General features: G+C 60.0%; 51 protein-coding genes and 2 pseudogenes (1 of these 53 running past the window's edge). 27 read left to right on the top strand and 26 right to left on the bottom strand.

Annotated elements, in window-relative coordinates; translation table 11 throughout:
• Window positions 1-237 precede the first annotated feature (237 nt).
• The 3 genes from CQ13_RS21720 to CQ13_RS21710 all read right to left on the bottom strand — a co-directional run bounded on the left by CQ13_RS21720 (window position 238) and on the right by CQ13_RS21710 (window position 2,314).
• Window positions 238-684: a hypothetical protein gene (locus CQ13_RS21720; RefSeq protein ID WP_197427384.1), complete on the bottom strand. Its 447-nt coding sequence runs from the start codon at window positions 682-684 to the stop codon at window positions 238-240.
• A 284-nt stretch (window positions 685-968) separates the two neighbouring features.
• On the bottom strand, window positions 969-1,439 hold the full coding sequence (locus CQ13_RS21715) for a hypothetical protein (RefSeq protein WP_057844848.1): 471 nt from the start codon (window positions 1,437-1,439) through the stop codon (window positions 969-971).
• 467 nt (window positions 1,440-1,906) lie between these two features.
• Window positions 1,907-2,314 carry a hypothetical protein gene (locus CQ13_RS21710; RefSeq protein WP_057844847.1) on the bottom strand — a complete coding sequence of 136 codons (408 nt, stop codon included), beginning with the start codon at window positions 2,312-2,314 and terminating at the stop codon, window positions 1,907-1,909.
• 635 nt (window positions 2,315-2,949) lie between these two features.
• On the opposite strand from CQ13_RS21710, the gene CQ13_RS21705 reads away from it, so the two are divergent.
• The 8 genes and pseudogenes from CQ13_RS21705 to CQ13_RS21670 all read left to right on the top strand — a co-directional run bounded on the left by CQ13_RS21705 (window position 2,950) and on the right by CQ13_RS21670 (window position 11,210).
• Window positions 2,950-3,876 carry an ABC transporter substrate-binding protein gene (locus CQ13_RS21705; protein ID WP_197427383.1) on the top strand — a complete coding sequence of 309 codons (927 nt, stop codon included), beginning with the start codon at window positions 2,950-2,952 and terminating at the stop codon, window positions 3,874-3,876.
• Window positions 3,877-4,291: 415 nt separating this feature from the next.
• A pseudogene (locus CQ13_RS47180) lies at window positions 4,292-4,414 on the top strand (FAD-binding protein); the annotation flags it as partial.
• A 96-nt stretch (window positions 4,415-4,510) separates the two neighbouring features.
• On the top strand, window positions 4,511-5,509 hold the full coding sequence (locus tag CQ13_RS21700; protein ID WP_245309257.1) for a hypothetical protein: 999 nt from the start codon (window positions 4,511-4,513) through the stop codon (window positions 5,507-5,509).
• Window positions 5,496-6,785, top strand: coding sequence for an HD domain-containing protein (locus tag CQ13_RS21695; RefSeq protein ID WP_082637565.1), 1,290 nt, complete (start codon window positions 5,496-5,498; stop codon window positions 6,783-6,785). Before CQ13_RS21700 ends, CQ13_RS21695 begins: the two co-directional genes overlap by 14 nt.
• Window positions 6,782-8,032, top strand: a complete 1,251-nt coding sequence (locus CQ13_RS41280) for a DNA methyltransferase (RefSeq protein ID WP_197427382.1) — start codon at window positions 6,782-6,784, stop codon at window positions 8,030-8,032. Before CQ13_RS21695 ends, CQ13_RS41280 begins: the two co-directional genes overlap by 4 nt.
• A 9-nt stretch (window positions 8,033-8,041) precedes the next feature.
• The gene (locus CQ13_RS21680; protein WP_057844841.1) at window positions 8,042-9,373 is read left to right on the top strand and encodes a dCTP deaminase domain-containing protein; all 1,332 of its coding nucleotides are present in this window, start codon (window positions 8,042-8,044) and stop codon (window positions 9,371-9,373) included.
• An 83-nt stretch (window positions 9,374-9,456) separates the two neighbouring features.
• Window positions 9,457-10,098 carry a recombinase family protein gene (locus CQ13_RS21675; protein WP_057844840.1) on the top strand — a complete coding sequence of 214 codons (642 nt, stop codon included), beginning with the start codon at window positions 9,457-9,459 and terminating at the stop codon, window positions 10,096-10,098.
• 86 nt (window positions 10,099-10,184) lie between these two features.
• Window positions 10,185-11,210, top strand: a complete 1,026-nt coding sequence (locus CQ13_RS21670) for a PIN domain-containing protein (protein WP_156433787.1) — start codon at window positions 10,185-10,187, stop codon at window positions 11,208-11,210.
• 352 nt (window positions 11,211-11,562) lie between these two features.
• On the opposite strand, the gene CQ13_RS21665 is transcribed toward CQ13_RS21670, so the two are convergent.
• The 3 genes from CQ13_RS21665 to CQ13_RS21655 all read right to left on the bottom strand — a co-directional run bounded on the left by CQ13_RS21665 (window position 11,563) and on the right by CQ13_RS21655 (window position 15,553).
• On the bottom strand, window positions 11,563-12,936 hold the full coding sequence (locus CQ13_RS21665) for an SNIPE associated domain-containing protein (protein WP_057844838.1): 1,374 nt from the start codon (window positions 12,934-12,936) through the stop codon (window positions 11,563-11,565).
• 375 nt (window positions 12,937-13,311) lie between these two features.
• Window positions 13,312-14,250, bottom strand: coding sequence for a hypothetical protein (locus CQ13_RS21660; RefSeq protein WP_057844837.1), 939 nt, complete (start codon window positions 14,248-14,250; stop codon window positions 13,312-13,314).
• Between the two features lie 49 nt (window positions 14,251-14,299).
• Complete coding sequence (locus CQ13_RS21655) at window positions 14,300-15,553, bottom strand: MBL fold metallo-hydrolase (protein WP_057844836.1); 1,254 nt, start codon at window positions 15,551-15,553, stop codon at window positions 14,300-14,302.
• Between the two features lie 702 nt (window positions 15,554-16,255).
• Between CQ13_RS21655 and CQ13_RS21650 the strand changes: the two genes are divergently transcribed.
• On the top strand, window positions 16,256-16,942 hold the full coding sequence (locus tag CQ13_RS21650) for a metallophosphoesterase family protein (RefSeq protein ID WP_057844835.1): 687 nt from the start codon (window positions 16,256-16,258) through the stop codon (window positions 16,940-16,942).
• Between the two features lie 916 nt (window positions 16,943-17,858).
• Here the strand turns inward: CQ13_RS21650 and CQ13_RS21645 are convergent.
• From CQ13_RS21645 to rsmI, 9 genes and pseudogenes are all read right to left on the bottom strand, one after another.
• Window positions 17,859-19,589: a recombinase family protein gene (locus CQ13_RS21645; RefSeq protein WP_057844834.1), complete on the bottom strand. Its 1,731-nt coding sequence runs from the start codon at window positions 19,587-19,589 to the stop codon at window positions 17,859-17,861.
• Window positions 19,590-19,663: 74 nt separating this feature from the next.
• Window positions 19,664-19,753, bottom strand: a pseudogene (locus CQ13_RS43195) (ATP-binding protein); the annotation flags it as partial.
• 280 nt (window positions 19,754-20,033) lie between these two features.
• Window positions 20,034-20,216 (bottom strand): hypothetical protein, encoded by a 183-nt coding sequence (locus CQ13_RS21640; RefSeq protein WP_156433786.1) that lies wholly within the window; start codon window positions 20,214-20,216, stop codon window positions 20,034-20,036.
• Between the two features lie 86 nt (window positions 20,217-20,302).
• Window positions 20,303-20,611 (bottom strand): hypothetical protein, encoded by a 309-nt coding sequence (locus tag CQ13_RS21635; protein ID WP_245309256.1) that lies wholly within the window; start codon window positions 20,609-20,611, stop codon window positions 20,303-20,305.
• A gap of 132 nt (window positions 20,612-20,743) precedes the next feature.
• Entirely contained in the window at window positions 20,744-21,715 is a 972-nt protein-coding gene (locus tag CQ13_RS21630; protein ID WP_057844885.1) for an MBL fold metallo-hydrolase, read from the bottom strand.
• Between the two features lie 194 nt (window positions 21,716-21,909).
• Window positions 21,910-22,737, bottom strand: a complete 828-nt coding sequence (locus CQ13_RS21625) for a hypothetical protein (protein ID WP_057844832.1) — start codon at window positions 22,735-22,737, stop codon at window positions 21,910-21,912.
• A 284-nt stretch (window positions 22,738-23,021) separates the two neighbouring features.
• Entirely contained in the window at window positions 23,022-23,969 is a 948-nt protein-coding gene (gene gshB, locus CQ13_RS21620; RefSeq protein WP_057844831.1) for a glutathione synthase, read from the bottom strand.
• 31 nt (window positions 23,970-24,000) lie between these two features.
• Entirely contained in the window at window positions 24,001-24,414 is a 414-nt protein-coding gene (locus tag CQ13_RS21615) for a YraN family protein (RefSeq protein WP_057844830.1), read from the bottom strand.
• Window positions 24,401-25,354, bottom strand: a complete 954-nt coding sequence (gene rsmI / locus CQ13_RS21610) for a 16S rRNA (cytidine(1402)-2'-O)-methyltransferase (protein WP_057844829.1) — start codon at window positions 25,352-25,354, stop codon at window positions 24,401-24,403. The genes CQ13_RS21615 and rsmI overlap by 14 nt, the downstream gene beginning before the upstream one ends.
• Before the next feature lie 231 nt (window positions 25,355-25,585).
• Here rsmI and CQ13_RS21605 point away from each other — a divergent pair, with 231 nt between their 5' ends.
• Window positions 25,586-26,800 (top strand): penicillin-binding protein activator, encoded by a 1,215-nt coding sequence (locus CQ13_RS21605; protein WP_057844828.1) that lies wholly within the window; start codon window positions 25,586-25,588, stop codon window positions 26,798-26,800.
• Between the two features lie 37 nt (window positions 26,801-26,837).
• On the opposite strand, the gene hemW is transcribed toward CQ13_RS21605, so the two are convergent.
• The 3 genes from hemW to rph are packed head-to-tail and all read right to left on the bottom strand — an operon-like array spanning window position 26,838 to window position 29,354.
• Window positions 26,838-28,007 (bottom strand): radical SAM family heme chaperone HemW, encoded by a 1,170-nt coding sequence (hemW, locus tag CQ13_RS21600; protein WP_057844827.1) that lies wholly within the window; start codon window positions 28,005-28,007, stop codon window positions 26,838-26,840.
• Window positions 28,000-28,629, bottom strand: coding sequence for an RdgB/HAM1 family non-canonical purine NTP pyrophosphatase (rdgB, locus tag CQ13_RS21595; RefSeq protein ID WP_057844826.1), 630 nt, complete (start codon window positions 28,627-28,629; stop codon window positions 28,000-28,002). Before rdgB ends, hemW begins: the two co-directional genes overlap by 8 nt.
• A gap of 11 nt (window positions 28,630-28,640) precedes the next feature.
• Window positions 28,641-29,354 carry a ribonuclease PH gene (rph, locus tag CQ13_RS21590; protein WP_057844825.1) on the bottom strand — a complete coding sequence of 238 codons (714 nt, stop codon included), beginning with the start codon at window positions 29,352-29,354 and terminating at the stop codon, window positions 28,641-28,643.
• Between the two features lie 281 nt (window positions 29,355-29,635).
• On the opposite strand from rph, the gene hrcA reads away from it, so the two are divergent.
• Window positions 29,636-30,724 (top strand): heat-inducible transcriptional repressor HrcA, encoded by a 1,089-nt coding sequence (hrcA, locus tag CQ13_RS21585; protein WP_057844824.1) that lies wholly within the window; start codon window positions 29,636-29,638, stop codon window positions 30,722-30,724.
• Window positions 30,725-30,832: 108 nt separating this feature from the next.
• Window positions 30,833-31,447 carry a nucleotide exchange factor GrpE gene (grpE, locus tag CQ13_RS21580; RefSeq protein WP_057844823.1) on the top strand — a complete coding sequence of 205 codons (615 nt, stop codon included), beginning with the start codon at window positions 30,833-30,835 and terminating at the stop codon, window positions 31,445-31,447.
• A 103-nt stretch (window positions 31,448-31,550) separates the two neighbouring features.
• Here the strand turns inward: grpE and CQ13_RS21575 are convergent, their stop codons facing one another.
• From CQ13_RS21575 to CQ13_RS21560, 4 genes are all read right to left on the bottom strand, one after another.
• Window positions 31,551-31,979, bottom strand: a complete 429-nt coding sequence (locus tag CQ13_RS21575; protein ID WP_245309255.1) for a VOC family protein — start codon at window positions 31,977-31,979, stop codon at window positions 31,551-31,553.
• A gap of 80 nt (window positions 31,980-32,059) precedes the next feature.
• Window positions 32,060-32,902 carry a helix-turn-helix domain-containing protein gene (locus tag CQ13_RS21570; RefSeq protein ID WP_063800117.1) on the bottom strand — a complete coding sequence of 281 codons (843 nt, stop codon included), beginning with the start codon at window positions 32,900-32,902 and terminating at the stop codon, window positions 32,060-32,062.
• A gap of 25 nt (window positions 32,903-32,927) precedes the next feature.
• A complete protein-coding gene (gene pncA / locus CQ13_RS21565) occupies window positions 32,928-33,641 on the bottom strand; it encodes a bifunctional nicotinamidase/pyrazinamidase (RefSeq protein WP_057844822.1) in 714 nt (237 codons plus the stop codon).
• A 121-nt stretch (window positions 33,642-33,762) separates the two neighbouring features.
• Window positions 33,763-34,701 (bottom strand): hypothetical protein, encoded by a 939-nt coding sequence (locus tag CQ13_RS21560; protein WP_057844821.1) that lies wholly within the window; start codon window positions 34,699-34,701, stop codon window positions 33,763-33,765.
• Between the two features lie 550 nt (window positions 34,702-35,251).
• Between CQ13_RS21560 and dnaK the strand changes: the two genes are divergently transcribed.
• The 13 genes from dnaK (at window position 35,252) to CQ13_RS21495 (ending at window position 49,752) form a co-directional block, all read left to right on the top strand.
• On the top strand, window positions 35,252-37,153 hold the full coding sequence (gene dnaK / locus CQ13_RS21555; RefSeq protein ID WP_057844820.1) for a molecular chaperone DnaK: 1,902 nt from the start codon (window positions 35,252-35,254) through the stop codon (window positions 37,151-37,153).
• A 143-nt stretch (window positions 37,154-37,296) separates the two neighbouring features.
• The gene (dnaJ, locus tag CQ13_RS21550) at window positions 37,297-38,430 is read left to right on the top strand and encodes a molecular chaperone DnaJ (protein ID WP_057844819.1); all 1,134 of its coding nucleotides are present in this window, start codon (window positions 37,297-37,299) and stop codon (window positions 38,428-38,430) included.
• 206 nt (window positions 38,431-38,636) lie between these two features.
• Entirely contained in the window at window positions 38,637-39,236 is a 600-nt protein-coding gene (locus tag CQ13_RS21545; protein ID WP_057844818.1) for a class I SAM-dependent methyltransferase, read from the top strand.
• 47 nt (window positions 39,237-39,283) lie between these two features.
• Window positions 39,284-39,862: an NADPH-dependent FMN reductase gene (locus CQ13_RS21540; RefSeq protein WP_057844817.1), complete on the top strand. Its 579-nt coding sequence runs from the start codon at window positions 39,284-39,286 to the stop codon at window positions 39,860-39,862.
• Between the two features lie 6 nt (window positions 39,863-39,868).
• Window positions 39,869-40,579, top strand: a complete 711-nt coding sequence (gene pyrF / locus CQ13_RS21535; protein WP_057844816.1) for an orotidine-5'-phosphate decarboxylase — start codon at window positions 39,869-39,871, stop codon at window positions 40,577-40,579.
• A gap of 19 nt (window positions 40,580-40,598) precedes the next feature.
• The gene (locus CQ13_RS21530; RefSeq protein WP_057844815.1) at window positions 40,599-40,901 is read left to right on the top strand and encodes a DUF1330 domain-containing protein; all 303 of its coding nucleotides are present in this window, start codon (window positions 40,599-40,601) and stop codon (window positions 40,899-40,901) included.
• A 399-nt stretch (window positions 40,902-41,300) separates the two neighbouring features.
• Complete coding sequence (locus tag CQ13_RS21525) at window positions 41,301-42,605, top strand: calcium-binding protein (protein ID WP_197427381.1); 1,305 nt, start codon at window positions 41,301-41,303, stop codon at window positions 42,603-42,605.
• A gap of 84 nt (window positions 42,606-42,689) precedes the next feature.
• A complete protein-coding gene (locus CQ13_RS21520; RefSeq protein WP_057844814.1) occupies window positions 42,690-44,453 on the top strand; it encodes a type I secretion system permease/ATPase in 1,764 nt (587 codons plus the stop codon).
• Between the two features lie 86 nt (window positions 44,454-44,539).
• On the top strand, window positions 44,540-45,787 hold the full coding sequence (locus CQ13_RS21515; RefSeq protein WP_245309254.1) for an HlyD family type I secretion periplasmic adaptor subunit: 1,248 nt from the start codon (window positions 44,540-44,542) through the stop codon (window positions 45,785-45,787).
• A 44-nt stretch (window positions 45,788-45,831) separates the two neighbouring features.
• The gene (locus tag CQ13_RS21510; RefSeq protein ID WP_245309253.1) at window positions 45,832-47,043 is read left to right on the top strand and encodes a helix-turn-helix transcriptional regulator; all 1,212 of its coding nucleotides are present in this window, start codon (window positions 45,832-45,834) and stop codon (window positions 47,041-47,043) included.
• A 31-nt stretch (window positions 47,044-47,074) separates the two neighbouring features.
• Window positions 47,075-48,070 carry a M23 family metallopeptidase gene (locus CQ13_RS21505; protein ID WP_057844881.1) on the top strand — a complete coding sequence of 332 codons (996 nt, stop codon included), beginning with the start codon at window positions 47,075-47,077 and terminating at the stop codon, window positions 48,068-48,070.
• A 219-nt stretch (window positions 48,071-48,289) separates the two neighbouring features.
• Window positions 48,290-49,105 (top strand): 4-hydroxy-tetrahydrodipicolinate reductase, encoded by an 816-nt coding sequence (dapB, locus tag CQ13_RS21500; RefSeq protein ID WP_057844812.1) that lies wholly within the window; start codon window positions 48,290-48,292, stop codon window positions 49,103-49,105.
• 23 nt (window positions 49,106-49,128) lie between these two features.
• Window positions 49,129-49,752, top strand: coding sequence for a 2,3-bisphosphoglycerate-dependent phosphoglycerate mutase (locus CQ13_RS21495; RefSeq protein ID WP_057844811.1), 624 nt, complete (start codon window positions 49,129-49,131; stop codon window positions 49,750-49,752).
• A gap of 146 nt (window positions 49,753-49,898) precedes the next feature.
• On the opposite strand, the gene CQ13_RS21490 is transcribed toward CQ13_RS21495, so the two are convergent.
• Window positions 49,899-50,795 carry a methylated-DNA--[protein]-cysteine S-methyltransferase gene (locus CQ13_RS21490; protein WP_057844810.1) on the bottom strand — a complete coding sequence of 299 codons (897 nt, stop codon included), beginning with the start codon at window positions 50,793-50,795 and terminating at the stop codon, window positions 49,899-49,901.
• A gap of 56 nt (window positions 50,796-50,851) precedes the next feature.
• Entirely contained in the window at window positions 50,852-51,373 is a 522-nt protein-coding gene (locus CQ13_RS21485) for a DUF2244 domain-containing protein (RefSeq protein ID WP_057844809.1), read from the bottom strand.
• A 22-nt stretch (window positions 51,374-51,395) separates the two neighbouring features.
• Here CQ13_RS21485 and nth point away from each other — a divergent pair, with 22 nt between their 5' ends.
• A complete protein-coding gene (gene nth / locus CQ13_RS21480) occupies window positions 51,396-52,154 on the top strand; it encodes an endonuclease III (RefSeq protein ID WP_057844808.1) in 759 nt (252 codons plus the stop codon).
• 43 nt (window positions 52,155-52,197) lie between these two features.
• Here the strand turns inward: nth and CQ13_RS21475 are convergent, their stop codons facing one another.
• Window positions 52,198-52,950 (bottom strand): sulfate transporter family protein, encoded by a 753-nt coding sequence (locus tag CQ13_RS21475; protein WP_057844807.1) that lies wholly within the window; start codon window positions 52,948-52,950, stop codon window positions 52,198-52,200.
• A gap of 123 nt (window positions 52,951-53,073) precedes the next feature.
• Here CQ13_RS21475 and CQ13_RS21470 point away from each other — a divergent pair, with 123 nt between their 5' ends.
• Window positions 53,074-54,012, top strand: a complete 939-nt coding sequence (locus CQ13_RS21470; RefSeq protein ID WP_057844806.1) for a beta/alpha barrel domain-containing protein — start codon at window positions 53,074-53,076, stop codon at window positions 54,010-54,012.
• Window positions 54,013-54,166: 154 nt separating this feature from the next.
• Here CQ13_RS21470 and CQ13_RS21465 read toward each other — a convergent pair whose 3' ends face one another.
• Window positions 54,167-55,061 carry the 3' portion of a heavy metal translocating P-type ATPase gene (locus CQ13_RS21465; protein WP_082637569.1) on the bottom strand. Its footprint extends 1,490 nt past the window's final position, so 895 of the gene's 2,385 nt are visible here — the last part of the coding sequence; its start codon lies off the right edge, out of view; the stop codon is at window positions 54,167-54,169.

Genomic DNA, 55,061 nt, shown 5'->3' with positions numbered 1-55,061 from the left:
CCAATGCTGCAAAACGTCAGAAAGTTCTTGCCAGGGCGCCGTCCACACGTGACCCGAAGCGGACATCGTGGCCCGTTCAGGCTCCGTGGCCGACGCAATTCCTTCGCGTCCGTCAGCCGTCGCCCCATTTCGATGATGTCGCCGACGACGCGCTCTGCAGGGCCCGCTCAGCGCCCGCTAAATCTAAATAAAGGGCGCGCCGATACAGCGCGGCTCACTTCAATGCGCCGGAGTTTTCTAAATCCCGTTGGGCGTGCAGGCCATTAGCAACTTAGCCGTTTCGAGAAGATTTGCTCCGGCGGTCACGCGGCTGGCGTTTGGGAGCACGAAGACCACGTCGTCCTCAGTTTCCACCGTGTATCCTTTATCGTGCTCATCTTCCGAGATTATTACCGCCCGCTTCAAACTATATCCCGGGGCCGCTGCATTGATTGCCGCTGTGGCTTGTGTGACAGCATCGGCCGTGGCCATCCCTTTGTTCGGTCCGGTAGGGAAACGGTCCATGATTTTGTTGAGGCTAGCGTCGCCGTTCCATGCCTTGGTGATGACTTCCGCAATGCCGGGAACAGCAGTTGCCGGCATCGAAAATTCCGGGACCGTAATCTCTAAGCTACCCTTCTTTTTTTTGATACCACCTGGTGCCGTTGGTGCCACTGTTAAGCCCTCCCTGATGAAAGCTGCCACGGCACCGGACCGCCTGTCGGGTGCCTAGTATCATCTCATACCTGCGCCCGCGAAACCGCAAGGCCCAATGAGGCGCGCCCAAGTCGTCGGCTCCGCTTTCGGGCAAAGCCTTATGTCTGGTTGTGGCCCGTTTGAGACATCTCCGGCCCGGTACTGATGTCCGCTGATTGGGGTAGACCGGAAGCGGCTAGTTGAAGGTCAAAGCGACGCTTTTGACCCTTAGCGGACGTGGCGCATTGCGCAGCACACGGATCAACCGGAAGTAAGAACTACTAGTTGCTCAATTATCGTCGCCGCAACGATGCGACGACCTTACGATCGACAAACTCCACCAGAGCGTCCACGATGCTGTCCTCTGACACGCTCTGTTGCTGGACAATAAGCACGGGCTGCGCATCACGATCTTGGATCAAACCGTCTCGCGACACACCACCTGCCACGATCACGTTAAAGGGTCGCCCCTCCAGCATGATCTTCTGCCTCTTAACTGAAAGGGTGAGCGACAGCTGGCGATCGAATCCCGGCTGATCTACCTCAATGCACTCCGGCCACGTCGAAACTTTTCTCTTGCCGTTCCCTTCCGTTGCCTCGACCTTGATCTGAACAGCGCTGGCAACACGCTGCGCCAGATCGCCGCGCGTATTGAGGGTTAAATCCTCAGAAAGATCGATAATCTGGATACATATAGGCCCAAAAAAAGCAGATAAGCTCTGGGCCCCATTTGCGGTTGGAGTTGCGACAAAGCCAAACTGCAAGGCAAATACCAGAATTGACCAAGTTCCCAATCGGAGGAGTCTTCGCGGTCCCATCGTCAGATACTCACTCTGCTTGAAGCAGTTTATCAACAAACATCATAGCGGCACTGACAACGAACAAGCCACCGAGAGCCATCCTATCGCGCGCATCTGTGCCTCACTTAGACCGCGTCAATTGCCCTCCCTCATACCAGACCCAGCGCGCCATGTCGCCTCTTGGCCCGTTTGAGACATTCCAGCAGCCGCCCGGCATGTCAGCTCATCGGGGGAGAACGGAAGTGACCGGCGGGCACTCAAAACGGCGCTAATGACCCAAATAGGACGCTCGGCGGCTGCGCCTTCTCGCATGTTTTAGGGCAGGCCGTGTGCTCAATGACAACCCATTGGCGGTTTACATTCCGCGCGGATGGCGCCTCGTCGAGTACGCCATCCGCACCAGCAATTGGTCTCTTGCGAACAAACGAGCCTTAAGCCTTCAGGTCCGTGATCCGCATGATTGCGACCACGTTCCCATCGTTGTACACCTGCTCTTTCGTGTTCTTGTTGCAGGTCCAGACATAGTTCTTCTTGCCCGTAAGGGTCTTTCCCTCCTGCTCGATCCGCATCTCCCCTTCAGTGATATGGCAGACCATGGCATTTTCCATCGGAGGACCCATAGTCTTCGATCCCGGTTGCATAATGACATCGCGCATCGAGACGGTCTTAAAACCGGGGATGATGGATGGTGTCTCGCCATCATAAGCACGCACCACGACACCAGGCCACGGCGTCGCATCCTTGTAGCCCGTGGTTTGAGCAGCGGCGGGCTTCATCATAGCCGCGGAAGCCGCTGCCAACCCAATTCCCAATGCTGACCTTCGATCGATCTTGTTCATTGCTTTTCTCCTGAGACTACGCAACGAGCCGCCGCAGAAGCAGCGCGCGCATTTCGTGCAATGTGAATGGTGGTGCGAAACCGAAAAAAGGGTCGGTCTCTTCAGAGAGCGTGCCTGCCGATGGCACCAGTGCTGCTCGTTTGCCCCGAACGGTGATTTCGGCACATCCCGCTTCAAGGCAACCCCATTCTACGCGACCTGATACACCTGAGAATAGGTGGCGCTTCACTCCGGTGAACGGATAAAGCAAGTCAGTGTGATTGACCGAGCTCGCTGATCGGTCGGCGGTAAGTGCGCCACCACGACCCATTGGCGCCCTGTCCGTAGGCCGACGACTGCGGCTCCGAGGAACGTCCGGAGATGGCCCGAAAGCGAAGTCCGATCTGGCTCTTTGATTGTCGGCTTATCGGGACAAACCAGAAGAAGCCGAACGATCTTCCGAGCGGCGCCTTCTGACCCATCTGAGACATTGGTCGAATTCCCCCTCGGGGGCTCCTGATCTGCTAAGCTCAACTGAAGGAAGTCGGGGTCGTGGAGGGCTCTACATGAGGCGACGCGAACTCATAGCGCTTCTCGGCGCTTCCATGTTGCCGTGGACGCGCGCCGCGAAGGCACAGCCGAGAAGGAAGATCGCCATGGCCGACAAAGGCGCAACCATTGCATATGCGGACGGGACCGGATCCTTTCTTGTCCTGCTTGCATTAGCCGAGCAAGAGGCTCTTTTCCAAAAATACGGCGTCGATGATGTTCGATCCGTCGGTGTCAAAGGCGCTACGGTCCCCCGCCTGACAGCCGACATGCCCTTAGGGATGATCGGCGAACCAGCGGCCTTGTTGCAGGCGACCGAAGGGGCAGATTTGCGCCTTGTCGCTTCGTTCAGCGACATCAAGCTCTCTGGGCACCTTGTCGCTCGACCCGGGATCAACACACCGACAGATTTACGCGGCAAGCGAATGGGAGCGCGTGTGATTGGCGCCGGACTTTGGATATCGACGATCCTCGCGCTCGAACGATTGGGGCTCGATCCACGGCGAGACCAAATCAATATTCTGCCTGTGGGCAATCCCATGCAAATTTTCCGAGCGTTGGAACAGGGCGAAATCGACGCTGCGCTCGTGTCAGCGGGACAAAGTCGCGAACTCCAGGCCAAAGGGTTCGCTGTCCTCTTGAAGGACTACCCGCCGGACATAAGCAGCTTCGGAGGAGGGCTCGTTGTTTCCAATGGCTTTCTATCGAACAATCCCGACGTTGTTGAGAACGTCGTACATGCCCTGCTCGAAGCGCTAGCGATGTGCCTTGGCGGACGGAACAAAGCAAAGGTCATGCAGGCATTCAACAAAGCCCTCAGCATCACCGACGCCGAAACCGCTGCAAGCAGTTTAGCCGAACTCCGACGCAAGCCCTATCCGTCACTGGCACCGCTGGCAAAGATGCAGGCGGTAATATCGATCCATGATCCTCGCGTGCTGAAGGTTTCTCCCGCTGATCTCATTGATGACCAGTTTGTTCGCAAGTTTGATGAAAACGGTGAGTTGGATGCCCTCTATGCGGCCTATGCGTAGCCTTGGCATGGCTGGCGCATCTGCGTGCTCTTCGTCTCACCGGGTACCTTCCGATGCAATCCACAATGTCCGTTGATGGCCCATCGCTGACCTCAGGGCAGGCCGCGACAAGGTCAGCAATCAGATGCACAGCGGACGGGGCCAGATGCGTCGTCTTGGGACGACTATGCGATCCCGTCAAACATAAACGCTGGTTTGCGCTTTACAAACTTTCTTTGATCAACGTTCCGATGCTTCTGTTCACAACTTCGTCTGCGCTCTCCTCCTCGGCAACGCTTTGCTTCCACCCCGTGCAACGCTACTGCGATTAAGATCCCGATTGATGCCGTCTTCTATCCTTGGTTGTTGAATTGATGCGGCCCTGATAGAGTGGCGCTCGTCAACCGGTAGTTCTCGTCATTTTTTGCGGAAGCTGATGAATTTTAGCGATGTAGCTGCAGGTTCGTCTGCTAGCTTCTTTGATTGCGTGATAATTGGCGGCGGCCTGGCTGGGTTGGTCTGCGCGCTGCGGTTAAGCACGTCGCAGCTTAGGGTTGCCATCATTGATCAACCGCTGCCTCAGGCGAACGGCGACCTTGGTGGCTTTGCAAAGTTTTCGGGCGCGAAATTTTCCTATCTCCCGGCCGGAAGGGGTTTGGTCCCGCTGCTCGGATCGGAGGACTCGCTAAAGGACCTTCTGAGGCACTTGAGCGCTGTTTTGGGTCTTGAGGCTCCGAAGATAGAGAACTTGCCGCCGTCGCCCACCCTGGGGAGTAGTCTCAGGCTCTATCACTCAGTTGTTCTTACGACTGTGCAGATGGATAGATTGATTGAAACTCTTGAGGCAAAGGTCGCTGCAAAATGCTCATTTATATCCGGAGCAGTGGTGAGGATCCGTCCCACAATGGACGGATGGGAGGTTGATGGCCCGGAAGGCAAGCTATGTTCTGCCAAGACGGTCGTATGTGCCGGCGGCCGCCTGGGCTCCCGCCTACTTGAGCAGGCAGGAGCAGATCCTCAACCCGGCCGCGGCCTCGACGTTGGAGTGCGTATCGAATTTCTAGATGCTGCCGGTTCGGCCGCACTCCGATCCTATGGTCCGGACGCGAAAATAATAAGGGGAAGATGCCGGACATTCTGCTTAAACAGCCCCGGTAGGGTATATCGTTATCCGTTTGGCGACTTCTCGATTGCAGGAGGCGTGGTCGCAGACAGCGAATTCGCTAGATCCAACTTCGGGCTTTTGTGTAGACTCGATCGGACAGCAGAAATCCGGGATGAAATAGTCAAGAGCCTAAGATCGATACCTAAGGAGACTTTGGAGCGTCAAGCTGTGGTCTCGGATGCTATATTTGGAGAAACGGAGTCGGTCATTCGTAGTGCGTTCGGAGAGGGAGTTTTTCGGGACTTGCTGGACCTTGGCGCTTATCTTGGAGAGGTCGCTTTGGTCGATTGGAGTTCACCGCATATAGTGCATTTTCCGCTTTTGGATTGGCATTGGAATACATATGCGCTTCCGAAGACGCATAGGACAAGCCTCTCTGGCGTATACGCTGTCGGCGACATCGGTGGCCATGCTCGTGGATTGCTTCAGGCGGCTGCTTCGGGCTGGATCGCCGCGAACGAGGTAATCGTTGCCTATGAAGGCACTTAGATTTTTCGATCCGCTTTATGGGCGAGTGGATTGCTCCGCTCAGGATTGGGCCGTCATCCGATCGCCGGAGGTCCAGCGCCTTCGTAATATCCGAATGTGCAATATCAATTCTCTGCTTGTGAGCGGTGCTTCTGAAATTTCTAGGTTCGAACACATTATTGGTGTATTTCGCTTGGCTCAGGAGTGGACCCAACAAAATCGAATTACTGGAACTGACGCAGAAGTTGTTCAAGCAGCCGCCCTGTTGCACGATTTTCAAACTGGCCCGTTTGGCCATTCAATGGAATACATTTTAACCGATAACGAGGTCGGCGAATTCAAACATGAAGACGTAAGCGATGGTTCGCGGCGCTTGTTCTTGCAAAAAATTAGGCAGAATGCCTCTTTTGCCGGAGCACAGTTTTCAACTCCGAGGCTCTTGGCTCCTCTTTGGCCACGAATTACTGAGGCTATCCGAGGTCAAGGACGATTTGGTCCGCTAATCGCTGGCACGATGGACCTGGATAACATTGACAACGTCGTTCGGCTGGCGATGCACGTTGGTGTTGCTTCTCATGAAGACGCGCAAATCTGCTTGGGTCTCGCTCGCGATCTTGGCATTTCCGATTCTGTGCTTTCCATCAGTAATAAGGGCATAGAGCTCGTTCATCGTTGGCAAGCCATCAGAACACGTCTTTACCAACTCCTCCTGCATGACTGGGCAGAATTTTCTGCTAAGGCGATGTTGACGGTCATGATTGAGTTAGCTGTATCTGCAGGCCTGCTTGGTCCTGATAGTTGGGTTCTCACAGATGACGCGTTGCTGACCCATCTCACGCGCCATTCAGTTGGAGAACACCAAAGGATTTCGGAGCTCGCTGGACGGATTATGCGCGGCGACCTGTATGAGCCCCTTGCGCTTTGGCGCACGCCCATCGTCGAGAAGTATAAAGATCTTGCGAAAGCTGAATACAAGCGCGAAATGGAGCAACTTATTGGTGCCGACCTAAGAACTCCGAGTATTTTTCACGTAATTTTGGACAACAGGAAGGTTTGTCGAGAAGTTGCGCTGTTCAACCGTGACAGCCGATCGACAATGCACTTTGGGCGTGATTCACGCGAAGTCCTAATTGGGCTCTTTGCGTCGCGGTCGGATCTGTCAGCAAGTGCCCAGCGGCGCGCAGTAGAGAGTGTTCGCGCAAAGCTTACAGCTGACGGCGTTGACACCATTTCCGAATTGGACGACCCGCTTCAAGAATCCGTCACAGCGACCGCTCAATTGGCCCTTTTTTCGTGAAAACATATCTCAAACGCCAGCTCAATTCGGTGGATTGGGACTTTGTAACTGACTCGGAGAGTCAGGCATCCGGACTGCACTGGTACCCTGGCACGTTTGTGCCTGCTCTGCCCGGCGCAATCATAGAAGCCTTTTCTACTCCTGACGATGTCGTGCTCGACCCTTTTGGCGGCGTAGGAACAACCGCTCTCGCTGCTCTGTTTCGTGGACGTCGCTCCATTAGCATAGATGTCAATCCCATCGCTTGCTTGGCTACTTTTACCGGTGTCGGCTTAGTCGCAGTTCGATTATTAGAGCCTCGACTTTTCGATTACGCCATTCAAGAAGCGGGAGCAGTTTGCGCCGGAATCGGCTCACAGAAGACCCTGTCATTTGGATCGCGCGATCGGCTCCGCAAACTCGATAAGTTTATTGAGACCGTCATCGACTACAACGGTGACGCTGCCAGGCGCTTCGGCGAGGCACGCCCCGCTCGAACCGAACTCTTGCCATGGTACGGCAAACAAACTCTCCGTCTTCTGATCCGGCTTCGAAATCAATTCGTACGCCATCCATCACAATTTGTCGGAGCTATCGGTTTAACAATGGTCTCGTCCATAGCTCGGCAACTCTCCTCTCAAACCAAGAGCTGGGGCCATATCGCTGACAACGTCCTGCCTCACGAACTAGTTGAGAAGGATGTCCAAAGAGCCGCGAACGATTGGCTTCAAAGAACTGCCAAACGAATTGAGCGATACGAGCCGCTCGGTAACGTCTCCGCGATGAAGCCGCTTTGCTACGTGCGCGAACTGGATTGGCTGTCCGCCGACGAGATAACGTTGCCGGAGCACCCACGGCTCCTCGTTACATCGCCACCGTACGCCGGCGCGATCGATTATACTCTAGCACAACGCCTATCGTTTTATCTTCTCGGTGCGAATGACGATGAAGTAAAGCGGCTATGCTCGATCGAATCAGGTGCCCGACGCAAGAGATTCAACAAGCAGCACATTGCGGAATGGTCAGGCGAACTCAGTCGTAGTGTTGAGCGTCAGATATCCATCATGGAGGCACCTGCTGTTGCCGCCTTCGTCATGCCGCACAAGGATCACGGCCGTGATCGAGGCGAGACCGATCTAAAATCCGTGATGACGGCCCACGGTTGGAAAATCGAATTTGAGAAGCACCGATCGATAAGACAGGTTCGAGCGCGGCAGTCGTGGACGTCTATCAAGAGAGAGACAATTCTGATTTTTGAAAAGACCTAGGGGGCATTCATGTTGATGGTTCTCGTTGGTTGCCGCGGCGCCGGAAAAACAACCCTATTGAATGCGATCTCATCTCATTTTACGGTTCTTAAACCGAGCACCACACGACCAAGACGCAGTGATGATGAGACTGAGTACCACTTTGTCAATCGGTGGCAGAGTGCTGCATATGCTTGGAGCATAAAGCCCAAAGACGATTATTACGGCATGCGCCTTTCCGAAGTTGAAAAGGCAAACAAAGATGCTTGCATCACTGTTTTTGATCCTCTGGCCATCGAACGGCTGCACTCCTTTGTTCAGACATCTCCAATCGAGGTCGTGACCATCGGCCTCGACACAATTGAGAACTCGAGAGCTCAGCATGAGCGGGTGGACAATGATGCCGCCCGACGCATGTCCGACCAGGATTTCAACAAAGCACGGGAAGTCATCACCAAATGCGACGTGGTATTGCGCGGAGATGCAACTCACGTGCTCGATGCAGTCAAAGCTATTGGCCAGATACTACATTGTCGTGGGGGAGTCTTAGTTCGAGAGCAGATCGAAGCGCTCATGAATGCTGGAGCATTGATTACGCACGGGGAGTCAAATTCGATTCGACCGGCCAGCTATGACATGCGGATAGGAGATCAGGTTTGGTGCCAAAAGTCGATCGAGACTCTCTCTGACACAACGCCTACATTTCATCTGCCGCCGTATTCTTACGCGATTGTGATCGCAAAGGAGGAAGCCCGTTTACCTACTTTCATAACGGGCAAGTTCGATTTGAAGGTTTCAATGTTCTTGAGCGGCGTTATTCTTTCAAACGGGCCTCAAATCGATCCTGGTTATGATGGCACTCTCTTCTGTCTGCTCTTCAATTCGAACAGCCAAGCCGTACCTCTAACCAGGGGTGAGCAATTTGCTACAATCGAGTTCGCGACAACAACGAGGCCCGCCACGAAATACAGTCAAAAGTACGCTCTGGCGCAACGCCTCGAAGGGGTAATGCAGCGCAATCTGTCAAATCCCGGCGGGACGATCATGGCGATGATTGATTCCCAAATGGCTGACATACGGAGCAAGCTTGCTCGCCTTGATGGGATATTTTGGGGCTCCATAGCTGTTGTCAATGCTGTCCTGATATCCTTTGCTGGGGCCTTCTGTGTTTTTTTTCTGACAATTATGTGGGATCGCGTTAAGGATGCAGAGAGCCGTGCGGATAAATTGAAAGCAACCGTCGAGTCAGTTGAAGGTCGCGGCGAAAAGCTGACTGCCGCTAGCACGGAAGCTCTTGCTGCTATTGCCGAAGCTCGCGCGAAGGCTCTCGAAGAAATTGAGAAAGCGCGGGGAACTAAGTAGACAGAGCAGACGCCTCGGTTGTCACCGTTGCCTGAGGGTACGATCTCGACGACGCCTGACACAATGTCTTTTGGCAGGGCGCCATGACGAAATTCATCGCATACTTTCGTGTCTCAACTCAACGCCAGGGTAAATCGGGGCTCGGTCTGGCGGCTCAGCAGCGCAAGATTTCCGATTTCGTAGCTGGCACTGGAACGTTGCTTGCAGAGTTCTGCGATATTCAATCCGGCAGAGACGATTCACGCGCGGAATTGCAGCACGCAATCCAGCTGGCTAAACGCGAAAACGCGAAAATCGTCATCGCGCGACTCGATCGCTTCTCCCGTCGAGTCAGCTTTATCGCCAACATTCTGGAGCAAGGCATCGGCCTAGTCTGCGCCGAAATGCCCAATGCCACAGACTTCCAGCTGCATATCTTCGCCGCCCTCGCGCAGGAAGAGCGCCGGCTCATTTCCGAGCGAACGAAGGCGGCATTGGCCGAAGCGAAACGCCGAGGCAAAATTCTTGGCTTGAATGGACGGAATTTGGCCGCGAAGAATCGCAGGGCGGCAGACGACTTTGCAGCCTCGCTCAGGGCAAAACTGGATGCGGATTTATTGCGGTGTTCTTACAGCGAGATAGCCAGGCAGCTAAACGGCGCGGGAATTACGACAGTAACTGGGTGCAAGTTCTATCCCCAGACGGTCAAGAACTACCTGAAACGACTCAGCGGAGTATCCCTGTGATCGTTGACGGGACAATTATCTTTGGCAGGCTCAGGCTTTACAATTTGCGCGAGTCACGCGAGTTTTCTTGGACGGGGGGACTGTCGATGACCAAACTTTCTGCTTACGCCGTTGTTCTGGACGCTAACGTGTGGGTAGCAGAGCGCTTGCTGCAATCCTCCATTGGCAACGCATTGATATACGCCTTATCCGGCGCAAAAGCTTCAATCGGTCTACCAGAAGTCGTCGAGCGCGAAGTGAATCGCGTGCTTCCGGAGATGGCCGAAAGAGCCGTGAGCCTCATTGGCAGAGAAACTGCTCTGCTGCGACAGCTCTCGGGGCACAAGCTCTTGTTCACGGGACCTACGACGCTTGCGATAAAGGAAGGTATGGAGGAGCGTTGGAAACAGCTTGCTGGCTTGATTGTGCGGGTGCCTTTCTCGCATGAACAGGCCCAATCCGCACTTGACCGCATAATCGCCTCGGTCCCACCCTGTGGTAGCAATAATGAGCAATTCCGCGATTGCTGTATTTGGCTCGCTGCACTGGCGCTTGCTGAAGATCGCGAGGTTCATTTAGTGACTCAGGATGCCGCGTTCTATGAAGGGCGAAAACCTTCTCAGGGGTTAGCGAGGGCTTTGCAGGATGAGCTGGAACTCAAGAGTCGGCGCGTCCATATTCACCCTACAGTAAGAGATTTTCTAACCTCACTCGGAAGCACCGCGGCGGTGGTCGATGAAGCGGAAATTGGTGATGCAATCATTCAATCTGTGACACCTCATGCCCGTGAGATTGCCGCAGAGAAAGGCAAGTTTGCCCTCGGCGCGCCCGTTTCCAAGCCGAAGATTAAGGGCTTTGCCACGCCGAAAAGCGCGCTCGTTGCTGTGTCGTTTGAGGTAGCGTTCGCGATGGAGGGTATTGAAGAGGACGGGGACGGCCCGCTCACCTTAACCGCTCGTCTGTCGTTGGAAGGGGCGTGTTCATACGACCCGAGATCACATGCAGTCACGGATGTTGAGATACGCAGCTGGTCGAAATCCATTGACAATAGCCGCTTCACTACTGGAACTGTGAGTCCGTCGGCGCGAGAGTTGCAACAATATTCTCCTGAGCGTATGCGGGTAATAACCTAACGACGCCATGCATCTCGAAGCCATTTGCGATGTTTTTAAGCGACGTTGACCAAGAGACGAACCGTTCAAAATCAATTTTTAGCGCAAATGGACAGAATTGGGCCGTCAAGAATCGCAGCGCGGCTGACTAACTTGCGCATCACTCAGGGTAAATCCGGATGCAAGTTTGATGGGGCGATCTTATAGCGAGATCGCGCGGCATTTGAACGTCGCGGGTATTGCGACGGGACTGGGCGGAAGTTCTACCCGCAGACGGTCAAGAACTATTTGGCACGAATTCATACCGAGCAATTCGCCTTAGATGGCTTCAACAAGTTAGAAGGAGAGTGCACCTCATTGACTGGCCTGCAGATCAGACTGCGATAGGCAACTCTTCGTTGACCTGCCTCACCTGCAGCATTTCTGTGCGTCTTGCTAAGGTCTCACGGTATTCCTGAGCTTCAAAGTCACGAAAGAATGGAGCCGTTGGAGCAACTCGTCTAACGGCGGCCTCAACTTCATCGATCGTTGCGCGGAAGAATTCTTTGCGAGCGTTGGTTGTATTCACTCGACTGCCGTCAAACTCGCTATGCAGCGCCCTCTCTAAAGCCGGCGCGTCGTCGCTGTAGAGTACGGCATGGATGTCAAATATAAACGGAACACTAGCGTCACCAAGCTCGCGGATTCGCTCCTCCGGATCGAGCCGTCGTGTCATCCCAATTTTCACTACATTCTCACCGAATGACCCAATGTTCGAAATGACGTAAACGAAACCCGACTTCGTACGCTCCGCCATCGCGTCAGCCCGAGCAAGCTGCTGCTGAGCCTCCGCCAGATCCGCCTCCAACACTCGGACCTGCTCGTTGAACGCCGCGAGCTTCGGTCCAACCACGTTCTCCGCTTCCGCGCGAGCTTTGGCAAGTAAGGTTCGGTAGCGCTCTTCTTCTCGTCTCGCTCTTTCCCGATCCTGCAGCAAGCGCTGCTCTTCGCGATTAGCCCGTGCTAACTCTGCCTTTTCCTCTCGTTCTGCTTTGTTTTTTTCACGGCACTCGTGGGTCAGGTAAAGCTCTTTCAGCTTTAGCGCCTCATATTGCTCTGATATGAATATCGCATTCGATTCATTCAGAGCATCGATTTTCGCGCGCGCAGCTCGGATGCGCTTCTCCATGACTTTCACGTTATTCCAGCGCGCATTCGCAATTGCGGCATCGCACTCGCTGTTGAAAGCCCGCAAAGTCAGGCGAATACCCCTATTTGCCATGGTCTGCCCTTTGGCTTCACTGCCATTGAGTGACCAGTTGATCCGGCAGATTACAGCCGTCTTTTCGGCAGCCATAAGCTTTTGAGATTCGCGGCAGGTCTTGATGGCGTTCTTGTATTGCTCGCTGTCTGTGTAATCGAAATGAGGCTCGTAAAGCCCAAGTTCCGCGATGTTCATCCGGCTTTCACAGATCGCTAGTTGATCCATTAAATCGTTGTAGGCGCCCTTCTTCTCCGCGTAGGCCGACCGGAGCTCAGCGAGCGCAGCTGTTCGAGCGTTGTATTGAGACTCAACCTTGGCAATTTCCTCGTACATGTCCTCCAGCGGCTTGAAATAGCCCTCAAGTTCCTTGATTCGGTCTGCCGAGCGCTCTTGCTCCTCGCGATACGTTCGCCGCTGTTTGAAAAGTCGGCGTGTGACAACGATGAATGCTATCGGAAAACCAAGCAGCCAAGCGAATAATAGGAAACCGAAAAATGCCGACATGTATGCACTCCGGGCGTTTCCTTGAGTGCTAGCAGGACATGATCAACGGGCGATTGAGTTTATTCGCCGCACACGCGACTCTGTGACGCGTTGGTAAACAGGTCATTGATCTATGATTCGTTAACAGACCCCGGTCCACGAAGAGCAAATTCTCGGCACAAATTGACGGAATGTGGCCGCAACGAATCGCAAGGCGGCTGACGACTTTGCATCCCAACTCAGGCAAAAACTGGATGCGGATTTATTGCGGTGTTCTTACAGCGAGATTGCGCGACAACTGAATGACGCAGGAATTACGACTGTTACCGGCAGGAAGTTCTATCCGCAGGCGGTCAAGAACTATTTGGCTCGAATTCGACCTGCCGCAGAACACTGTTAAGCATATTCAATCGAGATGCCGCTCTCCATTATTGCCCTTTCATGCTCTTTCCAAGCGATTTCCGAACGTCGAGAGTCGCCCTCAGTCTTGAATATTAGCAACCGAGGCAGCGTCCGCAGCGTCAGTCGCGAGCCGTCATTGGCGACGTCGGCTAGTAGTGGATCAATCTCTACCGATTGGCATCGTCGGATCTCAACGAGATGCTTGCAGGCCTGGACGTACGCCGCGCAGATCGCCGCACTATGTTCATCAAGGTAGCGTTGATACTTCAGGATCTGCTCTACTGTAGGGTTCTTCGACGATGCAGATCGCAGCCCTGAATTGGAAAATAGCTTGGCCTCCGTGAATACGAGGTCCGCTCCCGTCTCCGTCGGCTCCAAATGGACCATATCGATGCGCGGCGCGATCAGGATTTCCTTGCCTGTCCTTTTGCTTACACTTGGAAAACCCGGCAATGCCATTTCGAGGTTGATTACCGACGGGCGCAGAGCGCCGCTTGCTAGCAGTCCTTTTTCGCTAAGATCCTCTGCTTCATCTGAGACAGTTTCATCATCTAGATTTACTAGCCCGTAGCTTTTGACGCGATTGACCCAAGCAGAAAGGTTTAAGGGAGAACAATCCTTCTCAACGAGTTCACCGCTCTTGCGGTAGACCTTCTCGCCATCAAAATGGAGATCTCCGCTCGGTTGATCCTTTCCAAGCAAGTAACGTTGATCGAAGGTCGCGACCAACTTTCCATTCTTCTCCTCGATCTTTTTGAAAAGGGCACGTCCATTGATGTAGACACTCAAATAGTTGTCCCGTACCGCAATGAACAGATGATCTTTGCCGTCGCGAAAACTTAGAAGGCGCTTGCCCCAGTCAGTGTCAACAAGACGCGATGGCATGCCATCTGGCAGCTTCATGGTGAACTTGTTCAATTTTGACATCTGCATTGTTATCTCTCACTGAAGTAGCTCAGAGCCAAAGAAAGATACTGGTTCGCTACACGAGAACCCAGTCGCCATCGTTCGCGAGCACGACCTTTTCGAATAAGCTCGGGAATTTGTCTCGTTCAAACGTGTGGATTGGGATGAGCTTTTTGGGTGCGACTGCTGCGGCGAGCCTCCTCAAATCACCGGGACCTGCATGCCCTGAAGTGTGTATGGTTTCAAACGGGATGCCACGGCTCTCACAATCAGCCATGAGCGCTGCACCTGGACTGCCGGCGCGGAGATAGCCATCCCATTGGGACCAGAACACCTTCGCCCCCGATAAGGCGTTCGCCTGATCAAGATCACGCATCATCCAAGGACGAAACAGCATGACCGCGCGAGAAGCTTTCTGTGCGAGCTGTTCTGGCCAAAGCCGAAATTCTCGGTAACTGTCCACCAGAGGGGCTATGCCATTGTTCTTCAAATGCAGGCGCTGTCTCTGCGGAATGAAGACCGCCAGATTAGACCAGCCGGCGACTGGCTTTGGGATGTTGTCATATCCTGTCGCCTTTAAAACCTCTGCCGCGTAAGCATCTACCACGAGCGTCCGTCCGGTCCGCTTCGCTGCGCGATAGACGGTTACCACTCGGTCAATGTTCTGAGCCGAACAGGCAACCAAAGCCATTCCCGTAGTATCCTTGAATCTATCGACGAAAATGTTCTCCAGCGCTTCCTCGGTCGGAAAGCTTTCGTCATCAGCCAAGCGTCCAAGGCTCGAGCCTTCCATCAGCATGATATCGATGGCGCGCGGTGGGGTGTGGACAAGTGCCTCAAACATTTTAGCCTTCCGGCCATGTGCCCGGAGATCGCCGGAGTAGAACAGGCGCTTGCCGGCTGCCTCAATTTCGATGGCGTACGCATCGAACCCTGAATGATCCACCAGACGTGGGACGATTGCGAAAGGGCCGATCTGGATTAGCTTTCCATGCTCAAGGTATCTGGCCGCATTCAAAGCAATCGCATCAGGAACGAAATCAGCAGCAGCCCGCATGATGCTTTCCGTCGCCTTCCCCATGACGAGGGGGATTTTCCGACTAGCCTTGGGCACAAGTCCCCAGTGATCCCGGTGTCCATGCGATAAGATGATAGCCAGAAGATCGGCACTGCCTCCGTCAAGTCCGTCGACCTCAGGGAGAAGTGTAGAGGCCAGATCCGTCGCGTTCAGTGGCAGCCCTAGGTCGAGCAAAATTCGGGAGCCCGCGCTTTCCAACTCGATGCATGTGCCGCCAATCTCTCGCGTCCCTCGATGAATTCTTATTCGCACTCAATTCCCTTAACAACGGAGGTCCAACACAGGCAGCGCGACGGTATTGCAGGTCTGGCAAGGCTACAAGTCGAGCTTTAGGCGGAAATCCGCCACTACCTCGTCCGATAGTGGGGATCTGATCTGACGCTTGTTGCCTGTGCGCTCAGGTGAAATGCGCCAATAATTCTCGAGATCACGTACGAAACATGAAGCCGGACGTCGGCATAAATGATGAACATGTTTACAGGTTTTTCGTAGACGACGCGGCCGCGGGGAAAGCATTCGTACTCTGCAGATTTGATTTCGGCCGGCAGCCCACGTTTTTTCAAGGCATGAAATGGCAGTGCCCGGAGATGTTCCCATAGCTCATAGTGACCAACAGTGTGGGTCAGACAATCGCCGTATGGCTCAGCGTCCTTCAGTGCACTTCGTTGTGTAAGAAGCACATTGTTTCCAGCGGAGTGAATGAGCCACAAGATGCCCACCGAAGGCGATGGGATCGTGGTACTAGAGCGGTCCTCTACGTGAAGCAGTCCGCCGGGTCGAGGTCTCTCTGTCACGAAGGCTCCTTTTGCAATCGCACGCGATCCGCGTTCATCCCTAAGATTCAAATGAAGCCCTGAGAAGTTTACGTATTATGGAACATTTTGAAAATATTCATTTCTAGAGATGGGCGTACTGTCCGTGCGATCTCTGCCACACGCTTTCCGGGTTTGGTCAATGGCTGATTCGATCGCGTTTGCAGTTGGCGACATCCACGGCTGCTTTGACAAACTGACTGCCCTGATGGCGGCGTGCGATTCGGTTGGCGCTGGAAAGACTGTCCAATTTGTCTTCATAGGCGACTATGTTGATAGGGGACCAGACACAAGCAAGGTCGTTGACTTCTTGATCGAGAAGCAACTCGAAGAGGAGGACCGCTTCATATGCTTGCGCGGCAACCATGAGGAACTGCTAATCCGAGCTGCTTGTAGAGATCGGACGGACCGAGATCTTATGAACTGGTGGGCAAATGGTGGGGAGCAGACGCTAGACAGTTATGGGGTCAATGATCCAAGCGATCTTCCTGCCGACCATCTTGCTTGGATAAAGACGCTTCCCCCGACATTTGGTGATGCTCGACGGCTTTTCGTGCACGCTGGAGTTCGGCCCGGCGTGTCAATTGCAGCTCAGACTGAAAGGGATTTGCTGTGGATACGGGAGCCGTTCTTATCCTCTGAAGAAAACCACGGTGCATTTATCGTTCACGGACACACGCCGACCAGATCGAGGCTTCCTGATCTACGCCCAAACCGCCTGAATATCGATACCGGCGCATGCTTCGGTGGCCCATTAACTGCTGCAATATTTTCTGACCGCAGAACGCCGCCAATCAACTTCGTGAATGACGCTGGCACGATGTGGTAACAAGCGGGACGATTATGGATGCGCCAAATTCGGTCAGCCGACAGATAAGTCGTGTGCGTCAAGTTCGATGGCGGATTTGTCGCGGCGATCTTATAGCGATATTGCGCGACATCTGAACCATGCGGGGATCACGACCGTGACCGGGCGGAAGTTCTATCCGCTAACGGTCTTGAGTTACCTGACCCGGCAGCGCGGTTTTCCCGATGGGGAAATATAAGGTCTCTGAGTGACCTGTTTGCGAATCTTTATTTCCCGTTTGTACACCAAGGACGCGGGAGTAGCGGACAGCTTGTTGCACCGCATACGAAGCGAACGGCCAAGCCTTCGTTAATCAACGTTGACCCTACGTCCACGCCGTTAACTCGGAGAGTGCCGCAGCGGCGACCGAAGTTACAAGCATCTGTGCCTTCCGTACCCAGCACACAGGCACAGGCAGCTTGACTGAAGTCTGACCTGCCGTTGCTAACGAGTTCGCGAAGCCGTTGCTTGGCAGCTTCGCCCTTCTGTCGCTCTGCTTCGCACCGCGCTCGACTTCCCGTTTCTGGTGCGTTGTATCCTAGCAGGCGAACATTCGGCCGACCGTCGTCAAGACTGATAGTATCTCCATCAATCACGCGCACCGAAATCGTGGCGCGAACAGCAGTCGAATTCGCCGTTTCAAGTTTGAGTTCAGGGTGTATCCTTGGCCAAGCCTGAACTGCCACGAAACCAATAAGCACGCAAAGAACGACGAGGCCAGAAAGGTAACGCGAACCATACCACGTCGATTTGAAGTCAACGATCAGTTTGAACCGCTCCGGGGCGGCCCACTTCGTTCGACGAAATCTGTAGATGTTGCTCGGCATCCTCTATCGATACACGCGGAGCGTTAACTCTGGATGAGTTTGCCGCGAGAAATTGTTGGAAACGATTCGGATCACCCGTCGAGACGCTCTATGGAGCCGTGTTTGGCAACAATCTGCTGTTGGTATTGCAGCGGGTCATCGTCGTTCGGAAACACGATGCGAACCCTGCTATCTCGAAATCCGACACCGAAATAGCGGCGGCCTTGATCTGGGTGCTTACCGCGCTGTTCGATATATTCGGAGACGTCTTCAGCCTCTTCGCCGAAAGAGCTACGGGTATCCGCGACGATCCTGGCGATCTTTGGCCGCTCTCCCTCGGGAGCGACGACGAGAGTTTCGAGCACCGATCTCAAGTGAGCGGCTACCTTAGCTCGAATCTCAAATAGATCGGAGCCATCTGAGCCTCGGAGACGCTTTAAAAGCGCGTGGATGTGATCTTTGCTCTCGCTGATCCGGAGGTGCCGGGACTGTAGTTGCTCCAACCTCGTTCGTTTCTCGGTAACGGCCTGGGTAAGTCCGCGTTGACGTTGGTCAAGGTCGCGCAGCTTTGAGGCAACGAAATCAGGCGGGCCACCAGCCTCCAGCAAAGCGTAAGTTTTATCCATGAGCGCCCCGACGCTTCCGAGCTCCCCTTCAAGGGCAGAGATTTCAGCCGCAGCTTGGCCGCACTCATCGACCCGATCTCCGGCGTCGACAATGCTCGCGATATCGACCTCGCTCACGAATGCCAAAAAGGATGCTTCGAAGTCCGTGTATCGCCAGCGTTTACCTCGACATCCAAGCCTTCTTTTGGCTTTGCTGCATACTAGATATCGACCGCCTTTCGGCCCCCTCCCCTTGTTGTCGTAAGTCATCGCGGCGCCACAGTATGCGCATGTCGCTAAGCCAGAGAACAAGTTGCTGAAGCCAGCACCTTTTCGACCTGCACCGTTCAACCGCCTCTGGGACTTCGCGTGCCGGGCTCGATAAAATAGCTGCTCTTCGATAATCGCTGGGAAGTAGTCTATGATCGGCCCGCCCTCGTCGACACGCTTTCCATTTCGACGGGTCCCCGGCTGAAATTCGCCGATAACGGCTCGGTTCGAGAGGATCTTTGCGATGTACGACTGGTGCCAGCCATCTGATTCGTTGAACGTTGGCGTATTAGCTTCGTTCAAGCGCACAGCAATCTTGTAGATGCCAATGCCATCAGCGCTATCGTTGAAGATGCGCCGGACTACCTCGACGCGGTCGGGAATCGGCACATAGCCGCTGCGATCTGGGGCTAGCTCGAGCCATGCCGGACACCATCTGGTCATTGGCTTCAAGGCTGCGGCCGACGCCCGCTTGTTCTCCCATGCGGCGGAGAGACGAAGGCTTTTGGTTTGAGACTCCTCGTGGGCTCGACTCATGATCACGAGGGAGACGATGAGGTCCCCGAGGTCGTTCGTTCCCGCCCGGTAGAGGCGGCCATCGGTCAATGTGACCAGATTGATGCCGGCCTGGATGATGCTGAGGAACAGGGATTGCGCGGCGAGCAGCTGCTGCCGGCTGAGACGATCGAGGGATTCCACGATCAAGTAGGAGCCCGGCTTGATCAAGCCGGCCCGGATGGCCTCCAAAAACCGGCCTAGAGCCCCTTCGCGAACGTTCGCGCCCTTGAAAGCCGAGACTCCGATGTCCTCAAGCTCCGAGCCTTCGGCCAGCTCTAGACCGTTTGCTTCCGCATAGGCTCGAGAAGCCTCCAATTGGCGATGCCTGCCGTGGCCCTTCAGCTGTAAATCAGTTGATATTCTTAGGTAGGAATACGCTTGAGGTTTCAATGGGTTGTCCGCCTTCGCCTGAATGGCGGAAACGTCGGATATTAGAAGGTGGGTTAATAGTCAACACCTTCGCACGCCGGCAGCCCAGGCGCGACCTGCACCTGCACGTCGACCGCGCGGGCCTCGATCCCCTCAAAAGCTACGGTAGATACCCGCGCAACCATGCTGCCCCCGCGACGCAATCGAAGGTAGCGGGGAACCGGAGAGTAAGTCAAGAACATTGAGAGAACATTGTGCGCCTAGGGCCTGTCAGCGCACATTTTGCATCGACATACCAGTGCTCAACCGATCGTCGACATTTCGATCCACGCTGCTTAGCGCTTTTCGGTTCTAATTGAATCAGAACCCGGGCTCTAGATTCTTGTTTCGAAGCGTTTTCTTGACGCGAACCGGTGTCCACCCCGGATCAAGTCCGGGGCAGGCTTTCGCTGGAAAACGCTCTAGCTAGCGCTCCGTTCGCATGTATGGGCTGTGCTCAGAAACCAGCTTCAGCGCCGGATCGTCGGCGAGAACGCGCACTGCCTCTGTCTTTGCAGGGCTCTCATTCTCGGGGTTACCCCGGAGGCTCCACACAGCGAGGCAGACGACGAGCAGTCCGGCTCCGATAGCTACTATATCCTTGGTCATTTGCCGGGCCTCCAAACTGGCTGCCAGCGCTGAGGAAAGACCAATTTCGGCGAAGCGCGATGGTTCCTAAGGTACGCTTGGGGAGCTCAATTCAGCTTCCCCGCCGCAATCGCCGCCGCGCTACCCTGTGGCTGCTCCAGCATCTTCAGCGCTGCATCCAGGCCGTTGCGCAAATTGGCGGCCGCGTTGGCGCTGCAGCGGATGCGGCCGGAGGAGATGAACTTCACCTCGGTCGAACCATCCGGCTTCGGCACCAGGATGCGGGTCGCCAGTTCGACCTCGATCGAGCCGTTCATGGTGCCGTAGGCGCCAACGATGTCGAAATAGACCACCGGAGCCATGGCTCCAGTGTCCTCATAGACGAGATCGGATTTGACGGGCGGTTGGTTGGCCAATGGGAGACTCCGTGATCATTACGTCGTGATTCGCTGATCAAGGCTTACGCAAACGGGAGCGTATCCCTGGCGCCGCGTGCTGGCTGGGCGACTTCCGGGGCGGGCCCGCCGCCCCGGAGAATGCTTCCCGACTCAGAGCTGCATGTTCATCGGCTCGGGATAATATCTAAAACCGTCGCCGTTCCTGGCGACGTGGCCGTAGCCGGGCCATGCGAAGTGATAGGACATAACCGGGATCTTCTGGGCGGCGAGCATGTCCAGCATCTTCACCCGCGAGGCGGCCGCCTGCTTTGGGTCGCTGTCGTAGGAGAATTCCATCCGCGGTTTCTCCAACAGCAGCACCGCGTGATGCGAGAGGTCGCCGAGGAAGCAGAAGGATTTGCCCTTCGAACTGACCATGAAGATGGTGTGGCCGACGGTGTGGCCGGGCGCTGCGAGCGCAGTGACGCCGGGCAAGAATTCCTGGTTGTCCTTGATGAAGACGATGCGGTCGCGCACCGGCATCAGGTTCTTGCGGGCGTGGATGATAAAATCCTTCAACGGACTGCCGAGCTTGCCTTCATCGGTCCAGAAATCGAAATCGCTCTGGGCGATGTAGACCTGCGCGTTCGGGAATAGCGGCTTGTCGTCGGCGCCGACCAGGCCGCCGATGTGATCGATATGGGCATGCGAGCACACCACGGCGTCGATGTCGCTCGGCTTGATGCCGGCTGCCATCATGTTCTTCTGCTGCTGGCCGGTGGTCGGGCCAAATGCTTTTGACGTGCCCATGCCGGTATCGAACAGGATCAGCTTGTCGCCGGTGTTCACGATCGGCGAGTTCTGTTCGAGCACGACGTTGTCCGGATTAAGGAAGTTGTCGGACAGCATCTTCTTCACTTCCTCCTTCGGCACGCCGGTAAACGTGCCGGAGGGATCTCCGAGCGGCAGCGGGCCGTCCGAGACGACGGTGACTTCGGCGTCGCCGAGCATGAAGCGGTGCCAGTAGGGCGTCTGCGTGCCGAGCTTTGGCGCCTTGGCCAGAGCGCTGCCGCCGAGCATCGTTGTCGCACCGAACCCGGCGCCGAGCGCAAGCAAAGACCGTCGCGAAAGATTCGTCGTCATGCGTCTTCCTCCAATAATTTTATTGATTGCAGTACGTGCCCGGACGAAGTCATCCGTGCCGGCAGGCTGCTCCCGCTTCCCGAAATTGGCAAGTGGGATGAGGAGGCACGACAGGGATGCGAAAATGACGATGGCGCACCGCATCGCGTCGAAGCGATGTTGCAGGACAGATTTCGAAAGATCAGCATCGACGGCTACCAATCGTAGTCGTCGTAGATCCACTCCCTTGGGTATCGAGGCCGAGATCTTGCTTGCGGCGGCGGCCGTTCGGGCTTGCGCAAGGTTGGAGCCGGCCGCGTCGGAGGCGCTGACGCCTTGGGCGGGTTCTGCTCGGAAACCTTCGCCAGCGCGCGTTTCATCTCTTCCTGGCTCGCCTTGAGCTCCGTAATGGCTTTTGAATTGTCGCTGGCCATTTGTTGCTGGTTCGCCTTGAGCTGTTCGATGGTTCGCTCCAGGTTCGCGAGGTCGCGCGCGATCGTTTGCAGCAACTGTGTCTGTTCGGGGGGCGCGGCGGTCGTCGGCGGCGAGGCGTCTTGCGGCGGTGCGGCCTGAGCCAAGGTCGATGCTTGCGGTGGCGATACTTGCGGTGGTGATGCTTGCGGCGGTGCTGCCTCCGCCGCGGCCACCTCAACGGTAGATGGAGCAGGCTGCGCGGGCGATGGCGGATCTTCTGGCGGCAATGATGGCGTTGAAACGGGCTGCGGCGCCCACCAAGCGACAACCTGCTTGGCTCCGCCACTATAGGACGACTGCAAAACCAGCGCAGCGACAATGATGCACGCTGCCAGGGGCAAGGCGGCTAGGGTGCGGAGCGCCGGCCTTTTTTCCGGTGATTGCGGGGCAGGTCGCGACGATGGCGGATGCGCAGTATCGCGCTCCATTTTTTCGAGCTGTTCAGTCAACAGCGCGAGTTGCTCGTCCGCGCGTTTGATCTGTTCGTGGGCCTGCACGAGCCTCTCATCGGCGCGCGCGTTCAGGGCATCCTGGGGTTCAGTTTCTTTCGGTGTCGGTGTGGAGTTCATTGGCGTTTCCTTTCCGTCCAATGTCATCCGAAGGTGGCCGGCCGAGCATCCGGCAGCGCTCCGTGCAGTCTTGCCCAAAGAATGGCCGCATGATGGTAGAATATGGGATCAGATGGCGATAGCGTCCTGGAATCAGCGGGCCACTCCCGGCGGCGCAGCAAAACGTTGCTGCGGCTCTCCTCGTCGGTTCCAATCGGCCGGCAGGAGGGCACGCAATTCATCCGGATCAAGTCCGGTCGCGCGTATGCGCGCGCTGCGAATGAGTTGGTCGCGCGAGGGAGAAATTATTTCCCGGTGCGCTTCTTCTCGATGGTATCCCAGATCTTTGCCGCGACATCCGGGCCGTTGAGACGCTGGATCGCGCGGATGCCCGTGGGGCAGGTCACGTTGATCTCGGTGAGGTTGCCGTCGATCACATCGATGCCGACGAACAGCAGGCCGCGTTCGCGCAAGTCCGGGCCCAGCGTGTCGCAAATCTCGCGCTCGCGCGGGGTAAGGTCGGTCGCCTGCGCTGCGCCGCCGCGCACCATGTTGGAGCGGAGGTCGTCGGGAGCGGGGACGCGGTTGACGGCACCGGCGAACTCGCCGTCGACCAGGATGATGCGCTTGTCGCCGTGCTTCACCTCGGGGAGGAAGCGCTGGATCACCCAGGGCTCCCTGAAGGTGACGGAAAACATGTCGAACAGCGAGCCGAAATTCATGTCCTGCGGCATGACGCGAAACACCGCCGCGCCGCCATGGCCGTGCAGCGGTTTCATGACGACCGCGCCGTGCTCATCGCGGAACGAATTGATTTCGTCGAGGTCGCGCGAGATCAGCGTCGGCGGCATTAGCTGCGGAAAGTTCAGCACGAACATCTTTTCCGGCGCGTTACGCACGCTGGCGGGATCGTTGACGACCAGCGTCCTGGGATGGATTCGTTCCAGCAAATGCGTCGAAGTGATGTAGGCGATATCGAATGGCGGCTCCTGCCGCAACAGGATGACGTCGAAGGCTTCGAGCGGTTCGCGCTTCGGCTCTCCCAAGGTAAAGTGATCGCCGACCTCGTCGCGCACGGTGAGGTGCTGCACCGGCGCCACCAGCTCCTCGCCGCGCAGCGAGAGCTGGTCCGGCGTGAAATAGGAAAGGCTGTGCCCGCGCTTTTGCGCTTCCAGCATCAGGGCAAAGGTCGAATCGCCGCGGATGTTGATACGCGCGATGGGGTCCATCTGGACGGCGATATTCAGTTTCATAGTGAGGGTCCGCAGGTCAGGAGGGATTGGTTCAGGTGCTGGCGTCGAATGCCGCTAACAGATGGCGTGGCAGACGCCTGGGCGCAATCAGGACAGCGTCAAAACGGAGCTCGAATTCGGCATGCTCGGGATGCGCCATCAGCCAGGCTTGGGCAGCGTCGATGATGCGGGCCTGCTGGCGCGGCGTGACGGCATAGGCAGCATCATCGAGGCTGGCGCGCGCCTTGACCTCGATGAAGGCAATCAAGCTGCGCTTCCTCGCCACCAGGTCGATCTCGCCATAGGGGGTGCGGAAGCGCTTTGCGAGAATGCGGTAGCCCTTTGCCATCAGATAAGCCGCGGCGCGGCTTTCCGCGGAAAGCCCGGTGCGAAACGCAGCGACCCGCTCGGGCGCAGCGAGTTTCGTGGTCGCGTCCGGCGGCGTGGTGCCGTCAGTCTTCGCCATCGTCGCCCCTGACTTCTTTGGCGAGCTCCAGCGCGCGGGCATAGACCTCACGGCGCGGGCGGCCCGAAAGCTCGACCGCATGCGCGACGCTGTCCTTGACGCTTTCGCGCGCCAGCGACGATCGCAGCAAATCGTCGAGGTCATGCTGGGTCATGACATCGGCGTCCTTGCGCGGCGGGCCGATCACGAGCACGAATTCGCCGCGGGTTTCCAGCGTGTCGGCCGTCCTTGCCAGCTCGGCGATGGGGGCGCGCTTGATGTCCTCGTGCAGCTTTGTGAGTTCGCGGCAGATCGCGGCGTCGCGACCGGCCATCATCTCGGCGAGGTCGGCGAGCGTTTCCTGCACGCGGTTGCCGGATTCGAACATCACCAGCGTGGCATCGATCCTTGCCAATCCGGCCAGCCGCATCCGCCGCGAGACTTGCCTGGACGGCAAAAATCCCTCGAAGTAAAACCGGTCGGTCGGGAGTGCTGCGACCGAAAGCGCCGTCAGCACCGAGGACGCACCGGGCACCGCGATCACGGCATGGCCGGCGGCAGAGACCTCGCGCACCAGCTTGAAGCCGGGGTCGGATATCAGGGGCGTGCCGGCGTCCGACACCAGCGCGATGGACGCGCCCTGCGCCAGCCGCTCCAGAATTCTCGGCCGCGCCATCGCCGCGTTGTGCTCATGATACGGCTTGAGTTCCGCCGAGATCGCATAGCGTTCGATCAGGCGGCGGGTGATGCGGGTGTCCTCGCAGGCGATGATGTCGACGCCGGCCAGGGTCTCCAGCGCGCGCAAAGTGATGTCGCCGAGATTGCCGATCGGGGTTGCCACCAGGTAGAGGCCGGGAACCGGCTTCGGGGCATTTAGAGTGTGGCCGCCAATCAAAAATGTTCGGTTGGCCGAACCCGGTTCGGTATCGGAGCCGTAGCTTGAACTGGGCTTTGCGCGCATGACGGTAATCTAAAGGGGTCTTGGTGCAAGCGCTATATCCGGCTGGATTGACGGCAAAGCCGAAGTTCCCTGCGGCTGTCAATGTGCGACGGGACGTAATCCTTTTGTTTTGGTTAACTAATCCTAGACAATATGCAGAATCCCGCATGTAGGGTTCAGTAGCGGTTCAGGTGCCTCGGCCCAGAAAGCCGGAATCCTGACCGACGGCGGTCGGTCAAGAGAAGAGACAGAATGGAAGGCCCGTTCAATCCCAAGCCCGGATCCTCGGTTCCGCGCCCGTCAAGTCCGACCCGGCGGACTGCGCTTGGTCTTATCCTCGGCGCGCCCCTGCTCGGTGCCTGCTCCGGTGGTGGACAGATTTCCAACCCGTTCGGCCCGTCAGCGCCCGACGGGCCGCCAGGCCCGCAGCAGCAGCCGCTCGCCGTCGGCACCGGGCAGGTCAAGGTGGGCCTGATCCTGCCGCTTTCGGCCGCCGGCAATGCCGGCGTCGCCGCGCAATCGATGAAGAACGCTGCCGAGATGGCACTGGCGGAATTCCAGAATCCGAACATTCAGCTGCTGATCAAGGACGACGGCGGCAGTCCGCAGGGCGCCCAGCAAGTTACCCAGGAGGCGCTCGGCGAAGGCGTGGAAATCGTTCTGGGCCCGCTGTTTGCGGCCTCGGTGCCGGCGACCGCGCAACTGACACGCGCGCGGAGCATTCCAGTGATCGCGTTCTCGACTGATTCCAGCATCGCCGGACGCGGTGTTTATCTGCTGAGCTTCCTGCCCGAATCAGACGTCAACCGGATCGTCGATTATTCGGCCAGCATCGGAAAGCGATCGTTTGCGGCGCTGTTGCCCGACAATGCCTATGGCAATGTGGTGGAAGCGGCGTTCAAGCAGGCGGTTGGCCGCAAGGGACGCATCGTCGCCTTCGAAAAATATACCGCCGATCGCGCCGGGGCGGCGCGCACGGTGGCGCAATCGCTCGGCTCGGCGGACGCGCTGTTCATCGCCGACGACGGCGAATCCGTCGTGGCGACGGCGGACTCCCTGACCGCGGCGGGCGCCAATCTGCGCAATATCCAGTTGCTCGGCACCGGGCTATGGGACAATCCGCGCGTCTATGCCAGCGCGACGCTGCAGGGCGGACTTTATGCTGCGCCGGATCCGTCGGGCTTCCGCGCTTTCTCCGGCCGCTACCGCACCAAATACGGCACGGACCCCGTGCGCACCGCAACGCTCGCTTATGATGCCGTCGCGCTGGTTGCTGCGCTGTCGAAGCAGCAGGGCGGCCAACGCTTTGCGCCGGAGACGCTGACCAACCCGTCGGGCTTTGCCGGCATCGACGGGCTGTTTCGATTCCGCTCCGACGGCACCAACGAGCGCGGGCTTGCGGTGATGAAAGTCGCCAGCGGCGGCAGCACGCCGGTCGCCGGCTCGCCGAAGAGTTTTGGGGCGTGATCTTTCGTCCCCTGCGAGTTCGCAGGAACGACGGCTGTTACGCGGCGAGATCCGCCACCACAGCGTCCAGCACCGGAAAACCGTCCTTCGTCACGCGCAGTCTGCCGTCGGAGTCGACGGATATCGCGCCTTCCGCGCGCAGGATGGCGATGCGGCTCGGATCGAGCGCGCGACCGGACAATGCCGCATAGCGGCGTGGGTCTATGCCCTCGGCGAGCCGCAAGCCCATCAGCAAAAATTCGTCGGCGCGTTCTTCGCTGTTGAGGTGGTCGTCGGTAACGACGCCGTGGCCGTTGGCCTCGACGCGCATCAGCCAGGCCTCCGGGCGCTTCTCGGTCGCGGTCGCGTGTCGCGCGCCGTCGATGTCGAGGCGGCCATGCGCGCCGGGACCGATGCCGGCATATTCCTCGCCGCGCCAGTAGACGAGATTGTGCTGGCACTCCGCGCCTTCGCGCGCGTGATTGGAAATCTCGTAGGCCGGCAAGCCATGATGCGCGCAGACTTCCTGCGTCACGTCGTACAGCGCACGCGCCACCGCCTCGTCCGGCGTCTTGAGTTTGCCTGCGGCGTGAAGGCCGAAGAACGGCGTGCCTTCCTCGATGGTGAGTTGGTAGAGCGAGAGGTGCTCGGCGGCTTCGGAGATTGCGAGCTTCAGTTCATCCGCCCACATCCGCGGCGTCTGGTCGGGGCGGGCGTAGATCAGGTCGAATGAATAGCGATCGAACGCGGTGCGCGCGATCGCGACCGCATCGAGCGCCTCGCGCGCAGTATGCAGCCGTCCGAGCGCCTTCAGCGAGGCGTCGTCGAGCGCCTGCACGCCGAGCGAGACGCGGTTGACGCCGGCTGCGCGATAGCCGCGAAACCGCGTCGCTTCTACGCTGGTCGGATTGGCTTCGAGTGTGACCTCGACATTGCCGGCCACGCGCCAGTGCTTTCCGATCGCATCCAAAATCGCGCCGACGGTCTGCGGCTGCATCAAGGAAGGCGTGCCGCCACCGAGAAAGATGGATGTGACGGTCCGCGCCGGTGCGCGCGCCGCAGTTGTTTCGATCTCACGCGCAAACGCGCGCGCAAAACGTTTCTCGTCGATCGGTGCGTGGCGGACGTGGCTGTTGAAATCGCAATAGGGGCATTTCGACAGGCAGAACGGCCAGTGCACGTAGACGCCGAAGGCATCTTTGGGGCGGGGTCGCTCGCGACTAGCCAAGGCAGATCTCCGCCAGTTTGACGAAGGCCCGTGCCCGGTGCGACATGCCAAGCCCGAGCGGCGGCAGGCCGTGCTTTTCGATGGAAGTCATCTCGCCAAAGGTCCGCGTGTGCCCGTCGGGCAGGAATACCGGATCATAGCCAAAACCGGCGGTGCCGCGCGGCGGCCAGACCAGGGTTCCATCGGCGCGGGCCTCGACCTCTTCGAGATGGCCATCGGGCCAGGCGACGCACAGGGCCGAGACGAAATGCGCACTTCGCTTGTCGGGCGTGGTCGCGCCGCGCTCCTGCAACAGGCGCTCTATCCTGGTCATCGCCGCCATGAAATCCTTGCCATCGCCGGCCCAGCGCGCCGAATAGATTCCGGGCGCGCCGTCGAGCGCATCGACGACGAGACCGGAATCATCGGCAAAGGCCGGCAATTGCGCGACTTTCGCCGCCGCGATCGCCTTGATCGCGGCATTGGCCCGAAACGTCTGGCCGGTTTCCTCAGGCTCACCGAGACCCAGCTCGCCTGCGGAAACCGCCTCGACCCCGTGCGGCGCGAGCAATTCCTGCATCTCGGCGAGCTTGCCGGGATTGTGGGTCGCGATCACGAGCCGGCCGGTGATTCGACGGTGCATGTGCGATCAGACTACGCGACGGCCAGCTTCTGCAAGTCCACCAGACGCGCGACACCCTTGCGGGCCAGTTCCATCAGCGCCAGGAACTCGTCTTGCGAAAACGGTGTCTTCTCGGCGGTGCCCTGCACCTCGATGATGCGGCCATCGCCGGTCATGACGAAATTGGCGTCGGTCTCGGCCTCGGAATCCTCGGCATAGTCGAGGTCGAGCACCGGCGTGCCCTGATAGATGCCGCAGGAGATCGCGGCGACATTGTCGCGCAGCACGTTGGCTTTCAGCATATTGCGGTTCTTCATCCAACCGATGCAGTCGGCCAGCGCCACCCAGGCGCCGGTGATCGAGGCCGTGCGGGTGCCACCATCGGCCTGGATCACGTCGCAATCGACCGTAATCTGGCGCTCGCCGAGCGCTTCGAGATCGACGGCTGCGCGCAAGGAGCGGCCGATTAGCCGCTGGATTTCGACGGTGCGGCCGCCCTGCTTGCCTGCCGCGGCCTCGCGGCGGGTACGCTCTAATGTGGCGCGCGGCAGCATGCCGTATTCGGCGGTGACCCAGCCGCGGCCCTGGCCCTTCAACCAGGGCGGCAGCCGTTCTTCCAGGGTGGCCGTGACTAGCACTTGGGTGTCGCCAAACTTCACCATGCAGGAACCTTCGGCATATTTGACCACGCCGCGTTCCAGCGACACGGGACGCAACTGATCGGGCGCACGGCGGCTCGGCCGCATGGGGAATCCTTCCAAAATCGAGCGAAAGTTCGTTCGCGGTGCTTGTAGGAGGGGGAGCGGGCAGCGGCAAGGGTTTTTGCCTTGTTTCGGGGTAGAGTTCGGTCCTGTATCAATCAGAACCGAACCTCTACCTTCTTGTTTTGACGCGTTTTCTTTACGCGAACCGGCATCCACCCCCTGATCAAGTCCGAGGGCATGCTTCGCTCGGAAACGCTATGGTGAAAGCGGCGCTTGTCATCGGCCCGCCGGATCGACAAATTAGGGGTATCAGGGAGTTAGCAGTGGCCCACCACGATCCGATTGGCTTGATCGCGCCGCATGCGGGGCTCGCCCAGCTCAACGAGCGCTCGCGCGATATTTTTCGTCAGATCGTCGAGAGCTATCTCGCGACCGGCGAACCCGTCGGTTCGCGCAACGTCTCGCGCCTGATCGCGGTGCCGCTGTCGCCGGCTTCCGTCCGCAACGTGATGTCGGACCTCGAAGCGCTCGGCCTGATCTACGCGCCGCATACCTCGGCCGGACGCCTGCCCACCGAAGTCGGCCTGCGCTTCTTTGTGGACGCCCTGATGCAGGTCGGCGACCTCACCGAGCCGGAACGGGAATCGATCCAGAACCAGCTTGCCTCCGTCGGCCGGGCGCAGTCGGTCGAGGCGGCGCTCGGCGAGGCGCTGACGCGGCTGTCCGGCCTGACCCGTGCGGCCGCCGTGGTGCTGACCGCCAAATCCAATTCGCGGCTGAAACACATCGAGTTCGTGCGGCTGGAGCCGGAGCGCGCGCTGGTCGTGCTGGTCGGCGAAGACGGCCAGGTCGAAAACCGCGTGCTGACGCTGCCGCCCGGCGTGCCTTCCTCGGCACTGATAGAAGCGAGCAATTTTCTCAATGCGCGGATTCGCGGCCGTACGCTCGCCGAAGCGCGGCTCGAGCTCGAAACCGCGATGGCGCAGAGCCGCATCGAGCTCGACCAACTGACGCAGAAGGTGATCGAGGCGGGCATCGCGAGCTGGTCGGGCGGCGAAAACGAAGACCGGCAGTTGATCGTGCGCGGGCATGCCAACCTGCTGGAAGATTTGCACGCGCTGGAAGATCTCGAACGCGTCAAGTCGCTGTTCGACGATCTCGAAACCAAGCGCGGCGTGATCGACCTGTTGGGCCGGGCCGAGCGCGCCGAAGGCGTGCGGATCTTCATCGGATCGGAGAACAAGCTGTTCTCGCTGTCCGGTTCCTCGACCATCATCGCACCCTATGGCGACGCTTCGGGCCGCATCGTCGGCGTTCTCGGCGTGATCGGGCCGACCCGGTTGAACTACGCGCGGGTGATTCCGACGGTGGATTACGCCGCCCGCATTGTCAGCCGGATGTTGGGCGGCTAATCCGCCCCCAATCCTGGCTGGTTGCGCTTGATTTTCGGCCCCTAAAGCACGATATCCCCGGCAGCAAATCCCCATCCAACCAGATGCGTTTTTTGAGAAGGCAGTCTTATGACCGATCCCAACCGGCCGAGTGACGACGGGGCACAACCCGCCAACCAGACCGGCGAGCCCGTGGTCTCAAAACCCTACATCATGCCCGACGATCCCGAGGAAGGCTCGGTCGAGGCGTTGACGAAGGAAGCGGCGGAAGCGCGCGACAAGATGCTGCGCACGCTGGCGGAGATGGAAAACCTGCGCAAGCGCACCGCCAGGGAGGTCGCCGACGCGCGCGCTTACGGCATCACCGGCTTCGCCCGCGACATTCTCGAAATCGCCGACAATCTGCAGCGCGCGCTCGATGCCATGCCGGCCGAGACGAAGGCCACCGCCGATCCGGCGTTGAAGGCTTTCATCGAAGGCGTCGAGCTGACCGAGCGCTCGCTGCTGAACACGCTGGAGAAGAACGGCGTCAAGAAGTTCGATCCATCGGGCGAGAAGTTCGATCCCAATTTCCAGCAGGCGATGTACGAAGTGCCCGATCCGTCCGTTCCGGCAGGGACGGTGGTTCAGGTCGTGCAGGCCGGCTTCATGATCGGCGAACGCATACTGCGCCCGGCACTGGTCGGCGTGTCGAAGGGCGGCGCCAAGGCCGCGCCGGCGGCGGCGCCGTCGGAGCAGAGCTAGGGATCGCGTGTCCCGGACGCGGTGCGGCGTGAAACGCTGCACCGAAGACGCGCGTGAACGCGCTGTTGCCGCTGCGCAGCATCCGGGGAACGTAGCCCTCAGCCTATAGCGGCTTCTCGTCCGCCTTCGGCCGGTACGTACCAAAATTCCAGAGATTGCCTTCCGGATCCCGGCAGGCGAAATTACGGCTGCCATAATCCGTGTCGTGCAGTTCCATCTCGATCTTGACTCCGGAAGCCTTCACCCTGGCGTGCAGCGCATCCGGATCGTCGACCGCGACGTAGAGTGCGTCGGTGCGGCGGCCATTGATATCGCCGACCAGTTTGCCATATTCGTCATCACTGCATTGGCCGAGCATCAGGAGCGAAGAGCCGTAGGCAAGTTCGGCATGTTGCACCGTGTCGCCGTTGCGGTAGATGACGCGTTCGGTGAAGCCGATCACGTCTTTCAGCCAGCCGATCATGGCCTCGTCATTCCGACAGCGCATCGTCGGATAGATGCGCGGCGCTTCGATTTCGCTTCGCTGGGTCACGGAAAACTCCTTGCTGACTGTTGCTGCGTCATTATGCGCACGCGCGGCAGTGTCGGCTTGAAGATTTGTTACCGGAGTGGTCAGGCGTCCAGCGGGCGCCGCAGGCGGCTGTCAGTCAGCGCCAGCCGGTGGGCCCAGGCCGTTGGCGGTTCGCCGGCAAGGGTTGAAAATTCGCGGGCGAGATGCGCCTGGTCGGCATAGCCGCTTTCGGCCGCAATCCCTGCCCAGCCGCTTCCCGCTCCCGTCCGCGCCAGTCGGCAGGCTTCACGAAAGCGCATCATGCGGGCAACCGGCTTCGGCGCCAGACCAATTTCCGCTCGGAAGCGATCGACCAAGTGCTTGCGGCTCCAGCCGATCTCTCTTGCAAGCGCGGTGACGCGCATGCTGCCCGCGCTGCGTGCGAGCCGTCCATAGGCGAATGCGATTTCGGGCGAAGGCCGATGGCTGGCACGCCCTGCAATAAAATCCTCGACCAGATCGAAGCGATCCTGCCAGCAGGATATCGCGCCAAGCCGCTCGCGCAGGTGCGGTCCCTCAGGCCCCAGTACGCCGCCGATGTCGACCATGCGCGCGGTGAGATCGGCGACGGCCCCGCCAAAGAAGCGATAGGCGCCGAGCGGCGTGAAATCCACCTGCACGCATTCGGCGCCGCCATCGGATTCGATATGAACCGGACCGGCATAAAGCCCGGCGACGAAGCTCGGCTGCCGATCATCGGCGTCAGGATCGCGTCCGAGGGCGATCAGGAACGGTGTGCCGAAGCTGATGATCAGCGGTATCACCAGCGATGCGGGTTCGCGCTGGGAAAACCGGCCGAGCGCCGTTTCGCGATACCCGGTCATGCCCGAGATCAGGCCTGCCATGCGTTGTGACGGCGCGCGACGGATCATCTCGAACGCGAACGGGGCCGCCAGACCGGACATTCCTGGCCTCCGAAGACGACGCGCGTTAAGCTGCGATATCGCTCGACTGAATGCGCTTGACGCCGGCCTTGGTCATGTCGGCCCAGGCTTTTGCGAGCGAGCCTTGGGTGTCGATGCCGCGGCAGGCGTCCTCGATCACGTAAGTCTCGAAGCCTGCCTTGCGCGCATCCAGCGCGCTCCATGCCACGCAGAAGTCTGTCGCGAGGCCGGCGAGGAAAACCCGCTTCACCTTGCGCGCCTTCAGGTACGCCGCGAGCCCCGTCGTGGTCTTGCCGTCGGCCTCGGTGAAGGCCGAATAGCTGTCGACGTCCTTGTGAAAACCCTTGCGGATAACGAGACCGGCATGCGGGATCGCGAGGTCCTTCGACAGCGACGCGCCCTCGGTCCCCTGAACGCAGTGATCCGGCCACAGTACCTGCTTGCCGTAGGAGAGATTGATGTTTTCGAACGGCTTCTTGCCGGAATGGGTGGAGGCGAACGAGACGTGGCCCGCAGTGTGCCAGTCCTGCGTCATCACCACATTGGCAAAGCCCTTGGCGATGCGGTTGATGACGGGCACCACTTGATCGCCGTCTTTGACGGCGAGGCTGCCGCCCGGCAGGAAGCAGTTTTGCACGTCGATGACGAGGAGCGCGGAGGCGTTGTCGGGTTTCATCGGTGCAGCCCATGGCGTCGTTGGAACGAGGGCGAGGACGGATGCCGCGCCAAAGCCTGTCAGAACCAGCCTCCGAGAAAGCATAGCGCGTCTCCCCTGTCCGTGAACCCGACAGGGGAAGGCTAGTTCCATTGGTGTACGAACGAAAGCCCGAAATTTCAGCGCGTCCTGAATATCAGGGCGCGTGCCTTTTTCAATTTCGCGATCAGGCTCGCGGCCGGATTCCGTCGCGCACGGCGCGGAAGCGTGGGAAGGCCTTGGTCCAATCATCGCGCGGCGAAGAGCCGATGATGCGCATCGAGGTCTGGGAGCCGAACCGCAGCCATTGCACGATCGTCACCGGCGTATTGTCCTTGCCGCTGATGGCGTCGATCCGCGTCTCGTAGCCGGGCTGGCCATCGATGCGGACCGGCTCGGACGTCGTGATACGCCCGTCGCGTACGCCGGGAATGGTGGTCGCGATCTGCTGGGCAAAGCGGCCGCGATCATCAGGCGACGCCGCCGTCGAGCCGATCAGGCCGATGATCATGAAGGGGGCGACCTCGAAACCTTTCTTTTCGTCGCTGTCGGAGAGAATGAGGGCGGCGCCCGGCGCCAGCGTACGGACGTTCTTGAAGCTCGAGAGCTCGCCAATCTTGAACGGCATCATCCCGAGCTGTTCCTCGACAGGAACCTCAACGCGGATCACGGCAGATGCGAACATCTGGCGCACGGCATCGTCGGTATAGATCTTCGAGGCGTTCTCCGGCACCTGCACGGCGACGTAGCCGGAGAAGGCAGGGCCGGGCAGGATCATGGAATAACGGCGCACGTTGGTGGCGCCGTCCTTGGCGTTTTCGACGGTGTAATAGGCGAGCCCCGCTTTGGTCTCGATGCTCTCCGGCTTGATGCCGCCAGTGCCTCCGGGATTGGCTTTGAAGGCATTGGCGACCTCGCCATAAGCCTCGGCGGGCAGGTCGGCGACCAGGACCTTGACGCCCTGGTCTTCGGTCTCGAATCCCGTGAACGCCCTGGCCTTGTTGAGGCCGACCAGCGGCGTCATGCCGACCCTGGCGCCCGGCGGGAAAACTGGATCCGCGGCGGACGCGGAGGAGGTGGCGGCAACGAGGAGGGTAACCGCAGCAAAATATCTAAGTGGCTTCATGGAGGGTCTACCGGGTTTGCATGGAGGCCGTTCAAAGATCGGACGGTGGAGCTGGTGGAATCTGGGGCTCGGGGCGCGCGACTGGGTCGTTCCGTTCGGCCCGCTTTTAGCGGTTTTGGTGTCCCTGCAACAGGGCAGGGCGGGCGTCCGTTCCCCCGCCTCGCTCCTATTTCGCGGCATTCTGCCCGGTCTCCGAGCTCTTTTTTTGGGCGCTTCCAGCGGCCAAATACCGCGTCTCCTCAACCGGCGGCCGGTCCACGCCGTGAGGATGCTGACGTATCGCTGTGCAACGCTTCGGGGTGTGAGCGATAAAGGAATTGCCGATTTCTTAACGCCGGTCACGGTACGGGGGCCCGGCCCTTGACGGCACAATCTTTCAAACGCCAGCCTTTTCAGGCCCTAAGCTTGCGCTCGGTCCTTGCAGGCACAACCCCCCCTCCTATATGAGGCTCACCGTCGCAATATCGCGAGTATTTGAACGTTGGGGGTTCGGTTAGGTGCGCCGTCCAGGGCCCAGCCAACCTGCCGCAAAAAGAAGGATATGAGGACCATGGGAAAGGTCATTGGGATCGATCTCGGCACCACGAATTCGTGTGTCGCCGTAATGGATGGCAAGACTGCAAAAGTCATCGAGAACGCGGAGGGCATGCGCACCACGCCTTCGATCGTTGCCGTCACCGATGACGGCGAGCGCCTCGTCGGCCAGCCTGCCAAGCGCCAGGCGGTGACCAATCCCGAGCGGACGTTCTTTGCGGTGAAGCGCCTGATTGGCCGCCGCTACGACGACCCGATGGTCGAGAAGGACAAGAAGCTCGTTCCCTACAAGATCGTCAAGGCATCGAATGGCGACGCCTGGGTCGAGGCCGACGGCAAGACCTATTCGCCTTCGCAGGTCTCCGCCTTCATACTGCAGAAGATGAAGGAGACCGCGGAAGCCCATCTCGGCCAGAAGGTCGAGCAGGCCGTCATCACCGTTCCCGCCTATTTCAACGACGCGCAGCGTCAGGCCACCAAGGATGCCGGCAAGATCGCTGGTCTTGAAGTGCTGCGCATCATCAACGAGCCGACGGCGGCAGCGCTCGCCTACGGTCTCGACAAATCGAAATCCGGCACCATCGCGGTGTACGACCTCGGCGGCGGCACCTTCGACGTCTCGATTCTCGAAATCGGCGACGGCGTGTTCGAGGTGAAGTCGACCAACGGCGATACCTTCCTCGGCGGTGAAGATTTCGACATGCGCCTGGTCGGTTATCTCGCCGACGAATTCCAGAAGGAGCAGGGTATCAACCTGCGCAGCGACAAGCTCGCCCTGCAGCGCCTGAAGGAGGCGGCCGAAAAGGCCAAGATCGAGCTGTCGTCGACGACGCAGACCGAAATCAACCTGCCGTTCATCACGGCCGACCAGACCGGGCCGAAGCATCTGACGATGAAGCTGACGCGCGCCAAGTTCGAGGCTCTCGTCGACGATCTCGTTCAGAAGACCATCGAGCCCTGCCGCAAGGCGCTGAAGGACGCAGGGCTCACCGCCGCCGAAATCGGCGAAGTGGTGCTGGTCGGCGGCATGACCCGCATGCCGAAGGTCCAGGAGGTCGTGAAGCAGTTGTTCGGCAAGGAGCCGCACAAGGGCGTCAACCCGGACGAAGTCGTCGCCATCGGTGCGGCCATTCAAGCGGGCGTGCTGCAGGGCGACGTCAAGGACGTGCTGCTGCTCGACGTGACGCCGCTGTCGCTCGGCATCGAGACGCTGGGTGGCGTGTTCACCCGCATCATCGACCGCAACACCACGATCCCGACCAAGAAGAGCCAGGTGTTCTCGACCGCCGAGGACAACCAGAATGCCGTCACCATCCGCGTCTTCCAGGGCGAGCGTGAAATGGCGGCCGATAACAAGGTGCTCGGCCAGTTCGACCTGATGGGCATTCCGCCGGCGCCGCGCGGCATGCCGCAGATCGAGGTCACCTTCGACATCGACGCCAACGGCATCGTCAACGTCTCGGCCAGGGACAAGGCGACCGGCAAGGAGCAGCAGATCCGGATTCAGGCATCGGGCGGCCTCTCCGAAGCCGACATCCAGAAGATGGTCAAGGACGCCGAGGCCAACGCGGCCGAGGACAAGAAGCGACGCGAGGCGGTCGATGCCAAGAACCATGCCGACGCGCTGGTGCATTCCACTGAGAAGGCGCTGGCCGAACACGGTTCGAAGGTGGAAGACTCAGAGCGCCGCGCCATCGAGGACGCGGTCAGCGATTTGAAGGAAGCGCTGAAGGGCGACGACGCCGAGGCCATCAAGGCCAAGACCAACACGCTGGCACAGGCTTCGATGAAGCTCGGCGAAGCAATGTACAAGCAGCAGGCCGAGGCGGACGCCAAGCGGGATGCTGCCAAGGATGACGTGGTCGACGCGGAGTTCACCGAGGTCGACGACGACAAGAACAACAAGAAGTCGGCATAAGCGGGCTTTCGATCATGACCCTCATCCAAAAGAGCGCACGGCTCGCGTTCGATGGGTGGGGGTCATTTTTCTTTAAGCCGATGGCGGCATTTTCGATTGAAGGTGCTTTCGGCATGAAGACGAATTTCGGGCGGGTTTGACTGATGTCCACCAAGCGCTGCTATTACGAAACCCTGGAAGTCGAGCGGAACGCGGACGAATCCAAGCTCAAGGCGGCCTTCCGCAAGCTGGCGATGAAATGGCATCCGGACAGGAATCCGGGCGATGCCACCAGCGAAATGAAGTTCAAGGAAATCAACGAGGCCTACGAAGTCCTGAAAGACGGCGACAAGCGGGCCGCCTATGACCGCTATGGCCATGCCGCGTTCGAGCAGGGCATGGGCGGCGGCGGTCCTGGCTTCGGCGCCGGCTTCGCTTCGTCGTTTTCAGATATTTTCGAGGACCTGTTCGGCATGGCCGGGCAGCGCGGGCGCGGCGGCGGACGCGAGCGCGGCGCCGATCTGCGCTACAACATGGAAATCACGCTGGAGGAAGCCTACTTCGGCAAGACCGCGCAGATCGAAATTCCGGTCTCGGTCACCTGCGAGCCCTGTTCGGGCACCGGCGCCAAGGCCGGCACCAAGCCGAAGACCTGCGCGATGTGCGGCGGTGCCGGCCGCGTCCGCCAGGCTCAGGGCTTCTTCACGCTGGAGCGGACCTGCCCCGGCTGTCAGGGCCGCGGTCAGATGATCGAGGACGCGTGCCCCAATTGCTCAGGCACGGGACGGGTGACGCGCGACCGGACGTTGTCGGTCAACATTCCGCAGGGTGTCGAGGACGGCACGCGTATCCGGCTGGCCGGCGAAGGCGAGGCCGGCGTCCGCGGCGGTCCGCCCGGCGATCTCTACATTTTCCTGTCACTGGCCACCCACGAATTCTTCCAGCGCGACGGCGCCGATTTGCACTGCCGGGTTCCGATCTCGATGGTCGCGGCCGCGCTCGGCGGCGAATTCGAGGTGCCCACCATCGACAAGGGCAAGACCAAGGTGAAGGTGCCGGCCGGGACGCAGTCCGGCCGCCGTTTCCGCATTGCATCAAAGGGCATGCCGGTGCTCCGCTCGCGCCAGACCGGCGACATGTATGTCCAGGTCATGGTCGAAACGCCGCAGAATCTGACCAAGAAGCAGCAGGAACTGCTCGCCGAGTTCGAAAAGCTCTCCTCCGGGGCAACCCAGCCGGAGGCGTTGGGCTTCTTCACCAAGGTCAAGGACTTCTTCGGCAGCCGCGCGGGCTCCTGAACCGCATGCACGTCGCCCGGGCGAGCGCCGCTCTCGCCCGGCAGTCATGATTCATTCAGCTTGCACAGGGTGTTATCGCCGGATCGTGGGCACTTGGCGCCACTGGCGCATTACCGTTTGGCTTGACCATACCCCCGTCGACCTATACGTGTTCATGACTGTTTTTTGACATTCCCGCCCGTTAGCGGGTCCCGCCTGGTAGCGACATGCCTTTGCAATCGTCCGTGCGTGCGTTGAAGAAGCCTCGTCTCGACGATGAGGTGCGCTTCCTTCGTTCATGGATTGAAAAGCCGCTGCACATGGGCGCGGTGATGCCGTCGAGCAAGGTGCTCGCCCGCACCATGGCGCAATATGTCGATGTCGATTCCGAAGGGCCGGTCGTCGAACTTGGGCCCGGCACCGGCGCGATCACCAACGCGCTGATCGAACACGGCGTAGATCAGAAGCGGCTCGTGCTGGTCGAATATAATCCGGGCTTCTGCGCCCTGCTGCGCGATCGCTATCCTCAGGCCAAGGTCGTACAGGGTGATGCCTACACGCTTCGCGCGTCGCTCGGAGGTGCGTTGCATGCGCCGGCGTCTGCCGTGATCTCCGGCCTGCCGCTCGTGACAAAACCGATGCTGACCCGCCTAAGACTGATCCGCGATGCCTTCCTGGCGCTGGCGCCGGGCGCGCCCTTCGTGCAGTTCACCTATTCGGTGGCGCCGCCGATTCCGAAATCGCTGCCGGGCGTGTCCACAGAGGCCTCCGAGCGGATCTGGATGAACCTTCCGCCCGCGCGGGTCTGGGTGTATCGCAAGGGCTGAGCCGTCCGCCCGCGCGGCCGGTTAGCCCCGAGTGCGATTTCTAAGAAATGCCCGCGTTGAAAATCCTCGTGATCCCGGGATCGCTCCGCACCGGCTCGCTCAATGTGAGGCTGGCGGCCGTGGCCGTGCACGAACTGGCGCAAGCCGGGGCCGAAGTCACCCGCATCTCGCTGGTTGATTTCCCGCTGCCGATCTATGACGGCGACCTGCAGGCCAAATCCGGCGTGCCGAAACACGCGGTCAACCTGAAGCGGATGATGGCGGCCCATCATGGCGTGCTGATCGTGACGCCGGAATACAACGCCTCAGTGCCGGCGTTGGTGAAAAACACCATCGACTGGGTCAGCCGGGTGCAGGACGCGCACGAGACCCGCGGCCAGGTGTTTCGCGATCGGGTGTTTGCGATTGCGTCGGCCTCCGGCAACCGGCTCGGTGGCGCCCGCGCGCTGGCCGCGCTGCGGCTGATCCTGTCGGCGTGTCATGCAACCGTGATACCGAACCAGTTCGCGCTGGCGTTCGCCGACGATGCCTATGATGAGATGGACCGCCTGAAGAATGCCGCTGATGCCGAGGGGCTGAAAGCGCTGGTGCGGCAGTTGATCGACGTTTCCCAACGCATGATGTGAGGTGACATGCAGCCAGCCAGTATCGCGCCGAAGGATCGGCTGATCGTTGCGCTCGACCTGCCCGGAGTGACCGAGGCGGAAGCGTTGATCGCGCGGCTCGGCGACAGCGTGAGCTTCTACAAGATCGGCTATCAGCTCGCCTATGCCGGCGGCCTGCCGCTGGCGCAGCAACTGGCGAAGTCAGGCAAGAAGGTTTTTATCGATCTCAAGCTGCACGACATCGGCAATACGGTGGCGCGCGGCGTGGAGAGCGTCGCCAAACTCGGCGCGACCTTCCTCACCGTGCACGCCTATCCGCAGACCATGAAGGCCGCGGTCGAGGCGCGCCAAGGCTCGAGTCTGAAAATTCTCGCTGTCACCGTGCTGACCTCTTATGACGATGGGGACCTCTATGCCGCCGGCTATCGTCTCAACGTCTCCGACCTGGTGGAAGCGCGCGCCCAGCAGGCGCAGGTGCTCGGCGTCGACGGCCTCGTCAGCTCGGCGGAAGAGGCGGCCGCGTTGCGCAGGATCGTCGGCCACCAGATGCGTCTGGTGACGCCGGGTATCCGCCCCGCAGGGGCTGCGACCGGCGACCAGAAGCGCATCATGACGCCGACGCGGGCGATTGCCGCAGGGGCCGACTATCTGGTGGTCGGACGTCCCATCACCGAAGCCGCCGATCCCAGGCTTGCTGCGGATGCCATTCAGTCGGAAATCAAGCAGGCGATCACGTAACAACAAGAAGGAGATTGAGATGGCCAAAGGGTACTGGATCGGACGCGTCGACGTTCACAATGACGAGGGCTACAAACCCTACATGGCGGCCAATCCGGCCATCTTCCAGAAATTCGGCGGGCGCTTCATCGTGCGCGGCGGCCAGTTCACCGCGGTCGAAGGCCAATGCCGCTCGCGCAACGTGGTGATCGAATTCGACAGCTATGAGAAAGCGCTGGCCTGCTACAATTCGCCGGAATACCAGGCCAACATCAAGGTTCGTCAGCCGCACTCGATCGCAGACCTCATCGTCATCGAGGGCTATGACGGCCCGCAGCCCTGAGCGCCTATTATTTCGCAATCCACATCTACGCCCCTCAGGCACAACGCACGTGCGGGGGGTTCCGGTAGAAGCCGCTATTTCGCGCCGCTTCGCGGGACCCATCCCATCAAGAAATGTGTGCGAATGTTTCCGATCGTGCTTGGCCGATCGGCTGCCGCCGAAAATAGCAAATAGCTGATCGTCATTCCAACAGCGAACGCGGGGTCTGCGGGCCAAACGTCAGCTATCGGACATCTCTTTTTTTGTCCCCATATGGGGATTGTGATGCCGCTCCACCTTCATCAAGTTGCGCGCCATCGAACTCCACATCGAGCGTGATGGAAATCGAGCCAACACAAAATCGCTAGTGCATGACGGGCCGTGAGCCGACCCGCATCGCGAACGCAAGGAGTAGAAACCATGGCACTCATCAATGGAACAGCCGGCAATGATGTACTACCTGGCACGCCAGATCCTGATGAGATCAACGGTCTGGCCGGCGACGATACGATTACCGGATTGGAAGGCGATGACCTTGTCAATGGCGGTGCGGGCGATGACGATATCGATGGTGGAGCCGGCAATGACACGTTGAACGGCAATGCCGGCAACGATATGATCGCCGGCGGTGAAGGCGATGACCTCGTCAGTGGCGGTGCGGGCGACGACAATATCGATGGCGGTGCCGGCAACGACACGCTGAACGGCAATGCCGGCATGGATATGATCCTCGGCGGTGAAGGCGATGACCTCGTCAGTGGCGGTGCGGGCGACGACAATATCGACGGCGGAGCCGGCAACGACACGTTGAACGGCAATGCCGGCAACGATACGATCGCCGGCGGTGAAGGCAATGACACCATCAACGGCGGCGCCGGTGATGACGATCTGTCGGGCAACGCGGGCGATGACACGCTCAGCGGCGGGCTCGGCGACGATATCCTGAACGGCAATGCGGGCATGGACACGCTGAATGGCGGTCTCGGGAACGACACGCTGAATGGCGGGGCCGATGACGACACGCTGAACGGCGGTGCCGGCAACGATACACTCAATGGCCAAGGCGGCAATGACACGATGAGCGGCGGCGACGACGCGGACGACATGGCCGGTGGTGGCGGCGACGATACCATGTCCGGCGACGACGGCGACGACACCATGGCCGGTGGTGCTGGCAACGACACGATGTCCGGCGGCGAAGGCGCGGACGAGCTCAGCGGCGGAGCTGGCGACGATACGTTGGACGGCGACGCCGGAGATGACATGCTTGTCGGCGGTGCCGATGTCGATGTGCTCAATGGCGGAGATGGAGACGATATACTCCTCGGTAACGCCGGCGACGACACCCTCAACGGCGGCGCGGGCGACGATGAGTTGAACGGCGGCAATGGCGCCGATGTCCTCGACGGTGGCGTCGGCGACGATATGCTGACAGGCGGCGCAGGCTCCGACGACCACAATTTCGGAGACAATACTGCCACCAACTTCGGCAACGATGAAGTCGCCGACCTGAACTTTGGTGATGGCGATGAAGTTAATGTCGATGCCGATCCGGCGTTTGATCCTGCCACCATCGTGGTCGATGACGATGGCACCAACACGGTGCTCGATTTCGGCTTCGGCACCATCACGCTCACCGGCGTTTCGGGCGGCCTCGGAACGGAATTCGAGTCGATCGACGACATCAACGCTGCCGCGGGTTACGAGGCCATCGAGATCGTTTAACTCCACGACTTCAGCGGGGCGGCTTCCGTGCCGCCCCGCTCCTGCCTCTCTGCAATACGTAAGTCAGTAGTAGTGCCGGCCAACATGTATTCGCGTATCCGTCGTGAGATCCCAGCGTCCGCTGCACGATCGCTGCTTGGATTGATTCCGGGACGATCCGCATTCGTGTGGGTCGTGGCCTTTAGCGTGTCATTGAACATCCTTCTCCTTGTCGTTCCCTTCTACGCCATCGAAGTGTTCGATCGGGTCATCAGCAGCGGTAGCGTTGAAACCCTCGTTGGCCTCACCATTATCGCCGTAATTGCCCTTGTTTTCAGCGCCGCGTTCGACACCCTGCGCAGCCGGCTGCTCAGTCGCTTTGCGGTTAGATTTGAGCGCTCCCTCGCTCCCATCGTGCTTGAAAGCATGATCGTTGATGCCACCAATCGGGGTGACAGGGCGCAAGATCTTGCAAAGGTGCGCGAGCTGAGGACGTTCCTGTCCAGCGCAACGATTGCATCGCTGCTCGATGCTCCCTTTCTTCCGGCGTTTATTTTCATCCTGTTCTTTCTGCACCCTTGGTACGGCCTGATTGCGCTGGTCGGAACGGCGGTCCTCCTCGCCATGGGCATTGTGAGCCGCTGGATCGCGCGCGCCGAAATCGCGCAGGCGTCCGAGGCCGCGCAGAAAACCCAGATTACACTTGACGGAATCGTCCGGCATTCCGCCCTGGTGCGTGCGATGGGCTGGACCAGAGGTGCCATCCGCGAATTCATGGACCTCAACGACCAGGCCTTGTCCCCCGTGGTTCGAGCCAGCGAGCGCGTTTATGCGATCGGCGCCGCAGCGCGCATGGTAAGAACGACTTTGCAGGTTGCGGCGATCGGCGCAGGCGCCTGGCTCGTGCTCCAGAGCGAGGTGCTGGCGGGCAGTCTGATTGCGAGTTCGATCCTGATCGCCCGTACGCTGCAGCCGATGGAAGGTCTGATCTCGGCGCGGCGCGCCCTTACTTCCGCGCACGAGGCCTGGAAGCAAGTTCAGACGGCCGCAGCGCCGGTTCTTGTTCGCGAGAAACGCACGCTGCTTCCGTCCCCGTCCGGCAGAATTGCAGTCGAGCGGGTGTCATATCGGATACCCACGACGCCGCGCCCGGTACTCGTAGGCATAAATTTCGAATGCCCGCCTTCCGGGATCATCGTCGTGATCGGGCCGACCGGCGCCGGAAAATCGACCTTGCTGCGCCTGATGGCGGGGTTGGAACGACCAAGCGGCGGCACCATCCGGTTGGACGACGCAGCCCTGAATAATTGGGACCCTGACCAGCTTGGGCAGTTTGTCGGTTATCTTCCTCAGGAGGTGCAGCTTCTGGGCGGCACAGTGGCCGAAGCAATCGCCGGCTTTGACGAACATGCGTGCGACGAGGACATCGTTGCCGCGGCCATACTTGCACAGGCGCATGAGATGATCCTGTCGCTGCCAGCCGGCTATCAGACCGAGATAGGGCGCGACGGCAACAGACTTTCCGGTGGTCAGCGCCAGAGGATCGGTCTCGCCCGTGCCTTTTTCGGGGATCGCAAACTGATCCTGCTGGACGAACCAAATGCCAATCTTGACCCGGACGGCGAGCATGCACTGTGTTCCGCCATTCAGCGGGCGAAGGCGGGCGGCGCGACACTGGTGATCGTGACCCACCGGCCCCAACTCCTGACCATCGCAGATGCCGTACTGCTTTTGAGGGATGGCGCGCAGCTCGCTTTCGGATCGCCTGCTGAAGTCCTTCGCCTGCCTGTCACCTCCGTCGCGAAGCCGCATGTCGTCCGGCAAGGTACGGAATCTCAGAAATTGGCCGTGGGGAGGACCGCTCGATGACGGAAGGAGGTCGAGATCGTGCAGTCGCCGTTTTCCGCAAGGAACGACCACGATCCGATATGCGGCGGATTATCGGATGGGGATGCGTGCTGCTGGTTCTGCAATTTTGCTGCTTCGGCGTGTGGGCGATGACAGTTCCGCTTCGTGGCGCGGTTGTGGCCCAAGGTGTCATAAAGGTTCATTCGAAGCGCAAGGCAGTCCAGCATCTTGAGGGAGGAATAGTAAAGTCAGTTCACGTCAGGGAAAACGATCAGGTCACGGCCGGCCAACTGATCGCCCGGCTCGATACCACCCAGATCGAAGCAGCCCTCGGCTCGCTTGAGACAAAATACTTTGCAGTTCTGGCGATGGAGGCGCGGCTGGCGGCCGAAGAGGCCGGCGCGAAATCCATCAGCTTTCCCGCCGAACTGAAGAGAAGCGCGAGCCATGCGTCCGCGCGCATTGCCATGCAAACCCAGGAGGGCGAGTTTGCCGCACGACTGGCCGCAATCGAGAATGAACGCAAAATGATCGATCAGCAGATGCTGCAGTTGACGGACTCTATCCGAGGCCTCGAAAGCAGCACCAAGGGTGTCGAGCAACAACTTGCGCTATTGCGAGAGGAGATAGCAGACACAAGCTACCTCCTTACAAAGGGCCTCGCCCGAAAGCCGCGCCTGTTAGCCTTGAAACGAGCCGAGGCTGAGTCGAGCGGACAGATTGACCGCAACGCAGCGTCGGTTGCGGAGAAGCGAGGCAAAATGGCGGAACTTGAGGACAGGCGCCGACAGTTGGGCTTCAACCAGAATCAGGAAATCGCGAAGCAGCGTCATGCGGCGAGCGAGGAGATCGGTGATCTCCGACATCGAATTGCCGCTCTGCGCGATCAACTTGGCCGGTCTGAATTGCGTGCCCCCGAGACCGGAAAGATCGTGGGCCTCAACAGCCGGGATCTTAGAGCCGTGCTTGCACCCCGCGAAACGTTCCTCGAAATTGTTCCGACGGAGGACCGGCTTGTCATCGAGGCAGCATTGAAACCAATCGATCGGGAAGAGGTCTATGCCGGGCAGATCGCGCGCGTGCGGGTTCACGCATTGAATATCCGTCGTCGGCCCATGCTCGACGGAAAGGTCGTCGCTGTAGCGGCAGACGCACTGACCGACGCCAAGAGTGGCGTCACGTCTTACATGGCGGAACTGGAACTTGACATCAACGCCCCGACCGCCTCGTATTTCTCTTCGTTACTGCCGGGAATGCCCGTTGAGATATTTATCGAGACGGGAGAAAGAACCTTTGCGGAATATTTACTGCAGCCAATGGAACTGCGTATCAACCGCGCGTTTAAGGAGCACTAAGCCGTCGGCGTGAATTCGACGGCATCTTGTTACGGGAGGCGCCCGTGCATGAGGATGGCAAAACACTACCCTCCAGGCAGGGTGGATTTCGCTTCAATGACGCTGAGCGCGGCGAGCCTCTTCAGTACGCCGAAGATCATCAGATAGGGGGGCCTGCGGAGCAAGGCCCAGACGAGCGCGCGATGGAATATTTCGGCAAGGCTGTTGCCGAACTTTTCGAGTGCAGCAGTTGCTACGTAGCGGCCATGTCTCACACCGGTCGGTCGGAGCTTAAAGAGGTCCGGATCGGACACGCCGCAATCGATCCCTCATGCACCATGACCGTGGCCCGAATTGCCCGCAAGGGCGCCGGGGCAGATTGCGCCCTTCTCGAACCTGTCAACGCACGCACCACGTTTGTGCGGAAACTGATCGGCTCCGAGCCAGGAACAAACGGTCATTCCATCATCGGCAGATTTGCCTCTCGCGACAGATCGACCGTAGTGTTTGTCGCGGGATGGCGGCAGGTTGCGCTCGTTCGGGCCGAAATTCCGTGTCTCGCGCGTGCCGTGCGCGCGGTTTGGGGGACGGCTCATTCCCTCGTGCAGCGTTCACCCAATCGATATCCGGACGCAGAAATCTGGCTGGAAAACCTGGCATTCCCTGCGTTCATCGTGGACGAAGGCCTGCATATTCACGAGGTCAATCGCTGTGGTCGAGCGCTATTTGCAAAGGGCGAACTGCTCAGGCTGGATGGTGACCGGCTCGCAGGGTCCAGCAGACTGGTAACCGAGCGTTTGAGGGTGGCAGTCCGCGAGGCGTTGATTCCCAGGCCCGGTCAGGTTTGGCTGAACACAACTGTGCCTCTCTCTACGGAGCGTCAGCAGTTTGCCTTCGCCAAGATCGGGGCCGCGCCAACGCATTGCGACGTGGGAAAAGCATTGATCATCGTTCCGCAATTCGATGAAGTGCTGGGGGCACACCGTATTGCGACCGCCTTCGGCTTGAACTGGGCCGAAGAGAGAATCATCGCCCGGATTCTTCAGTTCCAGTGTCCACGTGACATCGGCGCCGATCTTCGATTGACCGAGGCGACTGTAAGAACCTACACCAAGCGCATCATGCTCAAGTTGGGGATCAATCGACAGGCCGAGTTCTTTCTGCTCTATAATCTTACGCAGTCCCCATTCGGGGCCGGCAGGCGCGAAAAGGCCGTCGCGCCGACGTCACCGGATTGCCGGTTGCTTTGTGCGGCTGATAAGCGGCCACCGAACTGATGCGCCAGCTTTTGCGAAGGTCCAGGACTTCATGCGCCGTGTGACTTCCTATCGAGCCTTTGCCATCGCCGCGGCACTGGGCTTTTCTTCCAATGCGATCGCCGACAGCATTCAATTGAGCATGCCAATCGCGTGCGAAACTGGCCGGACCTGCTACATCCAGAACTACACCGATGTCGATCCGTCGGGGGCAGCGCGAGACTATAAATGCGGCACCCTGACGTATGACCGCCATAACGGGACGGACTTTCGCTTGCCGTCGCTGGCGTCGCAAAAGGCCGGCGTGGAAGTGCTGGCTTCCGCAAGTGGCCGCGTGCTTCGCACGCGAGACGGCGCGCCAGACGGCGCCGTTGGCAAGTCTGCGCCCGAAGCTGTTCGCGACGTCGAATGTGGCAACGGCGTTGTGATCGAACACCCGGAACACTGGGAAACCCAATATTGTCACATGGCTCACGGCAGCCTCGTGGTAAAGCCCGGAGAGAGAGTCAAAGTTGGGCAGCCGCTTGGCCGGGTCGGTCTCTCGGGGCTGACCGAATATCCTCATCTGCATTTCACGGTCAGGCATAAGGGAGCGGTCGTAGATCCCTTCGCGTATGGTGCCAGTTCCGGCTCCTGCGGGGGCGGCGAACTGCTGTGGCATCCGGCACTTCACGCGCAACTTGCTTATCAGGAGCGAACCATTCTGAACGCCGGCTTCGCGAATGGTCCGGTGACGATGGAGCTTGTCGAGGATGGAAGCGCGGGCATGGAAAAGCTGTCTGCCAGCGCGGCGGCAATTGTCGCTTTCGTTCGCGTCATTGGCCTGAAGGCGGGCGACGCGCAACGGCTCGTCATCGAGGATCCAACCGGAAAAACCATCGCCGAAAATCGAGCCGCGCGGCTTGAGAGCAACAAGGCGCAGTTCATGCTGTTTACCGGCAGGAAGCGTCCGACGACGGGCTGGGAGCGTGGCACCTACAAGGCCACATATGTCGTGGAGCGCGACGGCCGGATGGTTCTGGAGAGGAAGCTGGAACTCACTCTCTAGAGCAACTGGTGTTCGGGGCATCTGGTTTGAGTCGGCGGACACGATGCCGACCCATCCCAATCATGGCAGGATCGAACAGGGCAGGGCAGGATCGCTACCCTGATTGCCCTTTTGCCTCCGCTCGGCCGGATCGCTTGGCCGCCGGCGGGAGCCGCAAAAGCGCCTGATTGGTTGCCGGAACGACCTCATCCCGCTATAGGGCGTGCAGAGGTAAAAGCCATGGCCGATATGCGATTGATCGTAGCGGGGGCCGGCGGCCGGATGGGCCGCGCGCTGGTGCGCGTCATTTCGGAAACGCCGGGTGCGGTGCTGGCCGGCGCGCTTGAAGCGCCGGGCTCGGAACTTCTGGGCAAGGATGCCGGCGTGCTCGCCGGCCTGCCGGCCAACGGCGTCGAGTTGTCGGCGGACCTCTGGAAATTGTCCTCCAATGCCGACGGCATTCTGGATTTCACGGTGCCCGCCGCCACCATCGCCAATGTCGCGATCGCTGCCGAACGCGGCCTAGTGCACATCGTCGGAACCACCGGCCTGTCGGTATCAGACATGGCGGTCATCAAGAGCGTGACCTCGCGTGCGGTGGTGGTGCAGTCCGGCAATATGAGCCTCGGCGTCAATCTGCTCGCCGCACTGGTCAAGCGTGTCGCGCAGTCGCTGGACGAAAGTTTTGACATCGAAATCGTCGAGATGCACCACAAGGCCAAGATCGACGCGCCCTCGGGCACGGCCTTCCTGCTCGGTGAAGCTGCCGCCGCCGGCCGCGGCGTCGACCTGCACGCCCGCTCCGCGCGCGGCCGCGACGGCCATACCGGCGCGCGGCGGCCGGGCGACATCGGCTTCGCTTCGCTTCGCGGCGGCACCGTCACCGGCGACCACTCCGTGATCTTCGCGGGTCCGATGGAGCGGATCGAACTGACCCACCGCGCCGAGGATCGGACCATGTTCGCGCAGGGCGCGATCAAGGCGGCGCTGTGGGCGCGGGGTAAGGCGCCCGGCTTCTACACGATGACCGACGTGCTGGGGCTCGCCGACTTCTAACCATCGAAAAACGGAATCTTGGAATGAGCGATCGTCTTCTCGTGCTCGTGCGGCACGGCCAGAGCGACTGGAATTTGAAGAACCTGTTCACCGGCTGGAAGGATCCCGACCTCTCCGAACTCGGTGTATCGGAAGCAAAAGAGGCCGGCCGCACGCTCAAGGCGCAGGGATTAACGTTCGATGTCGCCTTTACCTCGGTACTGAAGCGGGCGCAGCGCACGCTCGACCTGGCGCTGGCGGAGATCGGCCAGACCGGATTGCCGACCAAATGCGATCTGGCGCTCAACGAACGCGATTACGGCGACCTCTCGGGACTCAACAAGGATGACGCCCGCAAGAAATGGGGTGAGGAGCAGGTCTTGATCTGGCGCCGCTCCTATGACGTGCCGCCGCCCGGCGGCGAAAGCCTCAAGGACACGCTGGCGCGCGCGCTGCCGTATTACGTGCAGGAGATCCTGCCTGGCGTGCTGCGCGGCGAGCGCACGCTGGTCGCCGCCCACGGCAACTCGCTGCGCGCGCTGATCATGGTGCTGGAGAAGTTGACGCCCGAGCAGATCTTGAAGCGCGAACTCGCGACCGGCGCGCCGGTGATCTACCGGCTCAATGCCGATTCGACGGTCGCGTCTAAGCTCGATCTGGCGGCGTGAGTTAACGCGCAATCGCATAGGGTGAGCAAAGGCGCACTCGCGCCGTGCCTACCATCTATCCGCATCATCAGCCTGAAGGGTGGCACGCGGAGCCTGTCATCGGGCGCGCATTCGCGCGACCCGTTGGCTTTGTCCACCGTACGACGTCAATGCAATCCGACCTGCCCCGCTTCCCAGCCGAGCATCGCCTGCTTGCGCGTGATGCCCCAGTGATAGCCGGTTAGCGCGCCGCCTTTGCCGAGGGCGCGATGGCAGGGCACCACGAAGGAAACCGGGTTGCGGCCGACCGCGGCGCCGACCGCGCGCGAGGCTTTCGGGCTTTTGATCTTGGTGGCGATGTCGGAATAACAGACCGCGCGGCCCATCGGGATCTTCAACAGCGTCTCCCACACCCGCACCTCGAAATCGGTGCCGATCAGCACCACGCGCAGCGGCTGGTCCGGCCGCCACAGCCGCGTATCAAAGATGCGTTGCGCGAGGCCGACGGTGCCGTCATGGTCCTCGACATAGGTCGCATTCGGCCAGCGCCGCTTCATGTCGGCGAACGCTGTCGGCTCGTCGCCGGGGTCGGCGAAGGCGAGCCCCGCAAGGCCTCGCTCGCTCGCGATCACGATGGCCGTGCCGAATGGCGAAGCATGGAACCCGTAACTCAGCGTCATGCCGGCGCCGCCATTCTTCCATTCGCCCGGCGACATCGCTTCATGGGTGACGAAGAGATCATGCAGCCGGCCCGGGCCGGACAGCCCCGAGTCGAGCGCGGCATCGAGCACGCTCGCGGAATCGCGCAGCAAGCTCTTCGCATGGTCCAGAGTGAGCGCCTGCATAAACGCCTTCGGCGTCAGTCCGGCCCAGCGGCGGAATAGATGGTGCAGTTCGTCCGGCGTCACGGCGGCGGCAACCGCCATCGCCTCGATGGTCGGCTGCGTGCGCCAATGTTCCGAGATGAACGCGATGGCGCGGCGCACCGAGTCATAGTCGCGCAGCGCGGCGCTCTGGTGGCCCGGCTTGGCCAGGCGCTGGTCATGTATGGCTGATATCATCATGGGATCTGATTTAGGGCGCACGCGGCCTCCAAACCACCCGATTTCTGACAAGCACCTCAAGCCACCGGATTATAGGTCGGCCCACGCTTGGCGACCTGTAGCGCGGCCAATAAGGCTTTGGCAAAGCTAGCCTTTTCGTCGGGTCCGAGAACTTGGCCTATCGACACCCGATGGCCGCGGGTGACCAGGTAAAGCCGCTCGATGCCGAATTCCGGGTCGCCGGTCTGCTCCAACTGCACCCAGACCGGATTGCACGACCATTCCATCAGATGGCCGCGATGGCTGATCCGCCGGACGCGCAACTCCGTTGGCGTCACCATGATGTCCTCGGTGGCATCAGCGCTGCGGAAATTAACCCGGAACGCCCAGTAGATCACCACTGCGTCGAGGCCGAAAAAGCCGATCACCGGCCAGGCGCCCATCAGCAAAAATGCGGTGCCGGCAACAAAGCTCACGGCGCTGATGAATGTCATCAGCACCAAAAAGCCGGTGCGGTTCAGCGAGCGATGCGGCGTCACCCGCGCCGAAAACAGCGTCGGCTGATCAAGCTCCGGATCAAAGTCGTTGCTTGCGATCATCGCGTGTCAGTATATCCCGATCATGGCCAAAAGCATCCGCTCTCTCAGCACCAAAAAAGCCGGTGTTCCATCGAAGCCGAATAGACCGGCGAAGAAGGCCGTCAAGGCGTTACCGGCGCGGACCAAAAGGGCACCGAAGCCGAAACCCTGGACGCCGGCCGAGATCCACGAGGCTTTCAGCCGATTTCGCAAGGCCAATCCGGAGCCGAAGGGCGAGCTCGAACATCTCAACCCCTACACGCTGCTGGTGGCGGTGGTGCTGTCGGCGCAGGCGACCGACGCCGGCGTCAACAAGGCGACACGCGCGCTGTTTGCGGTGGCCGATACGCCGGAGAAGATGCTGGCGCTCGGCGAAGACAAGGTGCGCGACTACATCAGGACCATCGGGCTCTACCGCAACAAGGCGAAAAACGTCATCGCGCTATCGCAAAAGCTGATTGATGAATTCGGCGGCGAGGTGCCGCGCACCCGCGCTGAAATCGAATCGCTGCCCGGAGCCGGCCGCAAGACCGCCAACGTCGTGCTCAACATGGCCTATGGCGAACACACCATGGCCGTCGACACGCATGTGTTCCGCGTCGGCAATCGTACCGGCCTCGCATCCGGCAACTCGCCGCTCGCGGTGGAGCTAGGGCTGGAAAAGGTGATCCCGCCGGAATTCATGCGGCACGCCCATCACTGGCTGATCCTGCACGGGCGCTATACCTGCCTCGCCCGCAAGCCGCGCTGCGAGGTGTGCTTGATCAACGATCTGTGCCGGTGGCCCGAAAAGACGGTGTGAGTCCCTTCTCCCTCTCCCCGCCAAGAGCGGGAGAGGGAGAAGATTACCCCACCGGCATGCCCGGCTTGCGCGCGGGCTCGATCAACTCCGGCCGCGGGCCCGATAATCGCTTGTGCATGTGGACCATGAAGGCCATGCCGAATAGCGGCGTCGCCAGATTGACGATCGGGATCGACACGAACGCCGCGATGAAGAGGCCCGCGGTGAACACGGTCGCGGCGTGGTCCTTGCGCATAGCCTTGGCATCCGCCGGCGAGCGAAAGCGCATGGCGGCGAGTTCGAAATATTCGCGGCCCAAAAGCCACGCCGTGGCGATGAAGAAGATCAGGAAGCCCGCGCCTGCGAACAGCACGAAGGGCAGGGCGATCAGATAGACCAGAATGGTGAGCAGCGCCGTCTTGAGGCCCTCGGGGATGGCGACGCCGAACGGCAGCGCGTCGCCGGGACGCTCGGCTGGATAATGCTCGCGCTCGACATGCTCGGCGACGTCATCGACAAACACGCTCGCAACCAGCGAGGTAACCGCCGGCATCAGGAAGATCCCGCCCAGCACGACGCCAAGGCCGGCCGCGATCGAGATGACCCAGGAAAGGATATTAAGCGACGTGTGGAAGCCCGGGCCGAGCATCGCCTCGGCCCAGACTTCGCCGTACTCAGCGAACCAGCTCAATGCACGCTGCAAGCCGACGGCCAGCACCGTAATCAGCACCAGCGCCAGCCCGATCGAGCGCCACAGGATGGTGCGCATCGGCGGCGACAGGATCTGCGAAAGCGCCTTGACGGCGGCGTCCAACATGGCGGTTCTGCCTCTTGTGAAAAAGCCTTCGCGAGAGGTAGATAGCCGCAAGGGCTTCGGCAAGAGCCGCCCCCCCCCGGGGAGGCGAGGCTGCCGTCAAGAACAATGCCGCATGAGGCTGCCATGACCCGTGTCCAGGAGATCTATCCCGACAACAAGATCGTGCTGCGCGAGGTCGGCTTGCGCGACGGCCTGCAGCTCGTGAAGACATTTCCATCCACATCCGCCAAGCAGCGCTGGATTCGCGATGAGTATGCCGCCGGTGTGCGGCATTTCGAGGTTGGCTCGTTCCTGCCGCAAAAGACGTTTCCGCAATTCGCCGATGTGCGCGACATCATCGGGACCGTGGCGTCGCTGCCCGGCGCCTACGGCATCGCGCTGACGCTGAACGAGCGTGGCGTCAACGAGGCACTGGCGTCTGGCGTGGCCGAAGTGGCAACCGTGGTCTCGGCAACCGAGGAACACAGCCAGGCCAACGCCAATCGGTCGCGGGTGTCAGCGATCGGCAACGTCAGGCGGCTCTGCGAATTGCGCGACGCCAGCGCGCACAGACCGGTGGTGAACGCCGCGATCTCAATGGCGCTGGGTTGTTCGATCGTAGGTCCCGTGGACCCTGCGGAAGTGCTGCGGCTGACGGAGCAATTGTTCGAGACCGGCGTCGACATGGTCGCGATCGCCGACACGGTCGGCTATGCCGGGCCAAAACAGGTCGGCGAACTGGTCGCTGGCGCAGTGAAGATCGCAAGTGGAAAGCCGATCTGCATTCACCTGCATGACACGCGCGGCATGGGGATCGCCAACGCTTCCGCCGCGCTCGACTCCGGCGCGCGCGTTCTCGATGGATCGCTCGGCGGCCTCGGCGGCTGCCCGTTCGCGCCGGGCGCGACCGGCAACGTGGTGTTCGAGGATCTGGTGTTTCTGTGCGAGAGCAAGGGATTTGCGACAGGCATAGATGTCGAGAAGCTGATCGCGGTGCGCGGCATCCTGAAATCGGAAATGCCGGATGAGACGCTGTATGGCGGGCTGGCACGCGCCGGATTGCCGCGCGGGAAAGCGGCGTGATCCAACGCCCGCCTGAGTAGGCCGTGTCCCGGAGGCGGTGCAGCGCCTCTTGGGTGATGCGCCGCAGAGCCGGGACCCACCCGCCGCAAGTAGGATACCGGAACGGCAGCGCATCACGCCGCAAACGCGGCGCGCCACGGAACGCATGACGCAACTACAGCCGCGTCAACCGCAATCGCAGCGCGTTGCCGACGACGCTGACGGAGGATAGCGCCATGGCCGCCGCAGCGATGATCGGTGACAGCAATAGCCCGAACGTCGGATAGAGAATGCCGGCGGCGATCGGGATGCCGGCGGAGTTGTAGATGAAGGCGAAGAACAGGTTCTGCCTGATATTGCGCATGGTCGCCTGCGACAGCCGGCGGGCGCGGACAATGCCGCCGAGATCGCCCTTCAGCAAAGTGACGCCAGCGCTTTCCATCGCAACATCCGTTCCCGTGCCCATCGCGATGCCGACTTCGGCCGCGGCGAGCGCCGGCGCGTCGTTGACGCCGTCGCCGGCCATCGCAACGATCTTGCCGGCCTTCTGCAGTTTTGCGACCACCGCGCTCTTCTGATCGGGCAGCACTTCCGCCTCGACCTCGGCGATACCAAGGCCGCGTGCGACGGCGTTCGCCGTGGTTCTGTTGTCGCCGGTCAGCATGATGACCTTGATGCCCTCCGCCGCCAGTGCCTTCAGGGCGTCAGGTGTCGATGCCTTCACGGGGTCGGCGATCGCGAACAATCCCGCAAGCTTGCCATCAACCGCCATGTTGATCACCGTCGCGCCATCGCCGCGCAGACGCTCGCCCTGTTCGTTCAACGCGCTGGCATCGATGCCGAGGGACTGCAGGAAGTTCGCGTTGCCGAGCACGATGGTCTTGCCGTCGATCTTGCCGGTGGCGCCCTTGCCGGTCGGCGAATCGAACGCCTCGACCTTGCCGATGTCGAGATTGCGCTCTTTGGCCGACCGCACGATGGCGTCGGCCAGCGGGTGTTCGCTGGCCCGCTCGACGCTCGCAGCCAGCCGCAGAATTTCTGCCTCTTCAAATCCCGCGGCCGTCACGATG

This window comes from Bradyrhizobium retamae (genome assembly GCF_001440415.1).
Lineage (GTDB): Bacteria > Pseudomonadota > Alphaproteobacteria > Rhizobiales > Xanthobacteraceae > Bradyrhizobium > Bradyrhizobium retamae.
The sequence above is the reverse complement of the archived record's forward strand: the minus strand, read 5'-3'. Positions and strand labels throughout refer to the sequence as shown.

What these genes read in the sequence shown, in the direction of transcription:
- CQ13_RS21710 (WP_057844847.1), bottom strand. Translation starts at nt 2,314, where the DNA reads ATGAACAAGATCGATCGAAGGTCAGCATTGGGAATTGGGTTGGCAGCG.
- CQ13_RS21705 (WP_197427383.1), top strand. Translation starts at nt 2,950, where the DNA reads ATGGCCGACAAAGGCGCAACCATTGCATATGCGGACGGGACCGGATCC.
- CQ13_RS21695 (WP_082637565.1), top strand. Translation starts at nt 5,496, where the DNA reads ATGAAGGCACTTAGATTTTTCGATCCGCTTTATGGGCGAGTGGATTGC.
- CQ13_RS21680 (WP_057844841.1), top strand. Translation starts at nt 8,042, where the DNA reads ATGTTGATGGTTCTCGTTGGTTGCCGCGGCGCCGGAAAAACAACCCTA.
- CQ13_RS21675 (WP_057844840.1), top strand. Translation starts at nt 9,457, where the DNA reads ATGACGAAATTCATCGCATACTTTCGTGTCTCAACTCAACGCCAGGGT.
- CQ13_RS21670 (WP_156433787.1), top strand. Translation starts at nt 10,185, where the DNA reads ATGACCAAACTTTCTGCTTACGCCGTTGTTCTGGACGCTAACGTGTGG.
- CQ13_RS21665 (WP_057844838.1), bottom strand. Translation starts at nt 12,936, where the DNA reads ATGTCGGCATTTTTCGGTTTCCTATTATTCGCTTGGCTGCTTGGTTTT.
- CQ13_RS21660 (WP_057844837.1), bottom strand. Translation starts at nt 14,250, where the DNA reads ATGCAGATGTCAAAATTGAACAAGTTCACCATGAAGCTGCCAGATGGC.
- CQ13_RS21650 (WP_057844835.1), top strand. Translation starts at nt 16,256, where the DNA reads ATGGCTGATTCGATCGCGTTTGCAGTTGGCGACATCCACGGCTGCTTT.
- CQ13_RS21640 (WP_156433786.1), bottom strand. Translation starts at nt 20,216, where the DNA reads ATGACCAAGGATATAGTAGCTATCGGAGCCGGACTGCTCGTCGTCTGC.
- CQ13_RS21630 (WP_057844885.1), bottom strand. Translation starts at nt 21,715, where the DNA reads ATGACGACGAATCTTTCGCGACGGTCTTTGCTTGCGCTCGGCGCCGGG.
- CQ13_RS21625 (WP_057844832.1), bottom strand. Translation starts at nt 22,737, where the DNA reads ATGAACTCCACACCGACACCGAAAGAAACTGAACCCCAGGATGCCCTG.
- gshB (WP_057844831.1), bottom strand. Translation starts at nt 23,969, where the DNA reads ATGAAACTGAATATCGCCGTCCAGATGGACCCCATCGCGCGTATCAAC.
- CQ13_RS21615 (WP_057844830.1), bottom strand. Translation starts at nt 24,414, where the DNA reads ATGGCGAAGACTGACGGCACCACGCCGCCGGACGCGACCACGAAACTC.
- rsmI (WP_057844829.1), bottom strand. Translation starts at nt 25,354, where the DNA reads ATGCGCGCAAAGCCCAGTTCAAGCTACGGCTCCGATACCGAACCGGGT.
- CQ13_RS21605 (WP_057844828.1), top strand. Translation starts at nt 25,586, where the DNA reads ATGGAAGGCCCGTTCAATCCCAAGCCCGGATCCTCGGTTCCGCGCCCG.
- rdgB (WP_057844826.1), bottom strand. Translation starts at nt 28,629, where the DNA reads ATGCACCGTCGAATCACCGGCCGGCTCGTGATCGCGACCCACAATCCC.
- rph (WP_057844825.1), bottom strand. Translation starts at nt 29,354, where the DNA reads ATGCGGCCGAGCCGCCGTGCGCCCGATCAGTTGCGTCCCGTGTCGCTG.
- grpE (WP_057844823.1), top strand. Translation starts at nt 30,833, where the DNA reads ATGACCGATCCCAACCGGCCGAGTGACGACGGGGCACAACCCGCCAAC.
- CQ13_RS21570 (WP_063800117.1), bottom strand. Translation starts at nt 32,902, where the DNA reads ATGTCCGGTCTGGCGGCCCCGTTCGCGTTCGAGATGATCCGTCGCGCG.
- pncA (WP_057844822.1), bottom strand. Translation starts at nt 33,641, where the DNA reads ATGCTTTCTCGGAGGCTGGTTCTGACAGGCTTTGGCGCGGCATCCGTC.
- CQ13_RS21560 (WP_057844821.1), bottom strand. Translation starts at nt 34,701, where the DNA reads ATGAAGCCACTTAGATATTTTGCTGCGGTTACCCTCCTCGTTGCCGCC.
- dnaK (WP_057844820.1), top strand. Translation starts at nt 35,252, where the DNA reads ATGGGAAAGGTCATTGGGATCGATCTCGGCACCACGAATTCGTGTGTC.
- dnaJ (WP_057844819.1), top strand. Translation starts at nt 37,297, where the DNA reads ATGTCCACCAAGCGCTGCTATTACGAAACCCTGGAAGTCGAGCGGAAC.
- CQ13_RS21545 (WP_057844818.1), top strand. Translation starts at nt 38,637, where the DNA reads ATGCCTTTGCAATCGTCCGTGCGTGCGTTGAAGAAGCCTCGTCTCGAC.
- CQ13_RS21540 (WP_057844817.1), top strand. Translation starts at nt 39,284, where the DNA reads ATGCCCGCGTTGAAAATCCTCGTGATCCCGGGATCGCTCCGCACCGGC.
- pyrF (WP_057844816.1), top strand. Translation starts at nt 39,869, where the DNA reads ATGCAGCCAGCCAGTATCGCGCCGAAGGATCGGCTGATCGTTGCGCTC.
- CQ13_RS21530 (WP_057844815.1), top strand. Translation starts at nt 40,599, where the DNA reads ATGGCCAAAGGGTACTGGATCGGACGCGTCGACGTTCACAATGACGAG.
- CQ13_RS21525 (WP_197427381.1), top strand. Translation starts at nt 41,301, where the DNA reads ATGGCACTCATCAATGGAACAGCCGGCAATGATGTACTACCTGGCACG.
- CQ13_RS21520 (WP_057844814.1), top strand. Translation starts at nt 42,690, where the DNA reads ATGTATTCGCGTATCCGTCGTGAGATCCCAGCGTCCGCTGCACGATCG.
- CQ13_RS21505 (WP_057844881.1), top strand. Translation starts at nt 47,075, where the DNA reads ATGCGCCGTGTGACTTCCTATCGAGCCTTTGCCATCGCCGCGGCACTG.
- dapB (WP_057844812.1), top strand. Translation starts at nt 48,290, where the DNA reads ATGGCCGATATGCGATTGATCGTAGCGGGGGCCGGCGGCCGGATGGGC.
- CQ13_RS21495 (WP_057844811.1), top strand. Translation starts at nt 49,129, where the DNA reads ATGAGCGATCGTCTTCTCGTGCTCGTGCGGCACGGCCAGAGCGACTGG.
- CQ13_RS21490 (WP_057844810.1), bottom strand. Translation starts at nt 50,795, where the DNA reads ATGATGATATCAGCCATACATGACCAGCGCCTGGCCAAGCCGGGCCAC.
- CQ13_RS21485 (WP_057844809.1), bottom strand. Translation starts at nt 51,373, where the DNA reads ATGATCGCAAGCAACGACTTTGATCCGGAGCTTGATCAGCCGACGCTG.
- nth (WP_057844808.1), top strand. Translation starts at nt 51,396, where the DNA reads ATGGCCAAAAGCATCCGCTCTCTCAGCACCAAAAAAGCCGGTGTTCCA.
- CQ13_RS21475 (WP_057844807.1), bottom strand. Translation starts at nt 52,950, where the DNA reads ATGTTGGACGCCGCCGTCAAGGCGCTTTCGCAGATCCTGTCGCCGCCG.
- CQ13_RS21470 (WP_057844806.1), top strand. Translation starts at nt 53,074, where the DNA reads ATGACCCGTGTCCAGGAGATCTATCCCGACAACAAGATCGTGCTGCGC.